36 protein-coding genes (1 of these 36 cut by a window edge) are annotated in these 48,008 nt (G+C 40.9%); 14 read left to right on the plus strand and 22 right to left on the minus strand.

Annotated features, from left to right (window positions below; genetic code table 11):
* The 4 genes in view from PSF42_RS10340 to PSF42_RS10355 are tightly spaced (at most 16 nt apart) and all read right to left on the minus strand, a layout consistent with a single transcriptional unit that may run on beyond the window.
* Nucleotides 1-270: the 5' portion of a bifunctional salicylyl-CoA 5-hydroxylase/oxidoreductase gene (locus PSF42_RS10340; RefSeq protein WP_272679976.1), read on the minus strand. Its footprint begins 2,028 nt before the window's first position; 270 of the gene's 2,298 nt are visible here — the first part of the coding sequence; the start codon lies at nucleotides 268-270; its stop codon lies off the left edge, out of view.
* Nucleotides 271-286: 16 nt separating this feature from the next.
* Nucleotides 287-709, minus strand: coding sequence for an acyl-CoA thioesterase (locus PSF42_RS10345; RefSeq protein ID WP_125892933.1), 423 nt, complete (start codon nucleotides 707-709; stop codon nucleotides 287-289).
* 10 nt (nucleotides 710-719) lie between these two features.
* Nucleotides 720-2,249 carry an indolepyruvate oxidoreductase subunit beta family protein gene (locus PSF42_RS10350; protein ID WP_125892935.1) on the minus strand — a complete coding sequence of 510 codons (1,530 nt, stop codon included), beginning with the start codon at nucleotides 2,247-2,249 and terminating at the stop codon, nucleotides 720-722.
* Nucleotides 2,250-2,258: 9 nt separating this feature from the next.
* Complete coding sequence (locus tag PSF42_RS10355) at nucleotides 2,259-4,457, minus strand: thiamine pyrophosphate-dependent enzyme (protein ID WP_248467518.1); 2,199 nt, start codon at nucleotides 4,455-4,457, stop codon at nucleotides 2,259-2,261.
* A 748-nt stretch (nucleotides 4,458-5,205) separates the two neighbouring features.
* On the opposite strand from PSF42_RS10355, the gene PSF42_RS10360 reads away from it, so the two are divergent.
* Nucleotides 5,206-6,213, plus strand: a complete 1,008-nt coding sequence (locus tag PSF42_RS10360) for an AraC family transcriptional regulator (RefSeq protein ID WP_125892939.1) — start codon at nucleotides 5,206-5,208, stop codon at nucleotides 6,211-6,213.
* A gap of 904 nt (nucleotides 6,214-7,117) precedes the next feature.
* Here PSF42_RS10360 and PSF42_RS10365 read toward each other — a convergent pair.
* The 11 genes from PSF42_RS10365 to soxR form a co-directional block, all read right to left on the minus strand.
* Nucleotides 7,118-8,113, minus strand: coding sequence for a fimbrial protein (locus tag PSF42_RS10365; protein ID WP_125892941.1), 996 nt, complete (start codon nucleotides 8,111-8,113; stop codon nucleotides 7,118-7,120).
* Nucleotides 8,104-10,587: a fimbria/pilus outer membrane usher protein gene (locus PSF42_RS10370; protein ID WP_272679977.1), complete on the minus strand. Its 2,484-nt coding sequence runs from the start codon at nucleotides 10,585-10,587 to the stop codon at nucleotides 8,104-8,106. The genes PSF42_RS10365 and PSF42_RS10370 overlap by 10 nt, the downstream gene beginning before the upstream one ends.
* 18 nt (nucleotides 10,588-10,605) lie before the next feature.
* A complete protein-coding gene (locus PSF42_RS10375) occupies nucleotides 10,606-11,310 on the minus strand; it encodes a fimbrial biogenesis chaperone (protein WP_213914399.1) in 705 nt (234 codons plus the stop codon).
* Nucleotides 11,311-11,369: 59 nt separating this feature from the next.
* Nucleotides 11,370-11,996: a fimbrial protein gene (locus PSF42_RS10380; RefSeq protein WP_125892948.1), complete on the minus strand. Its 627-nt coding sequence runs from the start codon at nucleotides 11,994-11,996 to the stop codon at nucleotides 11,370-11,372.
* Between the two features lie 534 nt (nucleotides 11,997-12,530).
* Nucleotides 12,531-13,427: a SphA family protein gene (locus PSF42_RS10385; RefSeq protein WP_272679978.1), complete on the minus strand. Its 897-nt coding sequence runs from the start codon at nucleotides 13,425-13,427 to the stop codon at nucleotides 12,531-12,533.
* A gap of 71 nt (nucleotides 13,428-13,498) precedes the next feature.
* The gene (locus PSF42_RS10390; protein ID WP_272679979.1) at nucleotides 13,499-15,112 is read right to left on the minus strand and encodes a phytoene desaturase family protein; all 1,614 of its coding nucleotides are present in this window, start codon (nucleotides 15,110-15,112) and stop codon (nucleotides 13,499-13,501) included.
* A 3-nt stretch (nucleotides 15,113-15,115) separates the two neighbouring features.
* The gene (locus tag PSF42_RS10395; RefSeq protein WP_125892954.1) at nucleotides 15,116-15,898 is read right to left on the minus strand and encodes a cyclase family protein; all 783 of its coding nucleotides are present in this window, start codon (nucleotides 15,896-15,898) and stop codon (nucleotides 15,116-15,118) included.
* Nucleotides 15,899-15,908: 10 nt separating this feature from the next.
* Nucleotides 15,909-16,448, minus strand: coding sequence for a flavin reductase family protein (locus tag PSF42_RS10400; protein WP_254879814.1), 540 nt, complete (start codon nucleotides 16,446-16,448; stop codon nucleotides 15,909-15,911).
* Between the two features lie 14 nt (nucleotides 16,449-16,462).
* Entirely contained in the window at nucleotides 16,463-17,707 is a 1,245-nt protein-coding gene (locus PSF42_RS10405; RefSeq protein WP_125892956.1) for a styrene monooxygenase/indole monooxygenase family protein, read from the minus strand.
* A 35-nt stretch (nucleotides 17,708-17,742) separates the two neighbouring features.
* Nucleotides 17,743-18,528: an SDR family oxidoreductase gene (locus tag PSF42_RS10410; RefSeq protein ID WP_125892958.1), complete on the minus strand. Its 786-nt coding sequence runs from the start codon at nucleotides 18,526-18,528 to the stop codon at nucleotides 17,743-17,745.
* Between the two features lie 232 nt (nucleotides 18,529-18,760).
* Nucleotides 18,761-19,258, minus strand: a complete 498-nt coding sequence (gene soxR, locus PSF42_RS10415) for a redox-sensitive transcriptional activator SoxR (protein WP_125892960.1) — start codon at nucleotides 19,256-19,258, stop codon at nucleotides 18,761-18,763.
* 99 nt (nucleotides 19,259-19,357) lie between these two features.
* Here soxR and PSF42_RS10420 point away from each other — a divergent pair, with 99 nt between their 5' ends.
* From PSF42_RS10420 to PSF42_RS10435, 4 genes are read left to right on the plus strand one after another with little or no spacing between them, the layout of a single operon-like run.
* The gene (locus PSF42_RS10420; RefSeq protein WP_272679980.1) at nucleotides 19,358-19,786 is read left to right on the plus strand and encodes a DoxX family protein; all 429 of its coding nucleotides are present in this window, start codon (nucleotides 19,358-19,360) and stop codon (nucleotides 19,784-19,786) included.
* 12 nt (nucleotides 19,787-19,798) lie between these two features.
* Nucleotides 19,799-20,908, plus strand: a complete 1,110-nt coding sequence (locus tag PSF42_RS10425; RefSeq protein WP_125892964.1) for an efflux RND transporter periplasmic adaptor subunit — start codon at nucleotides 19,799-19,801, stop codon at nucleotides 20,906-20,908.
* A gap of 10 nt (nucleotides 20,909-20,918) precedes the next feature.
* On the plus strand, nucleotides 20,919-24,023 hold the full coding sequence (locus tag PSF42_RS10430; protein WP_248467506.1) for a MexW/MexI family multidrug efflux RND transporter permease subunit: 3,105 nt from the start codon (nucleotides 20,919-20,921) through the stop codon (nucleotides 24,021-24,023).
* On the plus strand, nucleotides 24,020-24,196 hold the full coding sequence (locus PSF42_RS10435; RefSeq protein WP_185746923.1) for a hypothetical protein: 177 nt from the start codon (nucleotides 24,020-24,022) through the stop codon (nucleotides 24,194-24,196). The genes PSF42_RS10430 and PSF42_RS10435 overlap by 4 nt, the downstream gene beginning before the upstream one ends.
* 67 nt (nucleotides 24,197-24,263) lie before the next feature.
* On the opposite strand, the gene arnT is transcribed toward PSF42_RS10435, so the two are convergent.
* The 6 genes from arnT to PSF42_RS10465 form a co-directional block, all read right to left on the minus strand.
* A complete protein-coding gene (gene arnT / locus PSF42_RS10440) occupies nucleotides 24,264-25,910 on the minus strand; it encodes a lipid IV(A) 4-amino-4-deoxy-L-arabinosyltransferase (RefSeq protein WP_336313768.1) in 1,647 nt (548 codons plus the stop codon).
* 367 nt (nucleotides 25,911-26,277) lie between these two features.
* A complete protein-coding gene (locus PSF42_RS10445) occupies nucleotides 26,278-27,552 on the minus strand; it encodes a bifunctional O-acetylhomoserine aminocarboxypropyltransferase/cysteine synthase (RefSeq protein ID WP_272679982.1) in 1,275 nt (424 codons plus the stop codon).
* Nucleotides 27,553-27,837: 285 nt separating this feature from the next.
* Nucleotides 27,838-29,097, minus strand: coding sequence for an aromatic amino acid transport family protein (locus PSF42_RS10450; protein ID WP_125892970.1), 1,260 nt, complete (start codon nucleotides 29,095-29,097; stop codon nucleotides 27,838-27,840).
* Nucleotides 29,098-29,373: 276 nt separating this feature from the next.
* A complete protein-coding gene (dcuC, locus tag PSF42_RS10455) occupies nucleotides 29,374-30,732 on the minus strand; it encodes an anaerobic C4-dicarboxylate transporter DcuC (protein WP_102139170.1) in 1,359 nt (452 codons plus the stop codon).
* Between the two features lie 250 nt (nucleotides 30,733-30,982).
* Entirely contained in the window at nucleotides 30,983-31,438 is a 456-nt protein-coding gene (locus PSF42_RS10460) for a regulatory protein RecX (protein WP_125895254.1), read from the minus strand.
* Nucleotides 31,439-31,708: 270 nt separating this feature from the next.
* A complete protein-coding gene (locus PSF42_RS10465; protein WP_272679983.1) occupies nucleotides 31,709-33,166 on the minus strand; it encodes a DUF4026 domain-containing protein in 1,458 nt (485 codons plus the stop codon).
* A 253-nt stretch (nucleotides 33,167-33,419) separates the two neighbouring features.
* Here PSF42_RS10465 and PSF42_RS10470 point away from each other — a divergent pair, with 253 nt between their 5' ends.
* The 9 genes from PSF42_RS10470 (at nucleotide 33,420) to PSF42_RS10510 (ending at nucleotide 43,835) form a co-directional block, all read left to right on the plus strand.
* A complete protein-coding gene (locus PSF42_RS10470; RefSeq protein WP_102139173.1) occupies nucleotides 33,420-33,602 on the plus strand; it encodes a hypothetical protein in 183 nt (60 codons plus the stop codon).
* A gap of 236 nt (nucleotides 33,603-33,838) precedes the next feature.
* Complete coding sequence (locus tag PSF42_RS10475) at nucleotides 33,839-34,825, plus strand: hypothetical protein (protein WP_272679984.1); 987 nt, start codon at nucleotides 33,839-33,841, stop codon at nucleotides 34,823-34,825.
* A complete protein-coding gene (locus PSF42_RS10480; protein ID WP_213914412.1) occupies nucleotides 34,825-35,970 on the plus strand; it encodes a BamA/TamA family outer membrane protein in 1,146 nt (381 codons plus the stop codon). Before PSF42_RS10475 ends, PSF42_RS10480 begins: the two co-directional genes overlap by 1 nt.
* Nucleotides 35,970-37,115 (plus strand): DUF4056 domain-containing protein, encoded by a 1,146-nt coding sequence (locus PSF42_RS10485; protein WP_272679985.1) that lies wholly within the window; start codon nucleotides 35,970-35,972, stop codon nucleotides 37,113-37,115. Before PSF42_RS10480 ends, PSF42_RS10485 begins: the two co-directional genes overlap by 1 nt.
* Nucleotides 37,116-37,607: 492 nt before the next feature.
* Nucleotides 37,608-38,417, plus strand: a complete 810-nt coding sequence (locus PSF42_RS10490; protein ID WP_125895244.1) for a protein bax — start codon at nucleotides 37,608-37,610, stop codon at nucleotides 38,415-38,417.
* Between the two features lie 329 nt (nucleotides 38,418-38,746).
* Entirely contained in the window at nucleotides 38,747-40,165 is a 1,419-nt protein-coding gene (locus tag PSF42_RS10495) for an MBOAT family O-acyltransferase (protein ID WP_272679986.1), read from the plus strand.
* Complete coding sequence (locus tag PSF42_RS10500) at nucleotides 40,152-41,321, plus strand: SGNH/GDSL hydrolase family protein (RefSeq protein WP_125895239.1); 1,170 nt, start codon at nucleotides 40,152-40,154, stop codon at nucleotides 41,319-41,321. The genes PSF42_RS10495 and PSF42_RS10500 overlap by 14 nt, the downstream gene beginning before the upstream one ends.
* A complete protein-coding gene (locus PSF42_RS10505) occupies nucleotides 41,293-42,519 on the plus strand; it encodes an SGNH/GDSL hydrolase family protein (protein ID WP_125895237.1) in 1,227 nt (408 codons plus the stop codon). The genes PSF42_RS10500 and PSF42_RS10505 overlap by 29 nt, the downstream gene beginning before the upstream one ends.
* 497 nt (nucleotides 42,520-43,016) lie before the next feature.
* Nucleotides 43,017-43,835 carry a helix-turn-helix domain-containing protein gene (locus tag PSF42_RS10510; RefSeq protein ID WP_125895235.1) on the plus strand — a complete coding sequence of 273 codons (819 nt, stop codon included), beginning with the start codon at nucleotides 43,017-43,019 and terminating at the stop codon, nucleotides 43,833-43,835.
* Nucleotides 43,836-43,907: 72 nt separating this feature from the next.
* Here PSF42_RS10510 and PSF42_RS10515 read toward each other — a convergent pair.
* Nucleotides 43,908-48,008, minus strand: a 4,101-nt coding sequence (locus PSF42_RS10515) for an Ig-like domain-containing protein (RefSeq protein WP_272679987.1), incomplete at its 5' end; no start/stop codon positions are given.

Raw genomic sequence — 48,008 nt, forward strand, 5'->3', positions numbered from 1 at the left:
CCCATGGCCACCACTGCGGTTACATACACCTTTAAAGTGCACATCGATATCATCCCAGTGGCTAAATTCCGCGGAAATCGTTTTGGCAGAAACGGGATCCGCTTGGCGCAAATTACTGAGCGTGGCATCAGAAAATACCACCCCCCAGCCGAAAGTGTCATAAGGACGATTGCGTTCCACCACCACTACACGGTTCTTTGGGTTCTGTAGTTTCATCAGCAACCCAAAATAAAGCCCTGCGGGACCACCGCCAATACACACAATATTCATGGAATTTCTCCTTTACTTACACGGGTTGCTGAGCGGTTAATGCCTGATACAAGGCGTCTGGAATCGGGATGGCTTGATGCGTTTCTAATGACGTCGTGACATAAGTTTGTGTCACTTGCATACGCAATACGTCATCAACACCGACACAGCGTTGATGTAACGTCAGAGACTTGCGACCAATACGCTGTACATGCAGCTCTAGCTTCACGTTATCCCCCATTTTGCTAATAGCTTTGAACTCCGCCTCTAGGTGCACCGTCGGCAAACCAAAGCGTTGTTCCATGATGTAACCTGCAAAACCTTGAGGGACTAATTCATCAACCCAGCGTTCAAGTAAATTGTTAAACATCACGAAATACTGGGGGTAAAACACAATCCCTGCAGGGTCACACTCCGAGAAGTGAATTTTGTGTGGCTTAGTAAATGTCAGTAAACTCATGATGTTATCCTTAATTCATCGCTAAACGTTGACGGCATTTTTCCAATTCTTTCCCATGCTCATCGGCCAATGCAGCTTCACGCAGTTCGCGCAAATTGATGGGAGTTAATTTGTTCCCTTGCTGCGCAACGATGTCCATTAGGATTTTAAAATTACGCAACCCTCTCGCATGAGTATCGCTATACCCTTTAACCACGCGTTGGCATTCGGTAATTTCGGTTGCAAGTGCAGGGTTAGCTTTCGCTGCTTCAATTACAACCGCTAGCCACTTTTCGATACGCTGCGTTTCTAGTTGATAACGTAATGTCGAACGCCGACCTTTTCGCCATGTGGCTAATAGATACAACTGTAAAAAACCAAATAAAGAACTGGTAGTGATCGTCCGTCCTTTTTCAGTCATTTTGCGAAGCGCTTTGTGTAACCAATGTGGACGCATTAACCAACGACCTAAATTTTTGGGAAGCGTTTCGCAAATTTCTTCAATTCTTGGATGCATGAATTCATTGATCTCCAATAATTGGTTATCTTTTGCCTGTACTTCATTACGAACGCGAGCAAAACGGCTATCACGAATTTTGAGGTCAGCCACTCGGATGGTGTCTTCATAGGACATCCAAAGAGCTAAGTGGCGCGCGAGCGCACGTTGCAAACGCTCATCTTGTCCACCTTTTTGGGCAAAGAGATTATTAAGGCGCTCCAAATACAAAGTGGCATAAGCAGGATCTTGGTAATCAATAAGTCGGCGAGCCCCTTCCGTCACGAGATACTGCACATGAGGAGAGAATTCATGTTGGATACGAGCTAATAGTTGTGATACCTGTTTATTTTTTGGTGAATATACGGTGTTATTTGTGGATTCCGGCTGATATGCGTCTTCGGGTTTAGCCGCTTTTTCTGCGCCTAATGTGAAAGCCCGCAAACTTGGTTTTACGCCAACGCCTCCACGTACAATCGTTTCTTCAAACTGTGCGCGGCTAAATGGTAAAACACCGGAACCAAACAACGCACCAAATAAAACAGCACTAATCACACTGCCACTTTCTTGTGCTGCTTGTGCCATATCAAAGTGAATAAACTGACGCGCAGATGCCGCAGTGTGGCGAATTAATGCTTGGCTATCGACTCGCCCATCGCCCATGGCTGATTTTTCCGCGATAGAGTAAACGCGATGTGTGGAGCTAATTAATGTTGTGCGCTCTGGGGTAACAAAACCGCGCTGCACGGCTCTGCCCGCTTCCATTAACTCAGAAGCCAAAACGACATCAACATCACCAGGCATCGGCATCAGCGCTAATACAGGAGAAGGCGTTTGTGGGTTATCAGCACCTGGGAATAATTCCACATAATAAATTGTGGCCCCTGTGCGCTGTGCCACGCCAGGCACTGAAGTTGTTTGAGCAAAATAACCGTTTTCTTCACCTAGGTTGACAACCCAGTCGGCAAGTACTCCACCACCTTCGCCGCCCATGGCTAAAATGGCAATTTTAATCGGCTGTAATGCGACTTTTGTTGATGGTAATGCAGTTGATAAAGAATTCATGCATCCCCCTTAGAAACTAAATTGTTCACGACGACGTGCGTCACGACGCTGTAAATAGCCAATAAACCAACCGCGTACACGATGGCGCAATTTGTCCCAACCATTAGGGTTCGTAATAATTTGGGCCTTAAAAAAAGAAGGGCACAAAACAGCAGCATGAGAAACTTCACCGCATAGCCCACACCCCACGCAGCTATCCATCACTGTTGCAACCGGGTCTGTTCTTAGTGGGTCTTGGCTAGGTTTAATTGATAAAGACGGGCAACCAGATAAACGAATACAAGAGTGATCGCCCGTACAGGTGTCAGGGTCGACACCAAAACGCTCACGTACCACTCGTTTGCCTGCGGCAACATCACTACGCACCTTTTTCTTTTCGCGGCGTTGTTTGTTCAACATGCATTCGCTTTGTGCAATCAGAACCTTGGGCCCTTGCTCATCGGTTGTTAAAGCTTCACGTAACGTATTTGTCATGGTTTTTAAGTCATAAGTGTGTTTAATGGTTTTCACCCAATTAACACCCACGCCTTTCACCGCTTTTTCAATTTCATGACCAGTACTACGGGTTGGATTCAACGCTGTCGACGAGAGAATATCTTGCCCACCTGTCGCAGAGGTATAGCTGTTATCAACCACAATAGTTAAGTTATCACTGCGATTAAAAACACTATTGGCAATGCCACTGGTTAAACCGTTATGCCAGAAACCACCATCTCCCATCACTGAAATCGCACGTTTCCCAGCCTTTGCATTCAAAGCTGCAGCCCCTGCGCCTCCTAGCCCATAACCCATGGTGGTATTCCCCAAATTAAAGGGCGGTAGAATAGAAAATAAATGACAGCCGATATCTGCACTGACATGGTGTTCGCCTAGTTCACGTTCCACCAATTTCATCGCAGTGAAAATAGGCCTTTCGGGGCAACCTGTGCAAAACCCTGGTGGGCGCGCATGGACAGACTCATCTAATGTTGGCTCCGCCGCATTAACATATTCAGGTAAAGAGTCTTCAGATTTTTGAGTGGCAATATTGATCGTTGGGATACGGATCTGTTTTGCAGCCGCTTTGACTTGTGGAGCTATCTTTCCATAGCATTCAAAAAACGAACGTAGCCCCGCAAGTACTGTTGCCGTATTATATTCCCCCGCCATTGGCAGCATATCCTTGCCATGTAGGGCGATATCAATCTTGCGTTGACGTAAAATATTCGCCACATTTTGCTCAACAAAATTTGGCTGGCCTTCTTCCAAGACTAGAATGGCTTTTTTATCACGACAAAAACGTTCAAATTCATCATCAATCAATGGATAAGCCACATTCATCACATATAAAGGAATTTGGCTATTACCAAAAACATCCGCTAGCCCTAGCTGATTTAATGCGCGGATCAACGTGTTGTAACAACCGCCTTGTAGCGCAATTCCAACATCATCCGAGTCTTCTGCAAAAAATTCATTTAACTTATGCTGTTGAATAAATTTAATTGCAGCGGGCCAGCGAGCTTCAATTTTTTCTTTTTCATGTAAGAAACTAGCGGGGGGTAATACTATGCGACTAACGTCTCGAGTTGGGTTCTCGAGTGCATCTTTCACTGTAAATTTAGGGGGTTGATTATCTGCGCAAACAAATTGCCCGTGAACATGACAAGAACGAATCCGCATTTGTAACATAACAGGTGTATTGCTGGCTTCAGAGAGCTCAAAGCCGTCTTTCACAGCTTGAACAATGGACGGCAAGTTGGGTCTAGGGTCGAGTAACCACATCTGCGATTTCATTGCGAAAGCATGGCTGCGCTCCTGCATAATAGAAGAACCTTCGCCATAATCTTCACCAACAATAATTAAAGCCCCCCCTAACACGCCACCAGAAGCTAAGTTAGCTAAGGCATCAGACGCGACATTCGTTCCCACGGTTGCTTTAAACGTCACAGCGCCACGTAGTGGATAATTAACTGAGGCTGCCAAAGTTGCCGCTGCAGTTGCTTCACTTGCGCTATTTTCAAAACGAATACCATATTCGGATAAAATATCTTGTGCATCAGCAAGGACATCCATCAAATGGGAGATAGGAGCACCTTGATATCCCGCAACGTAAGATACACCCGACTCTAACAGCGCTTTTGTGACAGCAAGGATCCCTTCACCGCTGAAAGTTTCACCTTGCCCTTGCCGTAATTTTTGAACTTCTTGTACAAACGATCGCTCAGCCATTTTAACCTCACCAATCAACATCAGAACGTTTTTATCTTTATTGTGTTTCTTACTTGTATATCTTTTGTTAATAACAGGTCAATCCATGATTAATCATGTAAATTAGATTTATGCAGAGAGTGGATAAGGCTTGCAGATAAGGGACAAATAGTGAGTTAAAACAGCTAGGAAATTAGTTTTCCAATAAAATAACGTAGAAAAAACAAACCAATAAAATAAACAAAAAAGATTGAAAAACTTGGCTTAATAGAGAAACCACACACAAAAACACATCAAGCAGAGAAATAAATCAATACAAAACGATTAATTAGAGCATTAATTCAACCAAACAAAAAATAACCAGTCAAACATAAAATATAATATGAAAAATCATGCATAACTTGCTATTTTAAAATAGAAATAACTTTATTTTTTATATTGTTATCATTATCACAATAACCACACAGTTCCTATTTTTTTGCAGTTTTCGGATAGCATCTGCATTCTTTTATCTAGGTAAGGAAATATGTTTATGCTATGTTCAACCTACACTTGGTTAAAAAATAATTAATAAAATGTTAACAATTTAAGGAAGGAAGATTCTATTTAGCTTAAGTTAAAGTCACTCCTTCCAAATATAAAAAATCACCATAAAATATAATAATTAATTGAATTCATTGAGAAAAATACATAATAAGCAATATTAGTCAGACCCACTTTTGATTATTCTATCGAGCAGGGTTGATAAACTATTTTGGAGGTACCTTCGATGTTGAGCAACTCGTGGTCCCATTCATCTGCACCTCAGATTGAAAATCAGCTCTGTTCTTCAGAGCGTTTATTATTTACCTCAGCAGATCCTGAAGAGATTAAATCGATGGTTGGTCGAGTCATGAAACCCCATCAATTTAACTTGCTTAACCCGCATCAGCGCCTTGATGCTCGTATGCACTATATTCCAATGGGGGATATTTCTTTAAGCCGCTTACGCTACGGTGCCGATGTATCCATTATTCCAGGGCAACTACAGGACTTTTTTTTAGTTCAAATGCCTCTATCAGGTACAGCGGTCATCGAAAGTGGTGGAAAGTGTCTTGAATCAACCCCTCAAATGGCCTCACTTCTTAGTCCTGAAGAATCAACAATAATGCGCTGGAATAGCGATAACGATCAGTTTATGTTGCGTATTTCCCGTTCTTTACTTGAAAGATCGTTAGTGGGCCAACTTGGTCATACTTTAGATAAACCCTTAGTTTTTGAGTTAGGCTTTGCTTGGCAATCCTGTTTTGCATGGCGCACTCTGATGAATTACCTGATTGAATGTGCGACACGCACCCCCGATCTCTTACAACATAAATTGATCACGACTCAGGTTGAACAATTGGTTTCTGTCACTTTGCTTTCTACTCAAGGCCATAATTATATCGAAGACTCAGGAATGCGCAGGTCAACAATCCGTCCTCGTCACGTACGCAGAGTGCAAGAGTATTTAGAAGCTCACGCACATGAACCTATCACTGTTGAGCAGCTTGCTCATATTGCAGGCGTCAGCTTACGCAGTTTATATGCGGGTTTTAAAGAGTTCTTAGATATCAGCCCGATGCAATATTTACGTGACTTACGGATGGAACGTGTTCGAGCTGAACTTCTTTCAGGAGAAGCAACTAATGTCACTGGGGTAGCTTTACGTTGGGGATTTGCCCATATGGGCCGCTTTAGCGCAGAGTATAAAAAACGTTATGGTGAAACGCCAAGTCAGAGTATGAAAAAAGCCTAATTATCTATAACAGTCATTTAACAATATAAAATTAATATCAAAAATGTTATATATTATTTTCTATTTACAGTATTACTTTTAAAAATAGCCCCCCTTTCTAAATTATAGATTGAGGGGGGTGATCTAAATGAGAACCGAAAGTAGAAAAGGACAACGTATATTCTTTATTTACTGGTATTACTACCTATATGAAATAGTCGTAATCGCAGAATTGATTGATATCTTAGACAAATTAATATCCGAAACTTTAATCGAATCAATCTTAGTTTCACTTTCATTTAATGAGGAAATTTGATAATAATGGTTTTTATTATTATCCCTCTCATCACAAGTTAATACTATATGGTTAACTGTTGTTTTATAATTACAAGGTTCTTCAAATACATACCCACCAAAATAAACCTTCCCTCCACTATTTTCCATGCTGTATGTAAAAAAAGAAAACAAAAAAGAGAATAATATAACGATAAATTTCATTGTAACTCACTCTATTCATTTAATTAATTTTAAAGATTGGTTTGTAGAGGCCGAATACAATCACATATCAAATTAAAAATAAAATTCAATGAGTTGAAAAAAACATTGCTGTGAAATTAAATTAATTAACAACCATAAACGTATTTAAAAAATAAGTAATAATACGTTTTAAAATAGATTATATTTGACCTTAGTTAAGTCGAGCGGAATGATACTAAGTTAAATTTTTATGTCAACACACTTTCTAATAAATAATTACACTTTGTCGATTTGATTTATATCTTAGAAGTAAAAAATACATTTACATTCAAACTACTAGATAAAAAAACCCCGCTATAAAAATAACAAAAAAAATGATCCCCTAATAAAATACTAGGGAACCATTTCAATTTAATTAATATAGATATATTTACTATAGATGTTTTTACTAATCGTAAGAAATATTAAAAATCATCTTAGCTTGTATTTTTCCTGGTGTTATTTCTTTTTTATATTGATAATATTTAGCTATGTAATTAAGATTTATTGATTTTTCTTGAAGTATTCCCACACTTCCTACCAAATAATTTTTATCCCATTCCAATGGTTTATCTTCTTTGGTCAGAACCTGTACCCCTACCCCATCCGCCGCTTGAAGCTCTGTTAAACTATTTTCAAGTACACCTTGAGTTTTATTTGTATCTGGTGCAAGTTCACCATTAAACGACATATAAATATTAGATGTATTGGACGCATTAACACCGCCGCTACATAACATAGTAATCGCAAAGGGTGTTAAACCTGCGGTTGATCCTAAACCTGTAAACTCACTTTTTTTCACTGATTTCATTATTACATTTTGGTTTACGCCAGAGGTTATTTTGCAGGAAGGAGAAACAATCGTAATAGCATCAGCATTCAAACGTGTAATCAATGCAGGAGATATCGAGTCAGGTAAATAACCATAACGAGTGTACTCGCCTTGGTGGATTGACCCCGAACCAGTGACATCTGCAATTTTAATCACTTGAATGGTAAACGTAGATCCCGCGAGTACAACATTTTTTGTACCTTCCCCAGGCACGGTATAATGGCCGGGATAAGTGATTTTTATCTTCCCGCCATCAGCATCACGAATAAACCGCAAGCCAATTCCAGGCACATTCGTTTCGATAATATTATCCCCAGACATAGGCTTACTAGCGACAACTTTTGCATCTAATACCGTACCGCCGCTACATTCAGCCCATACAGATGTTGCCATATCCATATTCCATGTTCGTTCCCGAATTATAGTACCAACGGGTAATTCAGGGCTCACGACCACGCGACCTAATTCCATGTTAATGTCGACGGGGGGCACTGAGGAGCGAACACAGTCAGCCATCACAGGAGTGCTAACGCAAAAAATAGCAGAAAAATAATATAAATAAACTATTCGCATATTATGTTCCTATTCAATTCAATTTGTTTGTTAAGCAAGAATGAGCACTCCCCCTCATGCCAAACAACCGTTGCCTTACCTTCATATTCATCATTAACAAATATATTACTCCCCTGCCCGACACTGCCTATCGATGCTCCTGAGTCCCCTTTAATTTCAGCGCCAAATGGAAGTGGTTGATTGTTAATGCGTTTAACTTCAAATACTTTGCTCTTTTCAACTTTCGTACCAAAGCTGACTTTAACGATACTCCCTTCATAAGGGACTACGTTTTTAAGTGTATTTTGAAAAACAATATCTTCTGAGCTTCCCTTAGGGTCGAGTTCAATGGTATTGACGCGATATGGGCGCATATAAGATGCAAGTGCATAGCCTTGACTATCAATATGAGTCCCCGGAGATCCTACAATTGAAGCTCCCTGAGCATCTTTCGCTTCTATCAAAGCCATCGTTTGGGATATATTTGGCGAAAAAGTGACGCCATCGGCATGAAACACCATTGAACCATTAGCGCCTAGAGCATACTGACGATAACGTTTTCCATGGCTATAACTTGCATTTAAAGCAGAATAAGGCGTTCTATAAGCCGTATTTAATGCGATGTTATTATTACTATTATTTGAGAAAGAAGAGTTTATGCCATAAACCCAATTGTTATCTTCATCGAGAGAACCATTAATCCCTAGCTGGGTTGCATCGAATGATGAGTTATTGAAGATAGTATTTGATGTCAATGAAATATGTTGGTTATCACCAAAATATAATGGATAGCTAAGGTTAATACTTATCCTGTCGTCTTTACTATCATTATAATTGTCGGAATAAAGCCGTATAAAAGAAATGGAGTAAGATAACTTATCAAAATGATTATAATAGTTAAATTGGTATTGTTTTTCAGTGTCCCTATCATCCCAATAATCAACTATCCGCCCAGTAAAATAAAAACCACCATAGCTTTCGGGGAGTTCTTGGTTAATGGTGTAATTGAGACTTTTCTTTTCATGCCGTAGTTGGCTAGTTGTTTGGCGCTTTTCATTATCAATAAGATAAAGTGATTCATTCAAATTATAGTAAGACTCATTTGAACGAACATTACCGCTAACAATAAAGTTCGTTTTTGTATCTGAAAATAATTTATTTAGTGTTAACTGATGCTTAAAACCATTTTCTCGATGGTTTTGTGTTTTCATTCTTGCACTCGTAATGTCGTAAGCCAACGCCCCGACTTGCGTATTAATAGCAGTACCCAGCATGTACGCTTGATAATCATCATACGCATTAATACCCGTATAGAATGTGAAATAATTATTGTAGCCATGCTGTAATGTCCCTTGAATAATATAAGGGCGGTGATGATAACTATTTTGATCTAACTTACCTGTTGCTATTTGGTAGCGGGTAAACTTAGGTCTTAAGAGCTGGGGTAATGAAGAATACGGAACAAAAAAAGAGCTTTCACTTCCATCCGCTTCTTTGATAATCACTTCAAGGTCATTACCATAACCTGACGGCGTTACATCTTGTAAATTAAATGGCCCCGGAGGAACAGTCGTTTGATAGATAACGGTGTTATTTTGTCGAACAGTAACTAATGCATTACTTTGGGCTATCCCACGGATTTCCGGTGTATAATTTGTAACACCATCAAGGTACATACTGTCATCCGTTGCTATTTTCACCCCCCGTAAACTCACACTATCAAATAAGTTACCTTCGGTATAAAATTGCCCCATCATCATGGTTGATTTCATAGACACTAATGGCGCTTGAAGATAAGTTTGATTGCTATCCCATCGAAAACTGTCACCTTCCTGCCATGCTGCATTACCGATGTGTTTTAATTGCCAACCGTTATATGAAAAACCCGAATTAATGCCAAGATACATCGTGGAATAGCGTTCAATGGATGAGTCTGAAAGGTTATTACTATAAAAGTTAGCTTGATACGCTGTATTTAATGCAGGAATTCCTTTGTCCCAGAATTCAGGTGGCACATAGCCAGCTTGTGACTGTATGATATAGAGTTGAGGTAGCGTTAAATCTAACCTGAGGCTAGTCGGGTCGAAAGTTTCCTTAATATTACTATCGTTGTTCCATTCCTTCAGAAAACCACACGGTTGTTCACTACGACTGAGAGTTGGATTCAATGCGGTAGTGTTAATTGATAAACTCATTAATAGAGTATTTGAATAACAGGCTGCTATATTTTGCTTATCTCTTTTGCTTAATTGAATTTCATGTCGACCTTTCCAATAGCCATTAACATAAAAATCAATTGAGTAAAGCCCTTCCCTTAATTCATTTTCATTAAAATGGGTAAGATCGATACTTTCCTGGCTGCCGACAATAAAACCACTATTAAACTCATATATTTCATCTGAGCTTTGTTCTTCAGCGTGAACTTCACTGGTTACAACCAATATGGGAACAATCGATAATGTGAAAAAAATAGCTTTATTTTTTTTAAATCGCATATTCATCCTTGCATCCGATCATTTTACTTTTATTTTTGCTGGAACCTCTGCACCATAATCATTAATATTATTGATTGTTATATTATCTCCTGAATTCACGACGCCATTAATTTTGATCGTTTGAGATTCCCCCGGCGCTAACATAAATGCTTCGGTATTAAGTGTTTTCTTCTCGTCATTAATCGCAGTGATTGTAATAAAAAAGGGAGTGGGGTTCTTAACTTGGATATTTTGTTTACCAGAAAAAATCTGTAACTGTTCAGGGGCTAACTCTCTACTACCCAATTTTTTCGGACGATACATAAATTTAAAGCGAGAGCGAATTGCGAGTTGTAGCATATTTTGCTCAGCGTTTCTTTCTGATTTTGTAATTGGTGGAATATCCAATAAATTTAACCAATATAACGTTTCTTTATCTGTGGACAATAATGTTCTATCAACCAATTTTATCCGAATTGTTTGCCCGCCATTTGCAGAAATTTTGGATATTGGTGGTGTTATTTGAAAAGGCGTTTTAATTGTTTCTGGAAGGGCCTTCGGGTCACCTTCGTCAAGCCAAACTTGAGCAACCGCAGGTCTATTTGCTGTATTATTTAGTTGGACCGTAATTTCTTTGTCATTTTCAGAGTAAATAAACCGAGTACCATTAACAATGATATTATTGGCAAAAGAAAAATGACAAATAAACAACAAAGAAATATTTAATAAACTCAGTATTTTCATTTTCACCTCTTTTAGAGGCGGTAGTAAAACTACCGCCTATTATAACAAAAATGCAAAAATTACTTATACGTTATTTCATAGGTTGCATAGCTATTAACTAAACCCGTTGTCACAATAGAAGGGCTTGGTGCTGAATAGCCAATAAAATAAGTAAATCGAGCACCATCTTTAATCGATGTTAAGTCTGTAACAACTTTTGCTTGATTTGGATCACCAGGGATAATTTTAGTGCCGGATAAAGAAGAATCACCTTTTGTTGCTAACACAAGCTGGATATTTTTAGCTCCTGTTGACTCTGTATTTGCTAAATATCCCTCTGCTCCTGTAGGTGGATTCTGTAGTATATTACCGCCATTCCAATATACACCAATTCGTTTCATATCTAATTTAACATCAACGTCTGCACGTGTTGATGTTGCTGTTTGAGTACAGTTTGTTACATCAATAACAAATGATTTCGGTTTTAAATATGTAAAAGCAGCGGCGGCTTTCACTTCTTTAATTGAAACTGGCGCTAAATATACGCTAGCGTTACTTCCTTGACCATCAACTGAAATAGTACAAGAAATATCAGTAACTTTACCAAAAAAATTCACCTGACCACCACCAACAGTATCGGTTGCGGCAAATGAATTTAATGAAAAACAGCTTGTTGTAATCATCGCAGTTAATAATAGTTTTTTCATGATATGTCCCTCTAATTAAAGAGCAGTATTTACATTAGATTTTAATTAAACAAACCCAAAGTAGAGCGCTTAATTATTAATGAATGTTAGCAGATGTTTCTTTATTAATATTTTGAAAACTAATACTAGATATTACTTCATGATAAAAAACCAGATTTAAAACAACCGTACTCTGGATGACATTAATCATAATACATAAAATTAAACTAAATTAAATGTTTTATTTGACATTTAATGTTTATTTAAGGGTGTTATGGAAATAATCAAATTAAACATAAAGATAGAAACTTAATTATTTAAAAGAATTAAATGCAGGAGAAAATTCGGGATAAGAAAATACACTAAAATGGATATAGCCTTAATATATTACTTAAGTTTTTATACATAGAAAATACGTGTATATACTTTAAATTAAAAATAATAAAGAAAATTAAAAATGCGTACAATTACTATAAGTTTAAGTATTAATAAGCGTAACGCCATATAGTATTAAAACTATATGGCGTTATAGAGAAAAGACGTGTCTATAATGAGTTAAAATGGAATTGATGCTTTCAAATAAATTTGTGAACCTTCAGGCCGGTTTCTAACTTCAAAATCTTTTTCCCATTTTGCAGTAAATAACCACCCCTGAGGGTTTGCATAACGAATCGAAGGCCCTACTGAGTATGCGCGAGCTTTGCCTTGTGCTGAATTTGGGCCGCTATCATCAGTCATTTGCAAAAATGCATAGCCGCCAACCCCTGCCACCCAACCATTACCAAATCCCCACCCTAGTGCATAATCAGCGTGAAATGCTTGCCCTGACCGGGTTTTTGTATCGTTATTACGAAAGTTAAAGTCATACATCATTTTCAAATCTGCATTTACACCAACAGGCGGTATATAACTAATTGCCCAAACCGGCTGTAATGCCCAATAATTTCTTCCAAGGCTAGATGGATCCGTTTTGCTGTATTTACCTGTCGGTGCATAGGCATCTAATCCCACAACATAATGCAAATCAGCTAAAGGATGAAAACCTAAAGCAGGACCAAAAGTCACATCACCGAGACCCCGACTGGTCTCTTTTTGGCCTGCCGCTTTTGCGGTCACATCTAGCAACGGCAAAATGGTATGGAAAGCCAGATCACCACCAAAAACTTTTTGATCAGTCACCCAAATAAAACGCGGTGCCAATACGTTAACATTCACACTAAAACCTGGAACCGGTATTTTATCCCCTTTATTGTCACGAACGCTGTCATAATGGGCATTTCCCCCATACATCAGTACATGTACCCCTTGCGGTGGCAGCGCCCCTGACATAAAGTTTTCTAACCCATCGGGATATACCCCTAAACCGCCACCTTCAGTGGCAATCGCACCAAACGAAAGTACGCTGAGACACGAACCTGCTACAAGCTTACTGATTGTTATTTTTTTCATCATGTTTCCTGCCATAGTGGGTTGTCTTACTGTGTGTGCTTTACCTGTTATGCCGCAAATCCTTTGCGGATTTATTATGTCCTGCGTTTGACTGCTAATTTCTGGGCAACAAGGTAACCTGAACCGCCCCCCAAACCGGGACCTGGGTGTGTTGAAGCGCCGATATGAAAGAGGTTTTTGACCGCGGTTTGATGCGTCTTTGTCTGGCCAGTCGCTGCGAAAGGGCGCAACCAGAAAAACTGATCGGGGGAGCAGGTTCCTGAATAAGGGTCGCCACCCACAAGGTTACAGTTGTAGCTTTCTAGGTCAGCGGGAGAGATTGCCTTGCGTCCCACGATCAAATGAGAAAAGCCAGGCATTACAAGCTCTAAACGCTGTTGAATTCGGTCGGCAACTGCTTCTCTGACTTGTTCATTCCAACGTCCATCATCGGGTATTGAGATTTCACCAGCAGAATCCCCTTTTAAAACTCGAGGTAACTCTTGCATTTGGATCCATAAGATCCACCCGCCATCGGGGGCTCGACTGGGATCAAGTGCAGTCGGTTGGCCAATACCAAATGTCGGTTTATCGGGTAAATAACCATTATTTGCCTGTGTCACCGACAAACACACCTGCTCCATGCTTTCAGTGAAATGCACCAGTGGTACATTTAACAACTCAGGATTGCACCAAGGAGGAGGGGCGCTTAAAGCAAAATGAATTTGCATACCTGCACGCCCATAGCGGTAACCTCTCGCTTTTTCCCTCACTTGTGGCGAAATATTTTCGAGTAATGAACCATACAACTGTGTTGGGGTAACGTTACAAACCACGCTTTCAGCGGCTGCAATGATTTGCCCATTCACCTTCACACCGGTTGCCCGTTGATTTTTCCCCTCACCTTGGGTGATGATTTTTTCAACATGCATACCCGTTTTTAGTTTGCCGCCGTTCGCTTCAATAACCTTTGCAAACGCTTCCACGATACGAGAACTGCCACCTCTCACCACTGGCATACCACCAGCCACCACCGCTGCAAAAGTCAATTTGCCAATTAATGCAGAACTGGCTTCATCCGGCCCAAGTCCGGTATGTAATACCCACGGCGCCATCAAAGCTCGGCTAAAGTCGTGCTGTAATTCACGTTCTGACCAACGGCGAAAGCTTTCTATTCCGGCTTTTGCAAAATCAAGCAAGCCATCGACCCCGCGTTTGCGCCATTCAGAGAACAATAATTTCAACATATTAGCGCTGTATGGGTTTTGCCCTAATAGGCCAAAGGTGAGCGCTGCATCTTGTGTAAATAGCTGGTCTGCCATCTTACGAAATGCAAGACCATCACCCGGAGCCAACTGGTCGAGCTGCTTAGCCGCTTCAGAAATATCCCGTTTTAATGCAATCGATTGACCATCCGGTTGCACTAACCCCGTTGAATAATCACATTGAGCAAACTCTAATCCATACGGCTTTAAATAGGGTTCGAGCTCTTGGTAGCCAGGGCTACCAACAAATAAGGAGTACCAACAAGAAAGGAGATCGTGGGTATAGCCCTCAAATAAATTTTCAGTGCGAATGCAGCCCCCTAAGCGGTCATTTCGCTCAAGAACAAGGACTGATTTCCCACGTACCGCCAACAAGGCGGCACACATTAAGGAGTTCATCCCACTGCCCACCACAATTACCTGAGGGGTTGAGTTTGTTGTCATACCTCACCCCACAAGTGCAAGTACACGTAATGGGCTGCCTGAGCCACCTTCAATTTTAAGTGGCGCAGCAACAATCACGACACCTGTCGCAGGCAGTTTGTCGAGGTTCGTCAAACATTGCAGGCCATATTTATTGTGACCATGCATTAAAGTATGGCAAGGGTAAGGTACCGGCCAACTATATGACTGCCCTGCATCCGTATTGATAGTTTCAACACCAAACCCTTTAACATCACGTTGGTGAATGAGCCACTCTACCGCTTCTTGGGATGGCCCCGGTGTGTGTGCACCATCTTCACGCATACTGACATAGGCAACCGGGTCATTCGCCTTTTTCGACCAATCAGTTCTAAAAAGCACCCAAGCAGCTTTAGGAATTGTGCCGTGCTTTTCTTCCCACTTTTGTAGAAACTCGACAGTTAACACCCAGTCAGGGTTTTGAGCCACTTCCGCACTGGCATCTACTACAACGGCTGGCGCTACAAAGTTTTCCACTGGAATGGTATCCACCGTATTATTGATTTGGTCTTTACCGCTAATCCAATGAATTGGTGCATCAAAATGCGTTCCGGTATGTTCTCCGCAACTAAAATTATTCCAATACCATGCAGGGCCGTTATCATCATAACGAGAAATCTGTTCCATGCTAAATGACCAGACTTGCCCGAATTGCTCAGGCAATTGCAGGGCTGGAAATGAAGGCGATAAAGTTTGTGTCAGGTCGATAACTTGAATATTTCCTTGCTGCAACTGTGCTGAAAATGCCATTAATGTTTGCTGGTTCATCGTCTCTTCCTCACTTAAGGTCTTCATGTAATGCAGTAAAACTACCGCCATGAAACACTAACGGTTTCCCCGCTTCACTGCCGATACGGCGAACATGCCCCACCATCAATAAGTGGTCGCCAATCGTGTCTTGTTTATGGTTTTCACATACCAATGTCGCTATCGCCCCGTGCAATGCAGGGATCCCTTCTGGTGTAAGGTGAATTGCTACATCTTCAAATTTATTTTCGATACGCGGGTTCGCAAAACGCATTGCAAGTTCTTGGTGCCCGTGACCTAATATATTGATAGTGAAATGAGCACAATCACGAAATACGGATAAGTTTGGTGAATGGTTCACTAAGCTCCATAGCACTAGTGGTGGGTCAAGTGATAGCGATGCAAACGAGTTGATAGTCAACCCAACATCACGGCCATCTGCAGTTCGGGTGGTAACAATCGCAACCCCCGTTGGATAGCAGCCCAGCAGATTACGCAATATTTTTGATTCAAACTCGGTATCGCCCCATTCCCTATCACACATGAGTGTATCCTCTGCAATCATAGACATACTGATATCCCCCATTAAGCTCGCGCTTCTTCCATCATTTGCGATTGAATATAGGCCTCACAGGCAGCCCCATCTTTCCACCAAGGGAATAATACGGGCGGGTAATTAAAGGCATTTGCGATGGTATGTGCTAAGGATGGCAACTGCTGGGCTGCATCCAATAAGTGTAAAATATGGGGCTCAGGAGGGGCGAGTAAGGAATTGGTCCATTCCACAACATGGCGGCCATACTTCCAGAACTGCTCAAATGTGTCATTCATCCACTCGGCAGTGTAAGGCTTGTCACCATGGGCTAAAATAGCGTCATAATAGACTTTACAAGCCTTGGTGGCATTATTTGAACCTTGCCCCGTTAGTGGGTCATTGGTGACTAACGCATCACCAAGACCAAATACAATGTTGCCTGATGGTAGCGTTAACACCGGTTTTCTCACTGTTGGTGCAAATCTTCCGGCTAGAATGCCATTCTCATCAGTTAACTCAACATGATGGCAACGCTCTGCTTCCCAAGGTAAATAGGTATTGAGAATTTTTTTACTGTAAGCCAAATGTTCCTGTGGAGTACGCGCTTCATTCCACTGATCCATCGGCCCACCAGGGATCCCTTCAAACACCATGATGTGGCAATCACCGCTATTCGTCAGTGATGGGAATACAAAATACTCGCCAACACCGGGGATCAAATTGAAAGAAACTTGAGAGAATTCCGGTGTTGGTAACATGCCATGCACATAAGTCAGTGCCAAGGCGCGCTGTGGTTTGTCATAAGGTGAACGGGTGGCATCGCGCTCAAGCAATTTAACAATTTCCCCTTTCCCACCTGCTAACACAACTAAATCGTGCGTTTGCGCTAAGTGCTCCAGCTCTGCGACGCCAACATCTTCAATCCGTAAATTACCGCCACGAGCAGCAAATAATTCCATCCAGTAAGGCATTTTGATACGTTGGTCGACGGCTTGGGCATAATTATCGAGGCGCGAACGCCAAGAAATCACTTTTTCGCCTGCTTTTTCGGGATTAGGCACGGTAAAACCAATGCCTTCAACTGGCGGACATTGCTCTTCCCAAAAATTAATCCCTAAATCACGTTCAAATTGCAGTGAAATATCGAACATGCACTGGCTCGACATCACTCGGCCATTTTTAACATCTTCTGGAGTCCGGTTTGTTGCAACCGTGACTTCATAACCTTTATTGAGTAGACCCAAAGCTAATGGCATACCCGCTTGACCACCACCTACAATAGCAATTCGACGCATAGTATTTTCCTCTACAAAATAGTTAAAGTGGTGTCTTATTCAGCAAGACGGGGAATTGCGGGTTTAGCCTGTTCAGGCCCCATAGCGGAATAGCCGCCATCGACAGCGTAATCTGCACCAGTAACAAAACTGGCCAAATCAGACAGTAAGAACGCGACAACTTGAGCGACTTCTTCTGGGTCACCAACGCGTTTTAATAAGTGGTAATCAGCGGCAACACGGTCTGTTTTTTGACGATCCCCCCCCGTGATTTCATCCATAACTCGGGACCAGGTCCATCCTGGGGAAACGGAATTTACACGAATTCCTTCAGCCGCATAATCCATTGCTTGGCTGCGAGTTACCTCTAACATAGTGGCTTTAGATGCAGGGTAGAGCCAACGACCTGTTTGGGCGACAGAAGAAGAAATGCTGGTAAAGTTGACGATGGCACCTTTACCCGACTTGACGAAATGCGCTTTGGCAAACTGCGCTGCCATCACCGCACTTACTACATTAATATTCAACGCAGTGAGCCAATCCTGCCTTGTCGATAACTGGCCTTCATCAAGATAAGTGGCTGCCAGATTAACTAAAAAATCGAGTTGGCCATATTTCTGCGCAACACGGTCAATACCTTGTTTAAGCTGTTGGTCATCTGTGATATCAACAGGAATAAAGTCAATATTGGGCTCACTTTGAGCGACTTTTTCACCATTCACGGCATCAATATCAAAAATCGTGACTTTTACACCGTAATCACTCAATACTTTCGCGACGGTTGCACCAATTTTGGTCGCTCCGCCAGTCACAATGGCAATCTTATTATTCAAACCTTTCATCGTTGTCACCCTCTTTCACCTTCATCTGGTTACAATGAATTCACAAAAAATTAACATAACGGATAGTTACGCAAATATGCGGGAAAGGGGTAGCCGATGGACGCAAAAAATATCCATTTTGTGCCGCAATTTAAATAATAAGATGATGATATAACTAGACAAATAGCCACTCTCGGCAGTGGCTATCCAAATAATGAAAAGTATGATTAATCGCAAAAATAAATAAAATAGATTATGGACGTTCTAAAATACGGGCGCCAGGGCCTCTCTTGCCCAGTACATCATCAGGGTTACGCAGTGGGCAATCACTTAATGATAAACAACCGCAACCAATGCAGTTATCCAACTCATTACGTAAACGAGTCAGTTGCCGAATGCGCTTATCTAAAGATTTACGCCATTGTGTCGACATCTCCTTCCATTGCTCGGAAGTGAGTGCACTATTTGCAGGAAAACGCCCTAATGCCTCTTGAATTTCATGTAATGGGATCCCCGTACTTTGTGCAACCTTAATAATGGCGATGTAACGAAGTACAACAGAGTGAAATCGTCGCTGATTCCCTTGAGTTCGTGTACTTTGAATTAGCCCCTTTGATTCATAAAAATGGACTGTAGAAACAGGCACTCCCGAGCGTTTTGCCACTTCGCCAACCGTTAATGCCCGCGTAAAATCAATTTTTTTCCCCTCATTTCTCTGCGGTTTTATCGTTTTTGTGTCTTTGTCTACCATTTTAGCTCACCTGCGCTTGACCTCAACTTAACTTAAGGTTTTATAGTGCCACCCTGCTAGTTTGTCAATTGAGATTATTTTTTTAAAGGGGATAGGTTTATGCCATCGGTGATTACCAAAATGTTAGAAAGCAATAGCTTATGGATTATTGCTCGCTTACTAGTCTTGGTTTTATTTATTTCATCTGGTTTAGCCAAAGTTTTTGATTATGAAAATAGTCTGGCTGAAATGCGTGCTGCAGGTCTTCACCCAGATTGGTTTTTCAATATTGCTTCTGCTGCTGTCATGTTAGTTGGCTCCGTGCTTGTGCTATTTAATCGTCTTTTATGGCTTGGTACTGGGGCATTAGCCGTGTTTTTGTTCCTCACTATTGTGGTTGTCCACACCTTTTGGAACTACACGGGAGAACAAGCTCAAATCGCGATGTTTTGGGCAATTGAACATATTGCTGTTATTGGGGGCTTAATCGCTATCGCCATTGCAGGGCATTTTAGAGGTCTTTATTTCGCGTTAAAAACGCAGAAATAGAAGGAAAATTTAATGAATAAAAAAACAATAATGACACTTTGTTCCGTTTTAATTGCTGTTGGGGCGGGTAGCGCGATTTATTCAACCTACGCCCAAAATGAAGAAGACGAACAAGCAGCCTATCAATATCCACCCGTAAAAGTGGCATTGGCTCCTGTTAGCTTAGATACCGCGCCTCGCACTTTTTACGGTGTGGGTGAATTAGAAGCTGGCAGCCAAGTCCTAGTCGCGGCAGAAACCAATGGCCGTATTACGAAAATTGCATTTGAATCTGGCCAGCAAGTCAAAAAAGGTCAATTACTAGTACAACTCAACGATGCTGTTGAACAAGCGGACTTATCACGCTACCAAGCACAGTTGCGTAATGCGGCTCGCTTATACGAAAGAACCCGTTCATTATCTGCGCAACATTTAGTGGCGGAGGCTCAAGTAGATAGCACCCGTGCTGAACGTGATATTGCTCAAGGCCTGATCCGCCAAACCCAAGCATTAATTGCGCAAAAAACAATCCGAGCGCCATTCGACGGGACAATCGGTATTCGCCAAGTCCATGAAGGGCAATATTTAAACCCTGGTGAAGCCATTGCCAGTTTGGTGGATACCCAAACCTTAAAGCTCAATTTCTCTTTAGATGAACAGGCCTCACCGGAACTGCATCAAGGACAAATTGTTGATATTACGGTGGATGCTTATCCCAATAAAACATTTCCAGCCCGTATTACAGCCATTGACCCACTTATCGGCAAATCACGCACTATCGCCCTGCAAGCTACACTAGAAAATAGTGATGGCACATTAAAAGCCGGGATGTACGCCAATGTGAATGTGGTTCGCCAAGCCAGTAATGAAGTCATTACGATCCCAGAAACCGCCGTTACATATACCGCCTATGGCGATACCGTGTTTATTACACAAGGTGAAGGGGATGCGATGACCGTCAAGCGCGTGTCCGTGAAAACAGGGCAACGTTGGGATGGCAAAATAGAAATAGAACACGGCTTAAGTGCTAACGATAAAGTCGTCACCTCTGGGCAATTACGCTTAAACGACGGCTCTGCTGTCACCCCTGTCGCTCAAGATACATTGTCTGAACCAATCGCTAACACGGCTCAAGGTTCATAAGGAAGGCGCAATGAAATTTACTGATGTTTTTGTTCGCCGACCTGTTCTAGCTCTCGTGGTCAGTGCGCTAATTGTGTTAATAGGTTTATTTGCGTTGAGTAAGTTGCCTATTCGCCAATATCCACAACTTGAAAGCTCGACGATCACCATTACTACGCAATACCCTGGCGCGTCGGCTAAATTGATGCAAGGGTTTGTGACGCAACCCATCGCACAAGCGGTTTCCTCAGTGGAAGGTGTCGACTACCTGTCCTCTTCATCTGTGCAAGGAAGCAGCCTTGTCACCGTTCGAATGGAACTTAACCGAGACTCGACTCAAGCCCTTGCACAAGTCATGGCGAAGGTGAACCAAGTTCGTTATAAATTACCGAAAGAAGCTTATGACCCAGTGATTGAGCTTTCCTCTGGGGAATCCACTGCGGTTGCTTATATCGGTTTTTCCAGTACCAATTTATCCATTCCCGCCCTGACAGACTACATTTCTCGCGTTATTGAGCCAATGTATTCCTCAATTGATGGTGTTGCTAAAGTTCAAGTCTTTGGTGGGCAACAGTTGGCAATGCGTTTATGGCTGGATGCCGATAAATTAGCCGGCCGAGGGCTAACCGCTGCGGATGTTGCGCAAGCAGTTCGCCAAAATAACTACCAAGCGGCACCCGGTAAAGTCAAAGGCGAGTTCGTAATTTCTAATGTCTATGTCAATACCGACCTCACTAATGTCGATGAGTTTCGTGATTTAGTGATCCGCAACGATGGCAATGGGTTAGTACGTTTAAAAGATGTAGGAACCATTGAATTAGGGGCCGCTTCCACAGAAACCAGTGGTTTAATGAATGGTGAGCCTGCGATTTACCTTGGTTTATTTGCCACACCAACCGGTAACCCACTGGTAATCGTTGATGGTATGAATCAATTAATGCCAGACATCACCAAAACATTACCTCCCGGTGTTAAAGTCGAAATGGCATTTGAAACTTCGCGCTTTATTAAAGCGTCTATTGACCAAGTTATTAACACCTTAGTTGAAGCGTTACTGATTGTTATCGCTGTTATTTACCTATGTTTAGGGTCGATTCGTAGCGTGATCATCCCAATTTTAGCTATTCCACTATCAATGTTAGGTGCAGCTGCATTGATGATGGCATTTGGATTTAGTATTAACTTACTCACGTTACTCGCCATGGTATTAGCGATTGGTCTCGTCGTCGATGATGCTATCGTGGTCGTCGAAAACGTCCATCGCCATATTGAAGAAGGGAAATCACCGGTTTTAGCGGCTTTAATTGGTGCTCGTGAAGTGGCAGGCCCAGTTATCGCAATGACAATCACCTTGGCAGCAGTATATGCCCCTATAGGACTAATGTCGGGGTTAACAGGGGCTTTATTTAAAGAATTTGCGCTCACGTTGGCCGGTGCGGTGATTGTTTCCGGTGTCGTAGCCTTAACCCTCTCTCCTGTTATGAGCTCCTTCATGTTGAACTCAAAACAGAATGAAGGGCGTATGGCGCGTATGGCAGAAACCTTCTTTTCTACCTTAGCCCACTACTATACCATTGTATTGAATTTCTCCTTGAAAAACCGTTGGTTAACAGGGGTTATTGCCGTTGGCGTATTCATTAGTTTACCGCTGCTTTATCAATCTGCGCCTCGTGAATTAGCTCCGGTGGAAGACCAATCTAGCGTATTAACCGCTATCAAATCACCGCAGCACGCTAACCTCGAGTACGTAGAACGTTTTTCACGTAAATTACATGATGTTTTCATGGAATTACCGGAAACGGAGAGTACTTGGATTATTAACGGAACCGATGGCCCCTCCGCTAGCTTTGGGGGAACCAACTTGACATCATGGGAGCAACGCGACCGCGTCGCGTCTGAGATCCAAGGCGACTTACAAGGGCGCGTTGGTGATGTCGAAGGGAACAGCATTTTCGTTTTCCAATTGCCTGCATTACCCGGTTCAACTGGCGGCTTACCAATCCAAATGGTGCTCAGAAGCCCGCAGGATTATTCGGTACTCTACAAAACCATGGAGGAGATCAAGCAACAAGCACGTGAAAGCGGTCTGTTTATGGTGGTCGATAGTGACCTCGACTACAACAACCCAGTGGTAGAAATCCGCATTAACCGTTCAAAAGCAAATAGCTTAGGCATTCGTATGCAAGATATCGGTGAATCGCTGACCTTATTAGTGGGTGAAAACTATATTAACCGCTTTGGGATGGATGGCCGTTCTTACGACGTGATCCCACAAAGTATTCGTAGCCAACGCCTGACACCAGAAGCCCTTTCACGACATTATGTAAAATCGGAAGCGGGAACGATGATCCCCCTCTCAACCGTGGTAGATATCAACACCCAAGTGGAGCCAAATAAACTCACGCAATTTAATCAACAAAATGCGGCAATTTTCCAAGCAATACCCGCTCCTGGTGTCACGTTAGGCCAAGCTGTTGCCTACTTAGACGAAATAGCCAATGAGCTACCCGCAGGCTTTAGCCATGACTGGCAATCCGATTCGCGCCAATATAAACAAGAAGGAAACACCCTCGCCTTTGCCTTTATGGCGGCGCTCATCATTATTTACTTAGTCTTAGCGGCGCAATATGAAAGTTTAGTCGACCCATTGATTATCTTGATTACTGTTCCACTTTCAATTTGTGGTGCATTAATTCCATTGGCGCTTGGCTATGCGACATTGAATATTTACACCCAAATCGGCTTAGTCACATTGATTGGCTTAATCAGTAAACATGGAATATTGATGGTTGAGTTTGCCAATGAATTACAAGCCAATGAAGGATTAGATAGGCGACATGCTATTCTCAAAGCAGCACAAATTCGTTTACGCCCAATATTAATGACAACCGCAGCAATGGTGATTGGCTTAGTTCCACTGCTATTCGCCACTGGAGCAGGAGCAAATAGCCGCTTTGGCTTAGGCTTAGTGATAGTCACCGGTATGTTAGTTGGCACATTATTTACTCTGTTTGTTTTGCCGACCATTTATACCTTACTCGCCCGTAATCATAGTGCAACCGCACTAACACCAAGGCGCTATGAGCTTGCCGAAGCGAATCGCCTAATCAAAGAAACTGAGGAGACGTCCCAATGAGAAGTACGTTAACTAGCCGTCATCAACGTAACAACCGTACAGTCAACGAAGTGGAAGTGAATACGATGAGCAATAGCATGGCCATGCTATTAATTTATCATGGTCTCCCCGCAACTTTGGGAAAATCCTATTCAGCGTCGAACTCGAGTACTTTAAATAAGCCTACGCGCTAATGTGAATAGCCGCCAAACCATTTTAGGTTTGGCGGCTATTATCAAAGAATATCCTAACGTACTGTCCCTATTGGCCTTCATAAAAGGCTAAAACAAGATTACCTTCCCGAATAATAATTGGGTTGCCCGGTAATGCATCCAACAATTCACGCTGAGAATTTTCTACGACCACCGCCACATCTTTATAATGATAATTTTTTAATAAATCAGGTAGCTGCTTTAAGCTATAAAACCGATTAGCGGCATCTGGGTATTTTAGCCCGTAACCTAGCTCCCCAGTTTGGTGAAGCATCGTGATATCACTGCGTTTAAGTACCCATGCCAATGTGGTGCCTAACCCGACATTATTGGTTAACAATACGGTTTTATCCGCTAATTGGTGATGATATTTCGCAATCACCTCTTGTGGCGTATTATTACTGGCAATACGCGATGGGATAATATGACCTACAGTTAAGCTAATACCCACCGTACACATTGCAGCTAAATACCAAAACCGTTGTTTGAAAGAGACTAAAGCAACCAATAACCAAAAAATAAACGCGCCCGCGGCTAACCATAACTTTCCACTTTCATCGGCCTGAAACACGCTCAGTTTAGGGTAATAAGCAGAAGCAATAATTCCCCCAGCAATAACGCCACCTATCAGTGTGTTAATCAATGCATTCAAACGGATAGGCCGTGTTTTTTTCTCAGCAAGTATTTTTTCAATGTAGGCGGCCATAAGAACTGCAATAGGTGCAATACAAGGCAAAATATAGGTCAGTAATTTACCTTTGGTAATACTGAAGAAAACAAATGGCACAATAAACCACAATAGAAAATAAGTATGTAACCCTTTTTGTTGCCATGCATGGCGTAGCGCACCAAAAAGGTAACCTAACCAAGGTAATACCGCGGCGAGCAAAATAGGAATATAAAACCAAAATGGGGATTTATTTTGCGCGTTATTTGCCATAAAACGTTGAATATGCTCAACCCAGAAGAAATAATGCCAGAAATCAGGTTCACGACTGGCAATAACGAAAGCCCAAGGTAAGCACACAACAAAAGCAGTGAACAGTGAAACAAACGAGAAAACAAATACTTCTTTGAATTGTTTAAAGTAAATAGCGGCAACGGAACAAACAAGTACTGGCAGTACTAAAACGAGAAAACCTTTTGTTAATACCCCTAGCCCACAGGCGACTCCCATCATGATGAAAGCGAGTAATTTATGAGAGAAGTATTTTGTCGTTAACCCCCATTGGAAAAAGAAAATCACCATAGTGATAAAGGCTGTCACGATGGGGTCAAGAATATTGTAGGTGCCGATAGTAAAAACCATCAACATGGAAAGGTAAATAAACACGGCATTGAAAGCGAGCCGTGAGTTTTTCCAAGCCATTTTGGCACTGAGATAAACAAATAGCCCACTGACTAATGTGCTAAATACTACGCCAAGGCGAACCGAAATGTTATTTTCACCAAATAACATTTGGAAAATAGCCCCGACCCAATAACCAAAAATAGGTTTCTCAAAATAACGGATATCTAAAAGCTCAGGAACGCTCCAATTATAACTAATAATCAATTCCCGACTAATTTCTGCATACCGTAGTTCATCCGGTTGCCACAATAACCTACCGTTTAACGGTAAAAAATAGGTTACTAGAACAAAACCAAATAACAGACACCATTTTAGGTAGGCAACTTTATTGCTTGCCATAATCATTTCATCTCAACCATTCTTGTTATTGATATTTAATAATTTTATTTATTTCGTTTGAACAAACACACTCTTTTATGTAGCTATTATCGTTATGCCAATTAAACCCCATTTAAACAAGTCAAAAGTTGATTGGTATAAATATCGCTGTATATAAACAATTAATAAATAGAAACTCCATTTTATCGATAAAAAAGATGAGGATTGCAGGTTAAGACTGAATATATAAAAAATAGTTCAGTCTTTAAAAATAAGGTGAAAATTTAATTCGTTCTTAATATTAATCATTAATACAAAAAAGTGTACGGCAGTTTATAAACAAAAACCGGTCAGGGCATTCACCATAACCGGTTATTATTCATACAACGTAAAACTATTTGGCAGCAGCTAACGCCTGTTCAAGGTCTGCTAGAATATCATCAATATGTTCTATGCCAATTGATAAGCGGATCATATCCCGAGAAACTCCTGCCTGCGCTAACTCTGCATCATTAAGCTGACGATGTGTCGTTGATGCAGGGTGGCAGGCAAGTGATTTAGCATCACCAATATTCACCAACCGCACAATCAGTTTCAAAGCATCAATAAAGCGCGCCCCAGCTTCTTGGCCACCTTTAATACCAAACGACATAATACTTGCTGGCTTGCCATTCATATACTTTTGCGCCAGACCATGTTCAGGGTTACTCGGTAGACCTGCATATTTCACCCACTCTACTTGTGGATGATTTTCGAGGTAGTTCGCCACTTTTAGCGCATTTTCGGTATGTCTATCCATTCTTAGCGCGAGGGTTTCTAAACCTTGTAAAATCAAGAATGCGTTAAACGGTGATAATGCAGCCCCCGTTCCGCGCAATGGTGCAACTCGGCAACGCGCAATAAAGGCCGCTGCGCCAAAATGTTCGGTATAACTTACGCCATGATAAGCCACATCTGGTTCTATCAATAATGAAAAACGGTCTGGGTAGTCTGTCCATGGGAACTTACCTGAATCAATAACCATTCCACCAAGTGATGTTCCATGCCCACCAATATATTTGGTCAATGAATGAACGACGATATCTGCCCCATGTTCAAATGGACGGCATAAATAAGGGGTTGCCACGGTATTATCGACAATCAAAGGCACGCCATGGCGATGTGCTACTGCAGCAAGTGCCGCAATATCAACAATAAAACCAGCCGGGTTTGAAATTGACTCGCAGAATACAGCTCGAGTCTTGTTATCAATTAGCGCTTCAAGTGCTGCTAAGTCATCATGCTCCGCAAAACGCGTTTCAATGCCTAAGCGCGGTAGAGCATGAGCTAATAAGTTATAAGTTCCACCATACAATTTAGCAACAGAAACAATGTTGTCCCCTGCTTGTGCGATGGTTTGGATCGCATAAGTAATTGCTGCCATACCAGAAGCAACGGCCAAGCCAGCGACACCACCTTCAAGCGCAGCTACTCGTTGCTCTAGAACATCATTCGTTGGGTTCATAATTCGCGTGTAAATATTACCCGCAACTTTTAAATCGAAGAGGTCGGCACCGTGCTGAGTGTCATCAAAAGCATAAGAGGTGGTTTGGTAGATTGGCACGGCAACGGACTTAGTGGTAGGGTCAGGAGAGTAACCGGCGTGAATCGATAATGTTTCTAATTTCATTCTTTATCCTTGTTACGACACACTGGAATAGATACAGCCAGAGGTAGTGATTACGTTATTATGATGCTGTGATAACCTTAGATATTACCTAAGCCGCTACATCGAGCAACTACTTGTACTTGAAATTATTTCACATTGATAGATGTGGTGAGGGTGATTATCACGCTATTCAGATTAAAAATTAGTTACATTAATATCTATCCTTATAACCTATTTCATATTGATATAAAAAAGCCACAACCCTTACAGGCCATGGCTTTTCTGCTTATAAAGTTTTATTTGTTTTTATGAAAATGCACCATAAATAACTGAAGTAATAGAGGCCAGTCCACAAATAAAGGTGAAGATTTGAGCAGGCTTTGACGTGCTGAACTTCTTCATCGCAGGAACAATATTCATCGACACGACAGGTAGAATAAACAGAATAGCGGCAATCATTGGTGCCCCCATCGTTTCAATCATGCCTAAAATACTCGGGTTACGAATAGTCACAATCCACGTTGTAATCACAATAAATAACATGGAAGCCGTTTGAATTTTCTTCACAGAGAAAGAAGAACGGGACTTAATTAACCCAACTAAGCCTTCGTGAGCCCCTAAGAAGTGACCAAAATAACTCGATACAATCGCAGCAAAAGCAACTATCGGCCCTAAATAAGACAAGATTGGCGATGGGTTAATATTCGCGATATGTGATAGCACACTAATATTCTGTTCTTTCGCAACGGCAAGCTCTGCAGGGCTTAGTGATAAGACCACAGAGAAAACGAAAAACATCACAAAGCCTGTCAGCATTAATGCTGCACCACCCGTAATCATATCTGTTTTCACAATCGCATTATTACCAAACTGCTGACGTTGGTCTTTAGTAAATTGGCTGATAATTGGGCTATGGTTAAATGAGAATACGATTAGTGGGATCGCCATCCAAACAATCACAGGCATTGCACTCCAATCAGGAGCCACTTCTAGCATTGACGTATTCCATTCAGGAATTAAATACAATGATAAAGCTAATAAAATGAATACCAGAGGGTAAACCATTAGAGAAGTAAGCCTTAGCATAAGCTCACGACCAAATACCACCCCTGCAGTCATTGCTGCAATCAGCACCCCAGACAGTAACCATCGTGGCAGCGGCTCTATTTCGAGTTGATTTACCAAGAATGAATCAACGGTATTTGTGATACCTACACCATAAATCAATACGATAGGGTAAATAGCAAAGAAATAAGCAAACGTTATAATATTTGCGCCTACTTTACCAAAGTGTTCTTCTACCGTATCTGTAATATCCGCATTTGGATTTTTTGAAGATAAAACAAAGCGTGCTAACCCTTTATGGGCTAACCAAATCATTGGTGTTGCAATTATTGCTAATATTACTAATGGCCAAAACCCCCCTGCACCCGCTTTAATTGGCAGGAATAGAACTCCTGCCCCTACGGCGGTACCAAATAAAGAAAGTACCCAAGTAAAATCCTTATAGGTCCACTTACTAACAGGTTTATCTGCTGTATCTACTGTTTTTTCAATTGTGCTCATCTTGTGTTCTTCATCATTAACGTTATTAAAATAAGATGTGCAGATTTTGCATTAAATAATCAACAGTGCCTAATTTAATCACGCTATTTTTTTCAACTTTTTGGTGTAGATCTCGTTAATAACGTAAAAAAAATAAATACCACGTAATTATTCTGTGAATAAATAATTTTGCAATTAATTAAAAAAGTAAATTTTAGATATAAAGTATTTAATTTTTAATTTGAAAAATGGCTGAGCCATTTGCTCAGCCATTTTTTTACCTGAAAAACTGAAGTTTTATAGGTAGACTGGAACTAATATTTCTGTCGCAATCACCACCACAACCAATCCAACTAATACTGGAATTGACGTTCTTTTCACCACTTCAAAAGGAGAGATTTTTGCCATACCAGATACAGCTACGACAACCCCTGATACAGGCGATAAAGTCCGCCCTAAATTAGAGGCTTGCAACATTGGGATCACTAAATAAGCAGGATTGACGCCCATTTGTTTTGCTAAATGAGGGATTAGCTCAACAAACGCATAGAACGGTGCATTTCCCGAGCCCGTTGTCATCGCGGCTAACATCGTAATCACGACCAGGGCAATCATCATCACAATTGCACCTGAACCAAATGATTGTGCGAGGTCAATTAGCCCTTTGATGAAACCAATGGTGCTTAAACCCTGCGCAAAGACCCCAGCGGCGACTAACAACATCACAACCGTTGCAAATGCATCGGCCATTCCTCTATAACAAACTTCTAAGCCACCATAGACGTGTTTCGCGCTAAAACTGCGTAAAAACTCAATGACTGCAGCTAAAATAATGCAGCCAACAATAATCGTAACGATATGCAATTCAGGCGCCCATTTACCATCAAACACTAAAACACCGATAATTGGCGTAAAAGGTAAGATAGCGTAGAAAGCAGGTGCGTGTGTTTTGATTTCATTGACGTCTAACATTTCTGTTTTGACGTTCTCTTTTCTGTCTAAATAACGTTGCCAGAAGAAGTGCGCAATTGACATTGCCACAATTGCCGCGATAGAAATCGGTAAGGTCGTTTTAAATGCGAAGTCGATTAATGGCATTTCAGCCGCTTTTGCCGCCAAAATAACGTCACCGGATGTTGGCGCTAAAATAATTGCCGCTGGCGATGCACAAATTGCCGCTGCTGCACCACGACTGATCCCAACATTCACCATGACAGGGAATAACGTCGCCATCAGTAATACACCAAGGCCTGTCGCAGAGGAAACCGCTAACGACATCAAGCATGCCACAATATAAGCGGCAACCATCAACAAATAGGGGGAGTTGATCATTTTTAATGGCTTAGAAGCGATTTTCACCACAACATCATTTGCCCCAATGTGAGTCATATAAGATGCAAACCCACATAACACCATGATCATCATGCCAAGGTCGCCACCTCGGCTCATTAATAGGAATTTTATGTATTCCAGAATATCTGTTACGCGCCACCCCGTCGTCGGAACAGAACCTGGTAAAATACTTTTACCCATAATCGCAGTAATGATCAGAAGTAAAATACCCCCTGTCATTAGTACACCCGTTGCGGAATACCCTTTTATGATATAACGCCCAACTCCAATGGCGACAATAACGCCGATTAAGAGCTCAATCATGTATTTCTCCTGCCTGTCTTATTTTGTAATTATAAAAAATCACTCTGCCTAATCATTAAGCAAAATTCACTGACTATGATCATATCAACAGATGATTTTTAGTATAGAAATACGTTAAAACACAAGCAGAATAAGTAAAAAATCTCTTTTAGACGGCAGTTTACAGCCGATACCCCCATATTTTAATAAAAAATAGGAAAGTCAGCTTAATTTAGCGGCATCATGTTTTCACATTAAAGAAGGAAATTGATTAACTAAATAACTCATAAATCATATCACCAAAAAAACCGCGATATTGTAAATAACGAATTTGCTTACTTTTTTCTTTAAAATCTTTAGGAATATTATCCCCAAATTTCTTACTACGTACCAGTGCGGCCTTTTCAAACCAATCTACATCTATAGTGGCAAAATGTTTTTCCACAACCGTTTCAGTGAAACCTTTCTGTCGCATTTCTTGTTTTATCCGCAATGGCCCATATCCCTTGCGCAGATAACCTTGCATTAATAGCCCAGCAACACGGTCATCATCAAGAAAATGTTGCTCACTTAGCCTTTCAAGCACCAATTCAATTAAAGACTCATCGATAATGCCGTCATTTTTCTCATACATACGCCGTTTCATACGTGCAAATAGCTCAGCTTTCCCATAATCACGGCGGGAAAGCATAAACAAGGCGTATTGGTAAAGCTCGGTTTCATTCATGGCGTTAAACTTTCATCATTAAATTGGGCGCATTGCGCGCCCAGTCTAACATAAACCTTTGTACTCTAGCTTGAATAAGCATGTGATTTGGCTGGCTGAGTGCAGTCAACACCCATGCAGCTTGAATCGTGACGCGTATGTACTCTAAATAATTCAAGTTGCATGTAGGCGACAAACGAAGACAGACCGATGAGCATACATAAGTATGTGATTCGGCTGGCTGAGTGCAGTCAACACCCATGCAGCTTGAAGTATGACGAGTATGACAAGTTAGTGAACTTTAGCACCACTCAACAATTTATATATCGTATCCGGGGTATAGCTGCCGTCTTGGAAATAAATTGTCCAGTCCGTAATATCGTCGCGCGTTAATGGGTAAACTTCCCCTTCTTGCATATTTTTCACATAAAAAGGATGATTAATTAAACGCCCTTCAAACTGGTCACCATTCCAAGAAACAGGTTCAAACCACATATGTTCATGACCATCGAAGTCTTCTTCTGCGTCATGATAGCCAATACCGCATTTCACTAAAAAGCGCCATTCTGAATCTTCAGCTTCCTCGTTTTTACCGAGGAATTTGGCAAAGAAACCTTTCTTCTGAGCCACTGGTTTTGGCCCGTAGTTATCTAACATATGCGTGAAATATTCCCAACGTAATTTGGCTTTACGGGACATATCAGCGGTTTCTTCATCGGTACGCATAAACATCATCGCGTTTTGGTCTTCAAAGCCTTCAAAGAAACTTTCTAATACAGGGTTTTCTTGTGTCACACGGAACAACATCGCGGATGGGTGCTGATGAGATTCATCTCTATCATGCCAATCTCCCATAAAGCGCTCTGATGACGCATCTCCAAACTCGAAATTCATCTCTTCAAGTGGCTTCAAGTCATCAATTGGCGTTGATTTACCCACGTGCAACAGACCTTCTTCAAACGGAACGGCAACTAAATACTCATAGCCTGCTTGGGTTTGCCCAATAAAAATGGGTTCATTAAACACGATTTTTCCGTGAGTAATACTGTTATTTACGAAGCTCCAAAACAGTTCGGGAATACCATAATAAGAAGCGATCGGGTGAGGTATAATAATTTCCGCTTCAGATAAACCACAGCGAGCCAAACCGTGCGTGTGGAACCAATACATGGTCGGCGCCCGCTCTTCTTCTGGCTTGTCTTCGTTGTCTTCTTGGTCATAAATGGCATGAACAACATACAAAGAATCAATACTTGGCATTAAATCATCAATGAGTTGGAAATTAAGCCACTCACGAGTAAACACTTTCCCTGCGGCAGAAATATCCAGGCCCAGTAATAAATCGGGTACCAAGATTTGAATGACCTTTAACTGCTGCAGATAATTGACTAATGGTTGTCCTTGAAATAAGCACTCAACAATCACCGCTTGAGGGGCTGCACTTGCTTCTGCATACAGCTCAGGGCTGATTGGGTCAGTGGCAAAATAAGGGTTGATAGTATATTCAGGATCGCTATCCACTAAAGCGATATAAAAACGTAATTCTTCCTCATCTTTTTTACAGCTAAAGAAAAAGCCGCCGTCCTCTGGAATATAATCTATTTCACCATCAGTAAAATACGTTTGCTCTTCTAAGCGTTGCTCAAGCAATAAAGACGTCAACTCAGAACCTGGGATAGCAACCATCATAGATGCTTCTTTCTCGCCCTCACCCACTGCTGTATCAAGGTAATATTGTTTGTTATTCATTTTCAGACCTATTAATAAGTGACTCTGGCGAGGATATCAGCTTATATTCATTAAGAATATTGTGATTATTCTTAACAAACAGAGATTGTGATTTGATCCTCCATATTGTAACTAAGTTAATAAATAATCATTATTCGACAATCAGTTATTCTACTTTTCATACTGTATTGACTGAGGCACAATAATGCTCTTTCTTTAGTTTGCTTTAAATTGATAAAGCAAAAAGTTCTATTTCAATAAAGGTAATTCAAATATGGCTGATTTAACCAAAGCACAAAAAGAATATGTCGATGACCTCGCAATGCAACGCGTTTTCGATATGAACAGCGATGAAGTGTTGGTCAACGCCTTAGAACAAAAAATTCACCAAATGGAAGACCATTTGAAAGCCTATTTTCATGAGCGAGTTAAATTTCATCAGCAAACTAAAAAATAGCCTTTACCAGCTCAGTGCCGATGCTGTTTATGATATCGGCACCTGTTTTACCCCTTTCGGGCGGTAATTCTTAAATAAACAATAAACACACATTTATTTAGGTTTAAATATCAACAAAAAAGCATTAAGCGCCATCTAAAAATGGACCTCTAATGATAGAATTCTATTCATCACTGTACGACTAATAACAATTTATCTATTACACTTCTCTTTTGTCCAAATATTGAGCCAATTTTATGAAACGCATTCAATTCAGTACTGCACTGATCCTTTCTTCTATCATGAGCATGTCTGTGAGTTTTGCTGATAGCGATCGCCCATTATTTTCAGTCTCTGTAAGTGAATCTGGAGTACCCCAAAATAACAGCGAAGGCGGCATTACTCGTTCTTCTACCTCAGAGTCACGAGTACTGCCGATTTGGGGCGATGAAGCCCGTGCCCGAGGGTATGATTTACCGGAACCATTTGGGGCAAGTTATGGTTATATGAATATGCGCCAAGATATTGTGGTGGATAGAATCGGGTTTATTATGCCTAAAAACCCAGATACCGCAGCTGCGCTGAGTATTGATGCTGGCCACACACGACAAAAAAGTGAAACTCACACTCTAAAGATAGACTCTTGGATTTTTCCTTTTTTAAACGTTTACGGGTTATATGGCCACACTAAAGGTAAATCACATACTACATTAAATGGTGGTAGTTTAGGTGGCTTATCCTTAGATTTTTTACTTAAAGATCAACCTTTTGATTTAGATTTTAAAGGAAAAACTTATGGTGCTGGTTTTACTTTAGCCGGAGGTTATAACGACTTTTTCACAACATTAGATTTAAACTACACCAAAACCAACCTCGATGTTTTAGATGGTGACATTAAAGCTTTAATAATTTCCCCTCGTATTGGTTATCAATTCACTTTTGATCCACTAATTGATGGGCAAGGTGATACCAAAGTTCAAATTTGGACTGGTGCCATGTACCAAGATATTACTCAACGTTTTAAAGGGAATGTAAATAAACTTGATTTACCTCCTGCATTTCAAGGTTTTATTAATGCCCTAGATGATCCAGGTATGAAATTCGATGTAAAACAACATCTTGCTCATAAATGGAATAATACTGTCGGTGCTCGTGTCGAATTTACGCGTAATTTTAATGTGCTCACTGAATTCGGTTTTAATAATCGTAATACCTTCTTTGTGTCTGGAGAATTCCGTTTTTAATGTGGCATTCGGCAATTATTCAAAGGCTGGCCTTGCTCAGCCTTTTTATTATTTTTCCTGCTAAAGCTGATTTCCTTCCCGAGCGCCAGCAAATCGATGGCTGGCTAAACGATCTCGGTGGGGAAAATAGCTTTGATGAAAGTAAAACTGTTGATTGGGGCATATTACCGGGGCCATTTTATACCCCCGAAATGGGCATTGGTATTGGCACCGCTCTGGTTGGTTTATATCGAATAGATAAAGAAGATAAACAAACCCAGCCATCTTCTATTGGATTAAGCGGTTTTGCATCGTCTACAGGTGCATTTGGCTTAAATTTTACCAATTACAATTTTATTGATAACGACCAGTGGCGGTTATTTGTTTCCGGTACCATTAACAATATTCCCACTTATTATTGGGGTAAGGGATATTCTGCAGGGAAAAACGATCACAATAAAGAAAAGTACCATTCCCAAGAGTTCCAAATAACCCCAAGAGCCTTATACCAACTGGCTGACTCTACTTATGTTGGGCTCGGTTGGAACTTTTCGTCAATCAACGCCAGCGATCCTGATGATGGCGCCAAACATTATTTCTCCAATTCAATTGGGGGTCGCTCGGTATTAAATTCAGGCATCAGTGCATATTACAGTTATGATACTCGTGATTTTTTGCCTAATGCCTACCAAGGACAAGCTTTCGAAGTGGTTTATACCTATTTTGCCCCAAATCTAGGGAGTGACACTCGTTTTCAAACCACCCAATTGCAATATGCGTACTATCATCAGTTAGCCGAAGAGACTGTTATTGCGTTCGACAATTATGCAAGGTTTTCAAGCGGAAATGTACCGTGGAACCAGCTATCATTACTCGGTAATGGTAACCGTATGCGCGGGTATTACGAAGGCCGCTATCGTGATAACAATATATTCACCAGTCAAATTGAACTTCGCCATAAACTCGATTGGCGCCATGGTATTGTGGGTTGGTTAGGAACAGGAACCATGAGTGATACGGCGTCCGAATTAGGCCAAGGGCATTGGTTACCCACCGTTGGTGTAGGCTATCGTTTTGAATTTAAACCAAGAATGAATGTCCGTTTAGACTTAGGTATCGGTCGTAACAGTACTGGGATCTACTTTCAGGTTGGGGAGGCATTCTAATGTTCAAATGGGTTACCCCAATAGGGATTGCGCTTTTATTAGCCGCCTGCCAAAGCCACGACAAACTAGAATTGCCCACTATTGAGCCAGTCGTTACCCCTTATACCGTTGAGGAGGCCTCACAAGCATGGCCTGTTATTACTTCCTTAGCCCCTCCACAAGGTTTACGGGCTTGCTGCGCTTTTGGCTACAACTTGCAAGCTGAACTATGGGGACTCCCAGTGCCGTTTTACACTATCGATAATATCGTTGAAGCGGATAGCCTTGGTGAACACCATTATAATGACAGTTTTTTAGGTGCCTCTGCTGCATTAATGGGGCTCAGTAATGAAAAAATAGGCTTACTCTATACAGATAAAAGCGGGTTTATTGATATTTCCCATGTCAGAGATACTGCAGATTATACTTTTTACTTATTTAGCCAAATTTATCCACGCCTTGGTCAACAATGGTCGCTGTCTCTTAATGAAGAGCTAGCGGATAGGCAAATACATTTCAGTGCATTTGAACCACCACAATCTGCTGAGCAGCGTTATACCCTAAGTGCCTATTTAGCTGCAAAACTAGCTTTCCAGCTTGCTGTATGGCATGAAATTGCGCAGTGGTATGGTTATCAATCTGTACCCGGCTTTTCTGAAGGGATCTCCGCATTTTCTCCTGAAGACCTGTACTCAAATTTACTCGGTTCTCGTCTGGCCTTAACCTTGATCCTACAAGGCCGAGCAAGCTCTTTAGCCACTTACTCTCAGTCTATGGAAAATATTCTTCCGCTAGCACTTCACCAGCTCGGTAGCAAAGATAGAAAAACCACGCGGAAAACATTTGATAGCGTTGATGGTTTGTGGTGGAACAGTTACCGTAGGGTACCGGAGAAATTTCTTGTTTTAACAAGAGATTACCATACAAGTGACCAACGTTATCCTTTGATGCCCCCACAAATGATGCCATCTAAAGGTTTACGTTTAACCTTGCCCGATCGCTACCTCAAATATGATTTGTCATTACTCGCGCAACTGCGCTTGCTCCCTACTGACAATATGAAGCAACTTCCCAAGCCTATCTCTTATTGGACGGTGGCAGATTTTCCACAGTTGGCGGAAGATGCGAAGCAACAAGATTTACTGCAACAAGTTTTAAAACCTTAATCAGCAGATTTGTGATATCTATGTAAATCGCTTTATCGGACTTTGTCCTAACATTACCGCACTTAGAATTTTAAGTTAAATGTCACTTTTTACTCATTTGCAGATAATAATGTTATTTCACATTTACCGCCTCGATAGACTTTAATAAAACGATGAAGACCTCATTTTGATTAAAAAACAGCCTTCTGATTGCTTATTTTTCAGACGAAATAACCCTGTAATAACTGCATGAATTGTACTCTTTTTAATCAAATTTAACTTAAGTAAAGCTCCGGCGCTACGGGAATAAACAATTTAATTTATTATTCTTCATATGAAAATATACCAATAGAAATTTTACACCATTTAAAATCAATTGATTCATAATAATGCAAAAAAGTCTACAAAATAATACAGAAGTTTCCCTAATGTCACCCGGATAAATGTAGCTCGTGAAAAATTAATCTGCTAATATTCGCTCGAATTTTGTTCAGAGATACTTAGGAGAAGCAAATGCCCTCTCGAACGATGAGGACAAACGCCGTCTTCGCTTTCTTATTTTTACTTTTATTTTCGAGCCTGAGTATGGGCTCCACCAGTACCAGCACAATGCTCAATAAAGAGTATACTAATAAAACTGTGCAACAGAATGTAAGTCAGGCTAAAACCTCACTCCCTGATTTACGCAAATACCCTTCTGGTACGCCTCGAAAGAAAGCATTTTTGAAAACGGTTGTCCCTGTTATTGAAAAAGTGAATAAACAGATTATGGCTGAACGTACTTGGTTATTATCAGTACGAGCTAACAAGAAGTGGAGCGCCCAAGAGTTGCGCCGTCTTGAACAAATCTGTAATAGCTATGGTATGAAATGTAGTAATCCAAAACGTTTAAATTGGAACAAACTATTGAGTCGTGTCGACATCATGCCAACACACTTAGTTGCAACACAAGCAGCAACAGAGTCTGGTTGGGGTACATCACAACTCGCTCTGCAAAACGGTAACTTATTTGGTATGCGCTGCGGTAGTGGCTGCCAGACCAAAAAAGGAAAGATTAAAGGCTATTCTACATATTCTTCTGTAGAAGATACCGTGACTGCTTATATGAAAAACATGAATACCCATAACGCTTATGAATCTCTACGAACTTCACGAGCAAAACAGCGTTTATCAAAAGATGAGCTGGATACGAAAAAGCTAATTAATGATATGAAAGGGTACTCAGAGTTAGGTTCAACCTATAACCGCTATTTACAAGAGATGTACGCGAGTAATGAAGAATTGATTACACAAGCTCAACAAAGAGCAGCCACTCGCATTTAATGTTGTATCACCAGGTACAAGACATAAAAAATCCACTTCGTTAAGTGGATTTTTTTTATCCCTCACAAACCGCATTGAACTTACTTTACTCATTCAACCAATTTAATTTTTAGATTTACTCTATTGCTCTAAATAGTTCGAGTGATGGCGAGGTGGCAAGAGAGGATATCCCTAGGAGCATACATAAGTATGTGACTAGGGTAGCTGAACGTAGCCAACAAAGTCACCGCTCGAAATATGACAAGCAATATTCTGATTGCATAGAAAAAGAGATCAAATATCATATACCCTAACCTTCTAACAAAATAATTAACATCTTTGAGTCTAATATGAATTTCTTCTCTTTTGAGTTTCTTGGCTCTTTCTTGATTTTTTTTCTTATTTATTGGGGTTGTCAGCCCAGTGCAAAACTACAGAATGGCTTATTAATCACTGCTAGCTATTTTTTTGTTTATTCATTTAGCCCTGACTTTGCTTATATTTTATTTAGCTACACACTGATTATTTATTTGCTTACCAATGTGGCAACTAATTGGCTTTCGAGTAGATGGATATACGGTATTCTTACCGCGGTCATTGTTGGCTTCTTTACCACCTTTAAATATTACTCATTCTTCCAAGAGACTATTCAGCAGACTCTCGACAAATTTGGTTTTAGTGTTGGTCTTCCTATATTGGAAATACTTGCACCACTTGGGCTGTCCTTTTATGTATTCCACTCAGTCAGCTATACCGTATCGGTTTGTCGAAAAGAAATTCCTAAAGCCGATTTCTTTGACGTGACATTGTATCTTGCATTTTTTCCGAGTATTGTCGCTGGGCCAATCAACCGCGCGAAGAACTTTCTTCCCCAAATACAAGCGGAAAGCCGTGAGGTTTTAGATCCTCGAAAAGCCATATTGCTTATCTCATTAGCGATAGTGAAATTGTTTTTATTTAGCTCGTACTTGTCTGAAAACTTTGTCAATCCAGTCTTTGACGCTCCCGTGGGTTACAGTGCGGGGGAGATCCTAGTAGCAACCTATGCGTATGCTTGGAATATTTACTTTAACTTTTCCGGTTATACCAACCTGGTGACAGGTATCGCGTTATTATTAGGGTTCAGAGTCCCTGTTAACTTTAACGCCCCTTATTTAGCTGCAAATTTAAAAGAGTTTTGGGCCCGTTGGCATATCAGCTTATCGACCTTTATTCGCGACTATGTTTATATTCCTCTTGGCGGTAACCGTAAAGGTTTTAGCCGTATGAACACCAATGTATTCCTTGCGATGGTCATTTCAGGATTATGGCACGGCGCAGCAATGACATTTGTAGTTTGGGGAGTCATTCATGGATTAGGGATTGTGTTACTTAATCTTAAGAATTTATGCATGGAAAAACTAGGATGGACCCAAGTGATCCCGAATAAGACATTATCAGTTTGGGTATCACGAATTATAACTTTCCATTTCGTTTGTTTTGCGTGGATTTTTTTCCGTAGCGCCTCATTTGATGATGCACTGTTAATGGTCAATCAAATCATGGCCCTTGGTTTTATCGCTTCTATTAATGCAAGCTTAGGGTTATTAGTCGCATTTTGGCTACTGCTGATTGCCTACCCTTATTTTGTACAAGGCTACCATTATGTGGCAAAAAAATACCAAACCGTTCCTTGGTATTATTACCCTATTCCACTCGCGATCATTCTAACCATTATGTTTATGCTTTCTCCTTCAGGTATGCCGGGGTTTATTTATGCTAACTTCTGAGTTTAAAAATACCCTAATCAAGGTTGGGCAGATTTTATTTATTGTCCTAATTGCTGGCCTATTATTAATTTGGTTGAATCAAAGCTCGCTAGAGCGATTTTGGCAACAAAAATATCACCAAGATACCCCATGGGCGAAAATGGCAGGTAATCCTATCTGGGATTATGGCGCTTACTTACATGATGGCGCGCTTGAGGCAGGAAGCCTATTCACTTACTACGCATCAGGACAAAAAGCGCAGGAAGACAAACAAGCCGCGGCGCTCGCACTCGCCAATAAAGATAAAAAACTCAATTTTCCCAAAGAGTTTCAAATTGGTCTTCACTTCGTAAATGGCTATATTTATCCGGCTGAAAGCTTATCGGTTACCTTCCCTGAACGGCTGAAACGACCACAAGCTTGGGAGAAAAACCAGAAAATTAGCTTTGGTGGTTTTACAATCAAGAAAGAACAGCCAATCGTGGCAAAACATATTGCCAATATCGAAAAAGGCCAACAAGTTCTGTTTACGGGGGACTCCATGATGCAAGGCGTCGCTCCACATGTTAAAAACATGCTCTTGAAAAAATATAATATCGATAGCATTAATCTAAGCAAACAAAGTACAGGGCTGGCATATCCACGCTTTTTTAATTGGCCCCAAACCATTGCCAAGGCATTGAATGATAACCCCAACATTAAGGTTTTAGTGGTTTTTTTAGGGCCTAACGACCCTTGGGATATGCCCCCACAAACGGGTTCTAAATACGTCAAATTTAAAAGTGAAAATTGGGAAAAAGTGTACCGTGAGCGGATTAATGATATAGTATCAACCGCTCGCCAGCACAATGTTGATGTTATTTGGGTTGGTCCACCTAATATGCGTAAAAATTCGCTCTCCGATGGTATGAAATTCTTAAGTAGCCTCTACCAATCTGAAGTTGAGAATAACGGTGAAATTTACTTTTCAGTCAATGATGTCTTTAAATACCAAGGCGACACCTATTCTGACTATATCGGTGATGCAAGCAGTACAATTAAATTGCGAAGTGGTGACGGGATCCATTTCAGCGGAAAAGGTCAAAAATTGATCGCTGAAAAAGTATTCTCACTCATTCATTTCGAAGAAGAGGAAGAAAAGGAACCTCATGAAACTGAACAAACTGTGTCAAGCTAAGTCCAAAATATTGGCGGGTGGCGTGATTGCGCTTTTGTCGCTGGGCTTATTGTCTTGCCAGAATACATCAGACAAAACTCGTAAAACTAGCTTGCCTAAAAGTCAGCCAGCGGTTACACAAGGACAGTTGGTCAATAACGCAGAGCCTAATTTGCCACAGTTGGCGAATAAGTTGCGCCAAGGTAACCAGCAAGTGCACATCGTCCAAATTGGTGATTCACACACTGCTGCTGACTTTTTCAGTGGCAATTTAAGAACATTGCTTCAGCAACGTTATGGTGATGCAGGCCCAGGTTTTATTCCGCCAATTTCAGTACCAGGACAACGAACAGCAACCATTAACCGTATGAGCGAAAAGAAAGAGTGGTCACTGGCTTCAAGCCGTAAAGATGAACGCTTTGATTACCCACTCGGTGGGCTAATCGCCGAGCCACAAGCCGCTAATAGCAAAGTGGTGCTCAAGCCTTTACAACCTGCGCTAGGGGCTTATCAGCTACAAACTCTATACCAAAGCACAGGTGATTCACAAATGCGTGTTGCTCCTGCGGTTTCCCCTAACGTGGCATTGCCCGCTACAGGAAATCAATGGGTATTTTCTTCCCCTGTCAATACCCAGCTTCCAGCTCAAGTTACCGTTAATAAAGGAAATGGGCTAAAAATCGGTGGATGGTTAGTGCGTTCACAAAAGCCAGGAGTTATGCTTTCCGCGCTGGGGCTCAATGGTGCAACATTGAGTATGGCAGATAAATGGCAGCCACAGTGGAGCGAAACCTTAGCACAAATGTCCCCTGACATGGTGATTTTAGCCTATGGAACCAATGAGGCTTTTAACGATACGTTAGATTTAGCCGCTTACGAGCAAAATTTGCGCGCTAAAATTCGCCTAATTCGCCAACAAATGCCAAATAGCGTTATTTTACTTGTCGGCCCGAATGATTCACTTAAATTTAATGATGCAGCAAGTTGCCAAGCTCAAATGCCAGTGAATTTAACGAGCGTGATTCAAATTCAAAAGGCGGTGGCCGCTCAAGAAAATACGTTATTTTGGGACTGGCAAGCCTTTATGGGTGGCCCTTGCTCAATTCGCACATGGGCAGCACAAGATTTAGCCCGACCAGACAATGTGCATCTCTCTGCCGAAGGTTATAAGAAGAGTGCGCAAGGGCTATATAGCCAGTTAAGCCAACTATTAAATTAATTATTGGTTTAACACACAATAAGGCAGCGGTATCTTCAATGCCCCTGCCTTTTTATTTGCACTTTTTTTATATTTATCGCCTGATCGTTGTCATTTTCCTTTGGCTTTTTTCTTACTTATCTTCTTATTATCCTAAAAATTCAATTCCGACATTAAATTTGGAATGACTATTTTAAATAAAAACAATATGTTAAAAACACAGTTCTCGGAATACTACTGACTAATTGCGAATTCATTGTTCCCTCTAAAAAACATAAAAAATCGTGACCATTAATTAAATCAATATCCCCCACATAAAATTAGTATCCCTACGTTCCTTTTAATAAACCACCGCTAACGTTGATGCTTATTAAATCAGGAGGTAATAGCAAATCGTATTTTAGCTTATACAAGCTAATGGTTTGTTATTAACAATATGGAAGCCGTGAACAATTCTTTGACACAACCAGAATAACTTTACGGTAGCAATCGTAGACAATATTTATTTAGGTTCAAAAATGTCGACTAATTTCTGTGTGAAATCGTTTCATTCTTATATTGAAACCCTATCCAATAAAATAAAAAATAGCTTTTATCTAACGCACTCACTACTATTTAAAGTGAGTTCAGGTGAAATTGAAATGCGGATAGAAGAAGGCCCATGGCAAACGCTGACAGTCTCAGATATCTGTTTTCTCCCCAAAGGATCTTCAATTGAAATAATCAATCGTGATAATCACAATCGACTGGCTATCGATGTCCTTCCAATGACCACAGATATGTTGAAATCCTTTTATCAACAGCATGCCGAATTGTTTATTAATAAGAAAAAAAACGCCTCAACAAGCCAAATTTGTTGCACTGGCTTGCATGAAAACCCGATTATTGAAGATGTATTTCACTCTGCGATTAAAGAAATTAACGCCCCTAGCAACCATAATGTAATTCATATTCATTTAAATTTTATTCTGTCATTTTTTTTATTAGTGAATGAATTTACCTCTACATTGTATGCATCAATAAATATTTCGATAAAAGACAAAGTGTATGACTTAATTTTTCATAGCGCTGGAAAACAGTGTCATACCCTAGATACTATCGCGAAAAAACTCCATATGAGCTCTTCAACCCTTAAACGAAGGCTCGCCAGTGAATATACGAATTTTTCCAAGATTAGTTTAATGTCCCGAATGAATAAAGCGATGATATTATCGAGAACGGAAAATATGCCGATGACACGTATCGCCCGAGAAGTCGGCTATGATGATGTCCCTTATTTCTTACTGGCATTTAAAAGTTTTCATTCCCAACCAAACCTTAATTACCCTCTGCTTTAATACCCGATATCTCTTCACATCATCTCCTATCGAAACTTGAGCCTCACCATTTCAGGGTAAGGCTCCGTTTGACTAAAAATAGTGATTATCAATATCTAGTGGTACCAATGTGGTATCTATCGGAGGAATATCAACATGAGTAACATCACTATTATCGGTTGGCCCTGGAGTTACGGTTGCATCTGGTAAATCAGAATAAATCGTAATACTCCCTTTAACCTGTGCCTGATTTCCAGCCTGATCATATACATTGACTTCATAGTCATAGATGCCATCCTTTAATGGGCTATCCATCGAGATTTCCCATCGGCCCACTTCATTTGATTTTTGCTGATAGGTTTGATTATCAATCGTCAGAAATACCATGGTATCTGCCTCTGTTACACCACTGAACTTTGGCATATTGATACTGGTAATTTCATCCTGTTTATCCGCTGTATTCGTTGAGTCATCTAAATTCCCACTCAATTCAGGTGATTTAGTATCTATGATGACTTGCCCTGTTTTTACCGCGCTATGACCGACTTTATCCTTCACCTTAATAAGGTAATCATAAGCGCCATCACTCAGAGCCTCTGTTACAGGAATTGTCCATACCCCTTTTTCATTGGCGCTCTCTTGGTATGTTTTTTGGTTGATAGTGATCTCAACCAATGCATTAGGTTCTGTTATTCCACTGAATTTTGGGTGATTATGGTTAGTTACGCCATCATTTAATAAACCTGAGTCAGTCATTGGATCTAGGCCGTATTCCGTTATCTCAGGGGGCGTCGTGTCAACGGTCACTGTTCCGGTTAAACGTTGTGTACCAATGTTACCCGCAATATCCGTTACCTCAATTAGATAATGATAATCATCATCTTTTAGTGCATCAGGTAAAGTAAACGCCCACTCACCGCGTTCGTTCATCTTAATATCGGTATAAACCCGTTGACCAATCGTTAACCGTACATGAGTTTCAGGCTCTGCAATTCCTGCAAAAGTCAGGTTAGAGACATCGGTTAAAATATCCTGTTGAGTCGTCAAGCTAACAGGGTTTACAACACCGCCAATCAGGTAGTCAGGCGCTAATGTATCAATCACCAATTGCCCTGAAACTTGGCCTTTAATCCCCTGAATCTTATCATTTGCAAAAATAACATACTCATGAAGACCATCACTCAATTCAATATCAACAGGGAGCGTCCATTCGCCTTTCTCATTGGCAGTAGCGACAAACGTTAAAGAAACTTTGTTATCAAAAACCAATCGAATTTCCGCATTTGGTTCAGTAATTCCACTAAATATGGGCTTATTGATATTGGTACAGTTATCGCCCTTAGCACCGGAGTCTAAATCGGGATCGAGCTCCCCTGTCACTGAGGCAACTGTGTTTACAACAAAGTTATCGGATACTTTGTGCTGGTTTATTTGTCCAAGCACATCTTTAGCTTCTATTTCATAAAAGTATGTGCCATCAGCAAGTGACTTTTCTGCAGGTAATGTAAACTGCCAGTTCCCTTCATGATCAGCAGTCGTATGGTAAATATTTCCATTGATCGTCAAACTGACGTCTGCATTGGCTTTAGTTTCTCCGCTAAACGTGGGTTGGCTACTATTCAAGACATTAGTCCCATTCAGCATCTCATTCACTTCCCCAGTTAATTCTGGAGGCGTAATGTCATACACCAAATCAAACTCAAACTGCGTTTCACGATTAACTAAATCCTTTGCCGTAACCGATAGTTTAATATTTTCACCATCCTGAATACCGACAGGGACAATATCATTGGGTAATTGTATTTGCCAAATCCCCTGATTATTGGCTTTTGCCGTACCCAGTATTTTTCCATTTATATCTTTAATGGTAACCAGACTGGCAACACTTGTTGTCCCCATCAGTGTTAGGTCATTTTGGTTGAAAAGTAGTTTGCCGTCTTTTTCAGAAATAAGTTGTTTACCATTCACGCCAAATTCAATACTTGGAGAGACATTACCAGACTCATCACTGAGCACTTTAATTATCACCTCATGTTCAGTTTTATTACCTGCGATATCAAAAGCCGTTATTTTTGCCACATGCTCACCGTCAGGTAAGGCTAATTCATTAGCAAACACCGTTTTAGAACCATTGTATTTATTTTGTAGCTTATTATGCCGCGTTGTTTTTCCATTCACGCTGATCAGGTAATAATCCATGTTTCCATGATAAGTGAAAACCAATTTAGGATCCGCGACATTCGCAACTTTTGTGCCTGCATGAAGCTGCTTATCAACAATCTCGAAGCCATTAAATACGGGTTCTGTCGTGAGTATATTGAGAGTTGTTTGTCCTACTGAAACAGTGCCATCATCTTGAACAAAAGTAATATGGTATGCGCCATCCCCTTTAATAGGCACTTCGAAACGCCACTCTCCTTTCTCATTTGCTTGAATAGGATAATTATGACCATTTACTTTCGCTGTGATCGTGCCACCGGCTGTTATTTTACCCTTATAAACAGGTTTCTTATGATTGGTGTAGTGGTTACCGATTTGGCCAGAATCCGTATCCGGGTCAAGGTAAAACTTAAAGTCACTGATAAATACAGAAGAAGAAAACTCCCTTACCGAACCATAAACATCTTTAAATTTAAGCGTATAGGGAACTTCTCCTAGTGGAAGTTGAACATCATCGGGGACCTTAAAACTCCATGAAGTTCTGCTTTTACCAAAATCTACTGAGTAGTTTTTCCCGCCAATAAAAATGGTTCCTTTAAGTTCATCCCTATCAGACGATCCTGAGATCCCCCCTTGTAACTTCGGTGAACGACTTGAACTCAGTAAATTATCAACTTCTCCTGTGCTACTCGACTCTGCAGCCACTTGAAAACCCACCTTTAAAACACTGTCCTTTATTTGAATGCCTTTTTCCTCAATCGCCTTTTCTACCGTCAACCCAGCTGGAGACGTAGCGATTAATGACATATGATCAAGGTCATAACGGCGATCTTCTTTAAGGAAACCTGAAGGTAAGCGAAAAGACCAATTTCCATCTTTATCAATATCGGTGATGGAAAAAATATGCTCATCTTTCTTACTTAATCTAAATTTAAATTTTAAACTTGCACCCGGGGTTACCTTTCCTGTGAATGTTGCTTCTAAGTCATTCGTCGATTTCTCACCATAGAATTTACCTTTCGTCCAAGGTGAAGCCAGAGCTGCATCCGTTATCTCTGGTGGATTTGCATTAATTATCAGTGTACCTATTCTTTCAAATTGGTTATCTGCCGCATCCGTAACGGTAATTTTATAATCACCCGTAAAGTTTTTTGGTAATTCATTGGAAAGCTTTAAGCTCCATTTGCCATTATTATCGATAGTCGTTGGAATCGACTCATTATTTAATTCCAATATGACTTTACACCCCGGCTCTCCTTTTCCCGTAAATACAGGGTTGCGATGTGCAGTAATAAAGTTTCCTTTCGTTCCAGTATCCGTTTCTGTACTTAATTCAATCGTGGACACCGGAGCAGTGGTATCAATAAATATATTTCCAGAGATATCTGTTGTTTGTCCATTTACTGGGTGTTCAGCCGTTACAAGGTACTGGCTATTTCCTTCCGCTAGCTCTTTGACTTGAATTTCCCAGTTACCAGTCACTTTATCAGCCACAGCCGGAAAACTTTCATTCCCGATCACCAGTGTAATGTTAGCCCCTGCAGTAGCAACTCCGGTAAACTTAGGCGCTTTGATATTGGTGATATAGTCACCTTTCTTTCCACTATCATACGCCGCACCTAATGTAGCGATAAGCGTCGGAAGCTCCGCATTCCCCCCCTCTAATGAGGGAGGTAGGTACGTAAAGCTCTGATTAATTGTATTTTGGTTACCTGCGGCATCTTCTGCGACAACCTTGTAGTGGTTATCCTTACCGACATCCGCATCGACATCAAAAGTCAGAGACCATTTTCCTTGGTTATCTGCATAAACCGTTTTAATTTTCCCTTTAAACTCAGCAGTAATTTTACTTTCAGGGTCGGAGGTACCACTAATTTGAGGACGTTTTAGGTTAGTTATCAAAGCATTCGAATTCTCTTGGCTTGCCAGATCTAAGCCTGCGTTCAGGGCGACGTGGCTATCTACGGTAAATTGCCCCTTAGAGGCTCCGGTATTTCCAAGGGTGTCTGTCACTTTAACCTGATAATCATACAT

The sequence above is a fragment of the Providencia sp. PROV032 genome (genome assembly GCF_028484875.1).
Taxonomy (GTDB): domain Bacteria; phylum Pseudomonadota; class Gammaproteobacteria; order Enterobacterales; family Enterobacteriaceae; genus Providencia; species Providencia rettgeri_E.

What these genes read in the sequence shown, in the direction of transcription:
- PSF42_RS10345 (WP_125892933.1), bottom strand. Translation starts at nt 709, where the DNA reads ATGAGTTTACTGACATTTACTAAGCCACACAAAATTCACTTCTCGGAG.
- PSF42_RS10350 (WP_125892935.1), bottom strand. Translation starts at nt 2,249, where the DNA reads ATGAATTCTTTATCAACTGCATTACCATCAACAAAAGTCGCATTACAG.
- PSF42_RS10355 (WP_248467518.1), bottom strand. Translation starts at nt 4,457, where the DNA reads ATGGCTGAGCGATCGTTTGTACAAGAAGTTCAAAAATTACGGCAAGGG.
- PSF42_RS10360 (WP_125892939.1), top strand. Translation starts at nt 5,206, where the DNA reads ATGTTGAGCAACTCGTGGTCCCATTCATCTGCACCTCAGATTGAAAAT.
- PSF42_RS10365 (WP_125892941.1), bottom strand. Translation starts at nt 8,113, where the DNA reads ATGCGAATAGTTTATTTATATTATTTTTCTGCTATTTTTTGCGTTAGC.
- PSF42_RS10370 (WP_272679977.1), bottom strand. Translation starts at nt 10,587, where the DNA reads ATGCGATTTAAAAAAAATAAAGCTATTTTTTTCACATTATCGATTGTT.
- PSF42_RS10375 (WP_213914399.1), bottom strand. Translation starts at nt 11,310, where the DNA reads ATGAAAATACTGAGTTTATTAAATATTTCTTTGTTGTTTATTTGTCAT.
- PSF42_RS10380 (WP_125892948.1), bottom strand. Translation starts at nt 11,996, where the DNA reads ATGAAAAAACTATTATTAACTGCGATGATTACAACAAGCTGTTTTTCA.
- PSF42_RS10385 (WP_272679978.1), bottom strand. Translation starts at nt 13,427, where the DNA reads ATGATGAAAAAAATAACAATCAGTAAGCTTGTAGCAGGTTCGTGTCTC.
- PSF42_RS10390 (WP_272679979.1), bottom strand. Translation starts at nt 15,112, where the DNA reads ATGACAACAAACTCAACCCCTCAGGTAATTGTGGTGGGCAGTGGGATG.
- PSF42_RS10395 (WP_125892954.1), bottom strand. Translation starts at nt 15,898, where the DNA reads ATGAACCAGCAAACATTAATGGCATTTTCAGCACAGTTGCAGCAAGGA.
- PSF42_RS10400 (WP_254879814.1), bottom strand. Translation starts at nt 16,448, where the DNA reads ATGTCTATGATTGCAGAGGATACACTCATGTGTGATAGGGAATGGGGC.
- PSF42_RS10405 (WP_125892956.1), bottom strand. Translation starts at nt 17,707, where the DNA reads ATGCGTCGAATTGCTATTGTAGGTGGTGGTCAAGCGGGTATGCCATTA.
- PSF42_RS10410 (WP_125892958.1), bottom strand. Translation starts at nt 18,528, where the DNA reads ATGAAAGGTTTGAATAATAAGATTGCCATTGTGACTGGCGGAGCGACC.
- soxR (WP_125892960.1), bottom strand. Translation starts at nt 19,258, where the DNA reads ATGGTAGACAAAGACACAAAAACGATAAAACCGCAGAGAAATGAGGGG.
- PSF42_RS10420 (WP_272679980.1), top strand. Translation starts at nt 19,358, where the DNA reads ATGCCATCGGTGATTACCAAAATGTTAGAAAGCAATAGCTTATGGATT.
- PSF42_RS10425 (WP_125892964.1), top strand. Translation starts at nt 19,799, where the DNA reads ATGAATAAAAAAACAATAATGACACTTTGTTCCGTTTTAATTGCTGTT.
- PSF42_RS10430 (WP_248467506.1), top strand. Translation starts at nt 20,919, where the DNA reads ATGAAATTTACTGATGTTTTTGTTCGCCGACCTGTTCTAGCTCTCGTG.
- PSF42_RS10435 (WP_185746923.1), top strand. Translation starts at nt 24,020, where the DNA reads ATGAGAAGTACGTTAACTAGCCGTCATCAACGTAACAACCGTACAGTC.
- arnT (WP_336313768.1), bottom strand. Translation starts at nt 25,910, where the DNA reads ATGATTATGGCAAGCAATAAAGTTGCCTACCTAAAATGGTGTCTGTTA.
- PSF42_RS10445 (WP_272679982.1), bottom strand. Translation starts at nt 27,552, where the DNA reads ATGAAATTAGAAACATTATCGATTCACGCCGGTTACTCTCCTGACCCT.
- PSF42_RS10450 (WP_125892970.1), bottom strand. Translation starts at nt 29,097, where the DNA reads ATGAGCACAATTGAAAAAACAGTAGATACAGCAGATAAACCTGTTAGT.
- dcuC (WP_102139170.1), bottom strand. Translation starts at nt 30,732, where the DNA reads ATGATTGAGCTCTTAATCGGCGTTATTGTCGCCATTGGAGTTGGGCGT.
- PSF42_RS10460 (WP_125895254.1), bottom strand. Translation starts at nt 31,438, where the DNA reads ATGAATGAAACCGAGCTTTACCAATACGCCTTGTTTATGCTTTCCCGC.
- PSF42_RS10465 (WP_272679983.1), bottom strand. Translation starts at nt 33,166, where the DNA reads ATGAATAACAAACAATATTACCTTGATACAGCAGTGGGTGAGGGCGAG.
- PSF42_RS10470 (WP_102139173.1), top strand. Translation starts at nt 33,420, where the DNA reads ATGGCTGATTTAACCAAAGCACAAAAAGAATATGTCGATGACCTCGCA.
- PSF42_RS10475 (WP_272679984.1), top strand. Translation starts at nt 33,839, where the DNA reads ATGAAACGCATTCAATTCAGTACTGCACTGATCCTTTCTTCTATCATG.
- PSF42_RS10480 (WP_213914412.1), top strand. Translation starts at nt 34,825, where the DNA reads ATGTGGCATTCGGCAATTATTCAAAGGCTGGCCTTGCTCAGCCTTTTT.
- PSF42_RS10485 (WP_272679985.1), top strand. Translation starts at nt 35,970, where the DNA reads ATGTTCAAATGGGTTACCCCAATAGGGATTGCGCTTTTATTAGCCGCC.
- PSF42_RS10490 (WP_125895244.1), top strand. Translation starts at nt 37,608, where the DNA reads ATGCCCTCTCGAACGATGAGGACAAACGCCGTCTTCGCTTTCTTATTT.
- PSF42_RS10495 (WP_272679986.1), top strand. Translation starts at nt 38,747, where the DNA reads ATGAATTTCTTCTCTTTTGAGTTTCTTGGCTCTTTCTTGATTTTTTTT.
- PSF42_RS10500 (WP_125895239.1), top strand. Translation starts at nt 40,152, where the DNA reads ATGCTAACTTCTGAGTTTAAAAATACCCTAATCAAGGTTGGGCAGATT.
- PSF42_RS10505 (WP_125895237.1), top strand. Translation starts at nt 41,293, where the DNA reads ATGAAACTGAACAAACTGTGTCAAGCTAAGTCCAAAATATTGGCGGGT.
- PSF42_RS10510 (WP_125895235.1), top strand. Translation starts at nt 43,017, where the DNA reads ATGTCGACTAATTTCTGTGTGAAATCGTTTCATTCTTATATTGAAACC.